The sequence below is a fragment of the uncultured Massilia sp. genome (assembly GCF_913773735.1).
GTDB lineage: Bacteria > Pseudomonadota > Gammaproteobacteria > Burkholderiales > Burkholderiaceae_D > Telluria.
In genome coordinates this window covers 1-57,671 of sequence record NZ_CAJYEB010000030.1, presented here as the reverse complement: position 1 = coordinate 57,671, position 57,671 = coordinate 1, and the positions used below count along the sequence as shown (strand labels likewise).

49 protein-coding genes (1 of these 49 running past the window's edge) are annotated in these 57,671 nt (G+C 68.3%); 42 read left to right on the top strand and 7 right to left on the bottom strand.

The features are described 5' to 3' along the window. From QZ749_RS14700 to ahpF, 3 genes are all read left to right on the top strand, one after another. Positions 1–680, top strand: the 3' portion of a protein-coding gene (locus QZ749_RS14700; RefSeq protein WP_296948319.1) for a hybrid sensor histidine kinase/response regulator. It extends 544 nt beyond the left edge of the window; only the last 680 of its 1,224 coding nucleotides appear in the window; the start codon falls outside the window, past its left edge; it ends in the stop codon at positions 678–680. 146 nt (positions 681–826) lie between these two features. Further along, a complete protein-coding gene (ahpC, locus tag QZ749_RS14695; RefSeq protein ID WP_296948317.1) occupies positions 827–1,390 on the top strand; it encodes an alkyl hydroperoxide reductase subunit C in 564 nt (187 codons plus the stop codon). A gap of 255 nt (positions 1,391–1,645) precedes the next feature. Further along, positions 1,646–3,223, top strand: a complete 1,578-nt coding sequence (gene ahpF, locus QZ749_RS14690; RefSeq protein WP_296948314.1) for an alkyl hydroperoxide reductase subunit F — start codon at positions 1,646–1,648, stop codon at positions 3,221–3,223. A 196-nt stretch (positions 3,224–3,419) separates the two neighbouring features. Here ahpF and QZ749_RS14685 read toward each other — a convergent pair whose 3' ends face one another. After that, positions 3,420–3,845 carry a hypothetical protein gene (locus QZ749_RS14685; RefSeq protein ID WP_296948311.1) on the bottom strand — a complete coding sequence of 142 codons (426 nt, stop codon included), beginning with the start codon at positions 3,843–3,845 and terminating at the stop codon, positions 3,420–3,422. Between the two features lie 512 nt (positions 3,846–4,357). On the opposite strand from QZ749_RS14685, the gene QZ749_RS14680 reads away from it, so the two are divergent. The 6 genes from QZ749_RS14680 (at position 4,358) to QZ749_RS14655 (ending at position 13,142) form a co-directional block, all read left to right on the top strand. Further along, positions 4,358–6,100 (top strand): ATP-dependent DNA helicase RecQ, encoded by a 1,743-nt coding sequence (locus QZ749_RS14680; protein ID WP_296948309.1) that lies wholly within the window; start codon positions 4,358–4,360, stop codon positions 6,098–6,100. Continuing rightward, positions 6,097–7,143, top strand: coding sequence for a ligase-associated DNA damage response exonuclease (locus QZ749_RS14675; protein ID WP_296948308.1), 1,047 nt, complete (start codon positions 6,097–6,099; stop codon positions 7,141–7,143). Before QZ749_RS14680 ends, QZ749_RS14675 begins: the two co-directional genes overlap by 4 nt. After that, positions 7,136–8,788: an ATP-dependent DNA ligase gene (locus tag QZ749_RS14670; protein WP_296948306.1), complete on the top strand. Its 1,653-nt coding sequence runs from the start codon at positions 7,136–7,138 to the stop codon at positions 8,786–8,788. Before QZ749_RS14675 ends, QZ749_RS14670 begins: the two co-directional genes overlap by 8 nt. Then, entirely contained in the window at positions 8,785–11,277 is a 2,493-nt protein-coding gene (locus QZ749_RS14665) for a ligase-associated DNA damage response DEXH box helicase (protein ID WP_296948304.1), read from the top strand. The genes QZ749_RS14670 and QZ749_RS14665 overlap by 4 nt, the downstream gene beginning before the upstream one ends. Continuing rightward, positions 11,274–11,960, top strand: coding sequence for a ligase-associated DNA damage response endonuclease PdeM (gene pdeM, locus QZ749_RS14660; RefSeq protein WP_296948303.1), 687 nt, complete (start codon positions 11,274–11,276; stop codon positions 11,958–11,960). Before QZ749_RS14665 ends, pdeM begins: the two co-directional genes overlap by 4 nt. Before the next feature lie 66 nt (positions 11,961–12,026). Beyond that, the gene (locus tag QZ749_RS14655; protein WP_296948299.1) at positions 12,027–13,142 is read left to right on the top strand and encodes a glycine zipper 2TM domain-containing protein; all 1,116 of its coding nucleotides are present in this window, start codon (positions 12,027–12,029) and stop codon (positions 13,140–13,142) included. Between the two features lie 175 nt (positions 13,143–13,317). Here QZ749_RS14655 and QZ749_RS14650 read toward each other — a convergent pair whose 3' ends face one another. The 3 genes from QZ749_RS14650 to QZ749_RS14640 all read right to left on the bottom strand — a co-directional run bounded on the left by QZ749_RS14650 (position 13,318) and on the right by QZ749_RS14640 (position 15,653). Further along, positions 13,318–14,109 (bottom strand): Crp/Fnr family transcriptional regulator, encoded by a 792-nt coding sequence (locus QZ749_RS14650; RefSeq protein WP_296948699.1) that lies wholly within the window; start codon positions 14,107–14,109, stop codon positions 13,318–13,320. Between the two features lie 319 nt (positions 14,110–14,428). Then, positions 14,429–15,073: a response regulator transcription factor gene (locus QZ749_RS14645; protein WP_296948297.1), complete on the bottom strand. Its 645-nt coding sequence runs from the start codon at positions 15,071–15,073 to the stop codon at positions 14,429–14,431. A 115-nt stretch (positions 15,074–15,188) separates the two neighbouring features. After that, on the bottom strand, positions 15,189–15,653 hold the full coding sequence (locus tag QZ749_RS14640) for a universal stress protein (RefSeq protein ID WP_296948294.1): 465 nt from the start codon (positions 15,651–15,653) through the stop codon (positions 15,189–15,191). 418 nt (positions 15,654–16,071) lie between these two features. On the opposite strand from QZ749_RS14640, the gene QZ749_RS14635 reads away from it, so the two are divergent. The 22 genes from QZ749_RS14635 (at position 16,072) to QZ749_RS14530 (ending at position 40,388) form a co-directional block, all read left to right on the top strand. Further along, positions 16,072–16,932 carry a protein phosphatase CheZ gene (locus tag QZ749_RS14635; RefSeq protein ID WP_296948291.1) on the top strand — a complete coding sequence of 287 codons (861 nt, stop codon included), beginning with the start codon at positions 16,072–16,074 and terminating at the stop codon, positions 16,930–16,932. Continuing rightward, positions 16,932–18,851, top strand: coding sequence for a chemotaxis protein CheA (locus QZ749_RS14630; protein WP_296948287.1), 1,920 nt, complete (start codon positions 16,932–16,934; stop codon positions 18,849–18,851). The genes QZ749_RS14635 and QZ749_RS14630 overlap by 1 nt, the downstream gene beginning before the upstream one ends. A 247-nt stretch (positions 18,852–19,098) precedes the next feature. Next, positions 19,099–20,496, top strand: coding sequence for a 3-isopropylmalate dehydratase large subunit (leuC, locus tag QZ749_RS14625; protein ID WP_296948286.1), 1,398 nt, complete (start codon positions 19,099–19,101; stop codon positions 20,494–20,496). Between the two features lie 69 nt (positions 20,497–20,565). Next, complete coding sequence (locus QZ749_RS14620; RefSeq protein ID WP_296948283.1) at positions 20,566–20,688, top strand: entericidin A/B family lipoprotein; 123 nt, start codon at positions 20,566–20,568, stop codon at positions 20,686–20,688. 16 nt (positions 20,689–20,704) lie between these two features. Further along, entirely contained in the window at positions 20,705–21,352 is a 648-nt protein-coding gene (gene leuD, locus QZ749_RS14615; protein ID WP_296948279.1) for a 3-isopropylmalate dehydratase small subunit, read from the top strand. Between the two features lie 13 nt (positions 21,353–21,365). Beyond that, positions 21,366–22,436, top strand: coding sequence for a 3-isopropylmalate dehydrogenase (gene leuB / locus QZ749_RS14610; RefSeq protein ID WP_296948276.1), 1,071 nt, complete (start codon positions 21,366–21,368; stop codon positions 22,434–22,436). A 123-nt stretch (positions 22,437–22,559) separates the two neighbouring features. Then, entirely contained in the window at positions 22,560–23,681 is a 1,122-nt protein-coding gene (gene asd, locus QZ749_RS14605) for an aspartate-semialdehyde dehydrogenase (protein ID WP_296948697.1), read from the top strand. Positions 23,682–23,983: 302 nt separating this feature from the next. Further along, on the top strand, positions 23,984–27,031 hold the full coding sequence (locus QZ749_RS14600) for a FimV/HubP family polar landmark protein (RefSeq protein ID WP_296948273.1): 3,048 nt from the start codon (positions 23,984–23,986) through the stop codon (positions 27,029–27,031). Between the two features lie 37 nt (positions 27,032–27,068). Continuing rightward, the gene (gene truA / locus QZ749_RS14595) at positions 27,069–27,854 is read left to right on the top strand and encodes a tRNA pseudouridine(38-40) synthase TruA (RefSeq protein WP_296948271.1); all 786 of its coding nucleotides are present in this window, start codon (positions 27,069–27,071) and stop codon (positions 27,852–27,854) included. Between the two features lie 72 nt (positions 27,855–27,926). Further along, positions 27,927–28,664, top strand: coding sequence for a phosphoribosylanthranilate isomerase (locus tag QZ749_RS14590; protein WP_296948694.1), 738 nt, complete (start codon positions 27,927–27,929; stop codon positions 28,662–28,664). After that, a complete protein-coding gene (gene trpB / locus QZ749_RS14585; protein WP_296948268.1) occupies positions 28,636–29,892 on the top strand; it encodes a tryptophan synthase subunit beta in 1,257 nt (418 codons plus the stop codon). Before QZ749_RS14590 ends, trpB begins: the two co-directional genes overlap by 29 nt. Positions 29,893–29,933: 41 nt before the next feature. Continuing rightward, positions 29,934–30,734: a tryptophan synthase subunit alpha gene (gene trpA, locus QZ749_RS14580; protein ID WP_296948265.1), complete on the top strand. Its 801-nt coding sequence runs from the start codon at positions 29,934–29,936 to the stop codon at positions 30,732–30,734. Between the two features lie 112 nt (positions 30,735–30,846). After that, positions 30,847–31,119 carry a hypothetical protein gene (locus QZ749_RS14575; protein ID WP_296948263.1) on the top strand — a complete coding sequence of 91 codons (273 nt, stop codon included), beginning with the start codon at positions 30,847–30,849 and terminating at the stop codon, positions 31,117–31,119. Between the two features lie 2 nt (positions 31,120–31,121). Next, positions 31,122–31,517 (top strand): ASCH domain-containing protein, encoded by a 396-nt coding sequence (locus tag QZ749_RS14570; protein ID WP_296948261.1) that lies wholly within the window; start codon positions 31,122–31,124, stop codon positions 31,515–31,517. 133 nt (positions 31,518–31,650) lie between these two features. Continuing rightward, complete coding sequence (gene accD / locus QZ749_RS14565) at positions 31,651–32,523, top strand: acetyl-CoA carboxylase, carboxyltransferase subunit beta (RefSeq protein ID WP_296948258.1); 873 nt, start codon at positions 31,651–31,653, stop codon at positions 32,521–32,523. 91 nt (positions 32,524–32,614) lie between these two features. Beyond that, entirely contained in the window at positions 32,615–33,913 is a 1,299-nt protein-coding gene (folC, locus tag QZ749_RS14560) for a bifunctional tetrahydrofolate synthase/dihydrofolate synthase (protein WP_296948256.1), read from the top strand. A gap of 9 nt (positions 33,914–33,922) precedes the next feature. Beyond that, on the top strand, positions 33,923–35,005 hold the full coding sequence (locus QZ749_RS14555) for an SPOR domain-containing protein (protein ID WP_296948254.1): 1,083 nt from the start codon (positions 33,923–33,925) through the stop codon (positions 35,003–35,005). 38 nt (positions 35,006–35,043) lie between these two features. After that, positions 35,044–35,532 carry a CvpA family protein gene (locus QZ749_RS14550; protein WP_296948252.1) on the top strand — a complete coding sequence of 163 codons (489 nt, stop codon included), beginning with the start codon at positions 35,044–35,046 and terminating at the stop codon, positions 35,530–35,532. Between the two features lie 43 nt (positions 35,533–35,575). After that, positions 35,576–37,099, top strand: a complete 1,524-nt coding sequence (purF, locus tag QZ749_RS14545) for an amidophosphoribosyltransferase (RefSeq protein WP_296948249.1) — start codon at positions 35,576–35,578, stop codon at positions 37,097–37,099. A gap of 85 nt (positions 37,100–37,184) precedes the next feature. Next, positions 37,185–38,426 (top strand): cystathionine gamma-synthase family protein, encoded by a 1,242-nt coding sequence (locus tag QZ749_RS14540; RefSeq protein WP_296948246.1) that lies wholly within the window; start codon positions 37,185–37,187, stop codon positions 38,424–38,426. Between the two features lie 300 nt (positions 38,427–38,726). Continuing rightward, complete coding sequence (locus QZ749_RS14535) at positions 38,727–39,503, top strand: tetratricopeptide repeat protein (RefSeq protein ID WP_296948243.1); 777 nt, start codon at positions 38,727–38,729, stop codon at positions 39,501–39,503. Positions 39,504–39,584: 81 nt separating this feature from the next. Beyond that, entirely contained in the window at positions 39,585–40,388 is an 804-nt protein-coding gene (locus tag QZ749_RS14530; protein WP_296948240.1) for a tetratricopeptide repeat protein, read from the top strand. 79 nt (positions 40,389–40,467) lie between these two features. Here QZ749_RS14530 and lexA read toward each other — a convergent pair whose 3' ends face one another. Beyond that, positions 40,468–41,112, bottom strand: coding sequence for a transcriptional repressor LexA (gene lexA / locus QZ749_RS14525; protein ID WP_296948238.1), 645 nt, complete (start codon positions 41,110–41,112; stop codon positions 40,468–40,470). A gap of 405 nt (positions 41,113–41,517) precedes the next feature. On the opposite strand from lexA, the gene rpsF reads away from it, so the two are divergent. From rpsF to QZ749_RS14490, 7 genes are all read left to right on the top strand, one after another. After that, positions 41,518–41,901, top strand: a complete 384-nt coding sequence (gene rpsF / locus QZ749_RS14520; protein ID WP_036232978.1) for a 30S ribosomal protein S6 — start codon at positions 41,518–41,520, stop codon at positions 41,899–41,901. Between the two features lie 25 nt (positions 41,902–41,926). After that, positions 41,927–42,220 (top strand): primosomal replication protein N, encoded by a 294-nt coding sequence (gene priB / locus QZ749_RS14515; RefSeq protein ID WP_296948234.1) that lies wholly within the window; start codon positions 41,927–41,929, stop codon positions 42,218–42,220. A gap of 35 nt (positions 42,221–42,255) precedes the next feature. Beyond that, complete coding sequence (gene rpsR, locus QZ749_RS14510) at positions 42,256–42,546, top strand: 30S ribosomal protein S18 (protein WP_036249492.1); 291 nt, start codon at positions 42,256–42,258, stop codon at positions 42,544–42,546. A 46-nt stretch (positions 42,547–42,592) separates the two neighbouring features. Next, positions 42,593–43,045 carry a 50S ribosomal protein L9 gene (gene rplI, locus QZ749_RS14505; RefSeq protein WP_296948222.1) on the top strand — a complete coding sequence of 151 codons (453 nt, stop codon included), beginning with the start codon at positions 42,593–42,595 and terminating at the stop codon, positions 43,043–43,045. Positions 43,046–43,154: 109 nt separating this feature from the next. Further along, a complete protein-coding gene (locus tag QZ749_RS14500; RefSeq protein ID WP_296948219.1) occupies positions 43,155–44,540 on the top strand; it encodes a replicative DNA helicase in 1,386 nt (461 codons plus the stop codon). Positions 44,541–44,616: 76 nt separating this feature from the next. After that, entirely contained in the window at positions 44,617–45,243 is a 627-nt protein-coding gene (locus QZ749_RS14495) for a DUF47 domain-containing protein (RefSeq protein WP_290412090.1), read from the top strand. A gap of 22 nt (positions 45,244–45,265) precedes the next feature. Further along, entirely contained in the window at positions 45,266–46,276 is a 1,011-nt protein-coding gene (locus tag QZ749_RS14490; RefSeq protein WP_296948216.1) for an inorganic phosphate transporter, read from the top strand. A 77-nt stretch (positions 46,277–46,353) separates the two neighbouring features. On the opposite strand, the gene QZ749_RS14485 is transcribed toward QZ749_RS14490, so the two are convergent. After that, a complete protein-coding gene (locus QZ749_RS14485) occupies positions 46,354–46,590 on the bottom strand; it encodes a hypothetical protein (RefSeq protein ID WP_296948213.1) in 237 nt (78 codons plus the stop codon). 98 nt (positions 46,591–46,688) lie between these two features. Next, the gene (locus tag QZ749_RS14480; RefSeq protein ID WP_296948211.1) at positions 46,689–47,627 is read right to left on the bottom strand and encodes an MBL fold metallo-hydrolase; all 939 of its coding nucleotides are present in this window, start codon (positions 47,625–47,627) and stop codon (positions 46,689–46,691) included. 180 nt (positions 47,628–47,807) lie between these two features. On the opposite strand from QZ749_RS14480, the gene QZ749_RS14475 reads away from it, so the two are divergent. The 4 genes from QZ749_RS14475 to QZ749_RS14460 form a co-directional block, all read left to right on the top strand. Beyond that, complete coding sequence (locus QZ749_RS14475; RefSeq protein ID WP_296948208.1) at positions 47,808–49,424, top strand: HD domain-containing phosphohydrolase; 1,617 nt, start codon at positions 47,808–47,810, stop codon at positions 49,422–49,424. 5 nt (positions 49,425–49,429) lie between these two features. Further along, positions 49,430–51,724: a CHASE2 domain-containing protein gene (locus tag QZ749_RS14470; RefSeq protein WP_296948205.1), complete on the top strand. Its 2,295-nt coding sequence runs from the start codon at positions 49,430–49,432 to the stop codon at positions 51,722–51,724. A gap of 220 nt (positions 51,725–51,944) precedes the next feature. Continuing rightward, the gene (locus tag QZ749_RS14465) at positions 51,945–53,543 is read left to right on the top strand and encodes a ShlB/FhaC/HecB family hemolysin secretion/activation protein (protein WP_296948203.1); all 1,599 of its coding nucleotides are present in this window, start codon (positions 51,945–51,947) and stop codon (positions 53,541–53,543) included. Between the two features lie 10 nt (positions 53,544–53,553). Further along, positions 53,554–57,671 (top strand): filamentous hemagglutinin N-terminal domain-containing protein (locus QZ749_RS14460; protein WP_296948200.1); only part of this gene is annotated, 4,118 nt, incomplete at its 3' end.

Here is a 57,671-nt window from a genome sequence, read left to right as displayed (position 1 = left end):
CGCCGCTCAACACGCTGTTCCTCGAAGTCCAGATGCGCAGCCTGCAGCTCAAGCGCGGCAACCTGCCGGCCTTCAATGCCGAGCAGACCGGCAACATGATCAAGCGCGACGAGCGCCAGATCAAGTCGATGATCCGCCTGATCGACGACATGCTCGACGTCTCGCGCATGAAGAGCGGCACGCTGTCGATCCGGCCCGCCAGGGTGGAGCTGATGGCGCTGCTGGAGCGGGTCGTCAACGACCTGTCGCTGCAGGCCGCCGCGGCCGGCTGCACCGTCGCGCTGCGGCCGCACGACGCGGTGGAAGGCTTCTGGGACGAGTTCCGCATCGAGCAGGTGGTCGTCAACCTGCTGACCAATGCGCTGCGCTACGGCGGCGGCGGCGAGGTCGAGGTCAGCGTGCACCTGGAAGACTGCGGGACGCGCGGCCATGCCGTGCGCATCGACGTGCGCGACCATGGCAAGGGCATCGCGCCCGACTTCATCGAGCGCATCTTCGAGCCGTACGAGCGCGGCGCCCGCAGCGGCGAACCGAAGGGACTGGGCCTGGGCCTGTACATCTCGCGCCAGCTGGCCACCTCGCACGGCGGGCAACTGACGGTGAGCAGCGTGGCGGGACAGGGCGCGACGTTCAGCCTGACCCTGCCGTGCATGGAAGCGGCGACGGTGGCGTCGGCCTGAGCCGTCGCCCGCGGCATCGTGGCACCCGGATGAGCTGATAGGTAAAATCAATTGATGAAATCCGATCAATTAATTTCCCATTTGGTCGTGTGCGCGGTATAGTACACACCTAACGTTTTTTCACCCCCTAAAAAGGAACCTAATCCATGTCCCTCATCAACAGCACGATCAAACCGTTCAAAGCAACCGCCTACCACGACGGCAAGTTCGTCGACCTGACCGAAGCCGACTTCAAGGGCACCTGGTCGGTCCTGATGTTCTACCCGGCCGACTTCACCTTCGTCTGCCCGACCGAACTGGAAGACCTGGCTGCTTTCCAGCCGGAGTTCGCGAAGATGGGCGTGAACGTGTACGGCGTGTCGACCGACAGCCATTTCGCGCACAAGGCATGGCATGACACCTCGGAAGCGATCAAGAAGGTCAACTACCCGCTGATCGGCGACCCGACCGGCATCCTGGCCCGCAACTTCGAAGTCATGATCGAAGAAGAAGGCATGGCGCTGCGCGGCACCTTCGTGATCAATCCGGAAGGCCAGATCAAGGTCATGGAAGTGCACGACAACGGCATCGGCCGCGACGCATCGGAACTGATGCGCAAGGTCAAGGCTGCCCAGTACGTCGCGTCGCACCCGGGCGAAGTCTGCCCGGCCAAGTGGAACGAAGGCGCCGAAACCCTGAAGCCGTCGCTGGACCTGGTCGGCAAGATCTAAGGATCGACCACCTGCGGGCCGAACCGGTCGGCCCGCAGCGGCAGCATCGTAGTACCAGGCATCGGCCGTCCGCCTCCGCGGGGCGGGCCGCCGGTGTCCCCGCCCTGCGCCCGACGTCGCACGATCCCGCCATTGGCCTGGCAGGCGATCAAACTAGTCGATTTTGTTGAGATTCACCCCAGATTGTCTACTTTGATTGATGCGTCGAGGCCCCACCTCGCCCGTATGGACCACTTACGCCTAAAGGAAACGAACATGCTCGACCAAGATATGAAGACCCAGCTGGGCGCCTACCTGCAACGCGTGCAGCAACCGTTCGAGATCGTCGCGTCGCTGGACGACGGCGAGACCTCGCGCCAGACCCGCGAACTGCTCGATACCATCCAGGGCCTGCGCGCCGACAAGATCAGCGTGCGCTACGACGGCAACGACGCCCGCAAGCCCTCGTTCTCGCTGCAGCGCGCCGGCACCGACATGCACCTGCGCTTCGCCGGCCTGCCGCTGGGCCACGAATTCACCTCGCTGGTGCTGGCCCTGCTGTGGACCGGCGGCCACCCGCCCAAGGTCGATCCGGAAGTCATCGACGCCATCCGCGCGCTCGACGGCGAGTACGATTTCGAGATGTACATGTCGCTGACCTGCCATAACTGCCCGGACGTGGTGCAGGCGCTGTCGCTGATGGCCATCCTGAACCCGAAGGTCAGGACGACCGTGATCGAAGGCGGCGCCTACCAGAAGGAAGTGGAAGCGCGCCAGGTGATGGCCGTGCCGATGGTGTTCCTGAACGGCGAACTGTTCGGTTCGGGCCGCATGATGATCGAGGAGATCGTCGCCAAGCTCGACACCGGCGCCGGCGCCCGCGACGCCGCCAAGCTCAATGCCAAGGACCCGTACGACGTGCTGATCGTCGGCGGCGGCCCGGCCGGCTCGGCCGCCGCCGTGTACGCGGCCCGCAAGGGCATCCGCACCGGCGTCGCCACCGGCCGCATGGGAGGCCAGGTGAACGACACCATGTCGATCGAGAACTACATCTCGGTGCTGGAAACCGACGGCCCGAAATTCTCGGCCGCGCTGGAAGCCCAGGTGCGCCACTACGGCGTCGACGTGATGACCCAGCAGGAAGCCGCGCAGATCATCGCGCCGTCCGCCCCCGGCGAACTGGTCGAGGTGCGCTTCGCCAACGGCGGCTCGCTGAAGTCGAGCACCGTGATCCTGTCGACCGGCGCGCGCTGGAGGAACGTCAACGTGCCGGGCGAGCAGGAATACAAGAACGCCGGCGTCAACTACTGCCCGCACTGCGACGGCCCGCTGTACAAGGGCAAGCGCGTGGCGGTGATCGGCGGCGGCAACTCGGGCGTGGAAGCGGCGATCGACCTGGCCGGTATCGTCGAGCACGTGACGCTGCTGGAATTCGCCAGCCAGCTGAAGGCCGACGCCGTGCTGGTCAACAAGCTGGAAAGCCTGCCGAACGTGACCGTCCACACGAACGCGCAGACCACCGAGATCACCGGCGACGGCAAGAAAGTGAATGGCATCGGGTTCAAGGACCGCCTGACGGGCGCCGACCACCACGTGCCCCTGGCCGGCGTGTTCGTCCAGATCGGCCTGGTGCCGAACACCGAGTTCCTGAAGGGCACGGTGGAACTGTCGCGCTTCGGCGAGATCATCGTCGACGCCCACGGCCGCACCAACATCCCGGGCGTGTTCGCCGCGGGCGACGCGACCACGACGCCGTTCAAGCAGATCGTGATCGCGGCGGGCGAGGGCGCGAAGGCGGCGCTGTCGGCCTTCGACTACCTGATCCGCATGCCGGTGGCGGTCGAGTCGGCGTAAGGGCAGGAAAGCAGGAGGGAAGGTAGCACCGTCGCCCCGGCGCAGGCCGGGGTCCGATTTTTTCGCGCTGTCGTAGCGCTTGGGAATTGGGCCCCGGCCTGCGCCGGGGCGACGTGTTTCCTGTGCCGTGGCGACGTGTTTCCGCGCCGGGATGATAGTTTTTGCGTCGGGCGGCGCCTGGTACAGCGGTTTTCGCTCAGCGCGGCCTGCTGCGGCGCTGGCCGTTGTGGCGGCGCTCGTGCCGGGGCGGCGGCGGGACCGGCAGCGCGCCGCTGCCGTCCAGGCCGAATTCGAGCGCATGGCGCAGCGCACGTACCGTGACCGGCTTGGTGACGGTGCCGCTGAAGCTGCGGTATTGCGGCGGCAGCGGACCGTCGTGCGGCACCAGCAGGATGGTCGGCGTGCGGGGCGCGAGGCGCATCAATTCCCCAGGCAGGGCGCGGCGGTCGCCGTCGCCATGGGTCTGCGCGGTCAGGATCACGTCGAAGCGCAGCGCCCGGGTCGCGTTCAGGGCGGCAGCGGCCGTCCCGGTCTCGGCCACCGTATAGCCGAGCGACTTGAGCAAGGTGGCGCTGTGGCGGCGCGAAGCCGCATCTTCATCATTGAGCAGGGCGTACTTCATGGTCGAGTCCTCCTGCTGTTGGTATGCGCTCCTGTTGATAGTTTTTCAACTGCCAATTTGTAACAATCATGTCTTTCCATCCATGGCGCAACGGGCACGGCGCACGCTTGGCCGGCTGCCGGAACGGCACTGCCCGGCAAAGTGCTACACTGCCCCCGCCCGGTCAATGGAAGAACAGCGGGGGAACGCCGCCCAGGGCTTCGGTATTGCAGATGAGCCACGTGGCGAGGCCGGTCACGGCCACATGCAGTGCAGTCCAGGCTTTCGGTGTGATGCGGGTCATGGTGGCCTCCGGGCGCTTTCGTGATGGGTATGTTGTGTTTGCAGCGATGATGGTGTCATCTTATTTTGTGTGCTGTCGGGAAACTATCGGCTGGAATTCCGTGACCTTGTAGGAGTAAGCCTCGTCCTCCTGTCTGATCCTTGGCGCGGCCCGATGGTTGGCTTCCTACGGCGCGTGTAGGTTGCGTCCTATGGCGTGCTGCTGTGCTCGCGCTTAGAGTGGGATCACCATGACGACCCACGACCCCAAACTCCTCCATAAAGGCGTGCTTGCGGTACGCCGCAACGCCATCCGTCGCCTGCTGCACGGCGTCTTCGGCATCGAACGCCTGCGCGATGGCCAGCAACGCGTGATCGACAGCGTCCTCGACGGCAAGGACACGCTGGCCATCATGCCCACCGGCAGCGGCAAGTCGCTGTGCTACCAGATTCCCGCCCGCCTGCTGGGCGGCATGACCATCGTCGTCTCGCCGCTGATTTCCCTCATGAAGGACCAACTCGGCAAGCTCGAGGCCATGGGCATCCGCGCCGTGCAGGTCAACAGCAGCCTGTCCGGCGACGAGGAACGCGCGGCGCTGTCCGCCATCGCGGACCAGCGCTGCGAGATCGTGTTCTGCACGCCCGAGCGCCTGACGCAGCCCGACTTCGTGGCCGTGCTCAAGGACGTCAGGGTCGTGCTGGTGGCCGTCGACGAGGCGCACTGCATCTCGCAATGGGGCCATGACTTCCGCCCGGCCTACCTCGAGATGGCGGGCGTCATCGACGCCATCGGCCGCCCGCCCGTGCTGGCGCTGACGGCGACGGCCACCGAGGAGGTGGTGGAAGACATCGGCCGCCAGCTGAACCGGTCGCGCATGCACGTCGTCAATACGGGCGTCTACCGCCCCAACCTGCGCTACCGCGTGCTGCAGGTGACGAACGCCGCGCAAAAGCTGGAGGAAGCCCGGCGCCTCGTGCGCGACACCGCTGGCACCGGCATCGTCTACGCGGCCACCGTCAAGGCGGCCGAGGAACTGCACGCGCTGCTGGAGGAGGCCGGCGAATCGGTCACGCTCTACCACGGCAAGCTGCCGGCCGCCGAGCGCAAGACGAACCAGGACCTGTTCATGGCGGGCGCGCGGCGCGTGATGGTGGCGACCAATGCGTTCGGCATGGGCATCGACAAGCCCGACACGCGCTTCGTGATCCACCTGCAGATCCCGGCCAACCTCGAGGCCTACTACCAGGAATCCGGCCGCGCCGGGCGCGACGGCAAGGATGCCGACTGCACGCTGCTGTTCCTGCAGGACGACAAGCGCGTGCAGCAGTTCTTCCTCGTCAAGCACTACCCGGCGGCGGACGAGATCCGCGCCGTCTATACCGCCGTGCGCGCGCTGTGCGAGGAAGGCGAGGCGACCCCGGCCAGGGTCGAGGACGCCATGGACGACCTGGCCGGCCCGCACCTGAAGGTCTGCCTCAAGCTGATGAAGGATGCGCGGCTGTTGCGCCAGAACCGCAAGCTGGCCTGGCTGACGACGCAGGTCGCGCCGAAGGACAGCCTGTTCACGGCGATGGCCGAGGTCTACCGCCGCAAGCAGGAACGCGACCGCGAGGCGCTGGAACAGATGGTGGCCTACGCCGTCAGCGGCTTCTGCCGCTGGAAGCTGCTGCTCGACCATTTCGGCGACGAGGTCGAAGGCTTCGAGAAGTGCTGCCGCTGCGACAACTGCCTGAATCCGCCGAGCGCCGTGCTCCTCGACGACGTCGAGATCCGCGACGACGAGTTCGACCGCGTGCCCGAATCGGCGGCCGCGCAACCCGCGTTCGCCCCCGGCGCGTGCGTGAAGGTGGCGAAATACGGCCAGGGCGTGGTGGCGGCCGTGGCCGGCGAGCAGGTCACGATCGACTTCCCGGACGGCGAACGCCGTTCGTTCCTGGCCGGCTTCGTCAAGCCCGCGAAAGGCAAGGGCGGCCGCAAGAAAGGCAGCGCATGAGCGACATGGTGGTGGTGCGCAAGGAGGGGCTGTACTGCGTCCCCGGCGGGTTCTACATCGATCCCTGGCGCCCGGTCGACCGCGCCGTCATCACCCATGCGCACGGCGACCACGCGCGCTGGGGCCACCGCCACTACCTGGCCGCGCGCCAGAGCGTCGGCATCCTGAAGTCGCGCCTGGGCGCCGACATCCACATCGACGGCGTCGACTACGGGGAGCGCGTCGTGCACAACGGCGTGGCGATCTCGCTGCACCCGGCCGGGCACGTGCTCGGCTCGGCCCAGGTGCGCATGGAACACGAGGGCGAGGTCTGGGTCGCGTCGGGCGACTACAAGGTCGAGCCGGACGCCACCTGCGCGCCGTTCGAGCCGGTGCGCTGCCACAGCTTCATCACCGAATCCACGTTCGGCCTGCCGATCTACCGCTGGGATCCGCAGCAGGAAGTGTTCGACGAGATCAACCGCTGGTGGCGCCGCAATGCCGACGAAGGCCGCACCAGCGTGCTGTACGCCTATGCCTTCGGCAAGGCCCAGCGCCTGCTCTCCGGCCTGGATCCGTCGATCGGCCCGATCGTCTGCCACGGCGCCGTCGAACCCCTGAACCGCGTGTACCGCGAGGGCGGCGTGCCGCTGCCGCCCACGCAACTGGTCAGCGAGACCGACAAGGCCGACCTCAGGACGGCGCTGGTGCTGGCGCCGCCCTCGGCCGCCGGCTCGACCTGGACGCGCCGCTTCGGCGACTACAGCGACGCCTTCGCCAGCGGCTGGATGCTGCTGCGCGGCGCGCGCCGCCGGCGCGGCGTCGACCGCGGCTTCGTGCTGTCGGATCATGCCGACTGGCCGGGCCTGCTGGAAGCGATTCACGCCACCGGCGCCCAGCAGGTGGTCGTGACCCACGGCGCGATTCCCGTGATGGTGCGCTGGCTGTGCCAGATCGGGCTGGACGCCAAGGCCTTCGACACCGAATACGGCGAGGAGGACGACGAGGCGGTCGCCGCCCCCGTGCAGGAGGGGCAGGAGGCAGGGGAGGCGCCCGATGCGTGAATTCGCCCGCCTGTACGCCGACCTCGACGAAACCACCGCCACCAACCGCAAGCTCGACGCGCTGCAGAACTACTTCAGCCAGGCGGCGCCCGAGAACGCCGCCTGGGCCGTGTACTTCCTGGCCGGCGGCAAGCCGCGCCAGGCCGTGCCGAGCAAGCTGCTGCGCCAGTTCGCCATCGAATACGCCGGCCTGGACGAGTGGCTGTTCGACGAATCCTATGCGGCCGTGGGCGACATGGCCGAGACCATCGCCCACATCCTGCCGGCGCCGAAGCGCCACGGCGACGTCGGCCTGGCCACCTGGATGGAAGAGCGCATCGGCCCGTTGCGCGGCGCCGATCCGGGCACGATCCGCGCGGCGCTGTTCGACTACTGGGACGAGCTGACCTGGCGCGAGCGCTTCCTGTTCGTCAAGCTGATCGGCGGCGGCTTTCGCGTCGGCGTCTCGAAGCTGCTGGTCACGCGCGCGCTGGCGAACATCGCCGCCGTCGACGCCAAGCTGATCGCCCAGCGCCTGATGGGCTGGACCGACGGCCGCGTCAAGCCGACCGCCGCCGGCTTCCTGCAACTGATCGCGGCCCAGTCCGACGACGAGCACAAGCTGCGCGGCGGCCAGCCCTATCCCTTCTTCCTGGCGCACCAGCTGCAGGGCGAGCCGGGCGCGCTGGGCGACATGGGCGACTGGCAGGTCGAGTGGAAGTACGACGGCATCCGCGCCCAGCTGGTGCGGCGCGGCGGCCAGAACTTCCTGTGGTCGCGCGGCGAGGACCTGATCACCGAACGCTTCCCGGAACTCGCCGCGCTGCCGCTGCCCGAAGGGACCGTGGTCGACGGCGAAGTGCTGGTGTGGCTGGACGGCGACGCGCCGGCGCCGTTCGCCGACCTGCAGAAGCGCATCGGCCGCAAGACGCTGTCCGCGAAATTGCTGGCCGAGCTGCCGGCCGTGCTGCTGGCCTACGACCTGCTGGAGCTGGACGGCGTCGACATCCGCGGCCTGCCGCAGCACGAGCGCCGCGCACTGCTGGAAACGCTGGTCACCGGCGCCGCCCAGCCGCGGCTGCGCATCTCGCCCCTGGTCACGGCCGACAGCTGGGACGACCTGGGCGCGCTGCGCGCCGAATCGCGCGCGCGCGGCGTCGAGGGCATGATGATCAAGGCGCGCGACGCGCAGTACGGCGTGGGCCGCACCAAGGACGTCGGCACCTGGTGGAAGTGGAAGGTCGACCCGTACGCGGTGGACGCGGTGCTGATCTATGCCCAGGCCGGCAGCGGCCGGCGCGCCTCGCTGTACACCGACTACACCTTCGCCGTCTGGGACGGCGAGGGCGACGAGCGCCGCCTGGTGCCCTTCGCCAAAGCCTATTCCGGCCTGACCGACGCCGAGATCGCCAAGGTCGACAATGCGATCCGCAAGACCACGATCGAGAAGTTCGGGCCGGTGCGCTCGGTCAGGCCGACCATGGTGTTCGAGATCGGCTTCGAGGGCATCGCCCTGTCCACGCGCCACAAGGCCGGCATCGCCGTGCGCTTCCCGCGCATCCTGCGCCGGCGCGACGACAAGACGGTGGAGGAGGCCGACACGCTCGATACCCTGAAGGGCCTGCTGGAAGCCGCGGGCGCCGACGGGAGCGGGGTGGCGGCATGAGCAAGTCGCAGGCGGAAAGCGCCGTCGACGCCTGGTTCGCGGCGCGCGGCTGGAAGGTGTTCCCGTTCCAGCGCGCCGTCTGGAAGGCGGCGCTGGCCGGACAGTCCGGGCTGCTGCACGCGAACACCGGCGCCGGCAAGACCTACGCCGTGTGGTTCGCGGCGCTGCTGCGCGGCGCCAGCCGCACGCGCCGCCGCCACGGCGGCCTGCGCGTGCTGTGGCTCACGCCGATGCGCGCGCTGGCCGCCGATACCCAGCGTTCCCTGGAAGTGTCGGCCGCGGAACTGGCGGCGGCCGATCCGGACGCCTTCCACGACTGGAGCATCGGCGCGCGCACCGGCGACACCGGGGCGGCCGAGCGCGCGCGCCAGTCCCGCAAGCTGCCCGGCGCGCTGGTGACGACGCCGGAAAGCCTGTCGCTGCTGCTGTCGCACGCCGGCGCGCGCGAACAGTTCAAGCACCTGGACATGATCGTCGTCGACGAGTGGCACGAGCTGATGGGCAGCAAGCGCGGCGTGCAGGTCCAGCTGGCGCTGGCGCGGCTGCGGCGCTGGAATCCGGAACTGGTCGTGTGGGGCGTGTCGGCCACGATGGGCAACCTGGACGAGGCGCGCGACGTGCTGCTGGGCTGCGGCCGCGAGGCGCAGGGCGTGGTGGTCGAGGGCGGCTTGACGAAGCAGATCCTGGTCGACACGCTGGTGCCGCCCAATCCCTCGCGCTTTCCCTGGGCCGGCCACCTGGGCCTGGCCATGCTGCAGCCGGTGATCGACGAGATCGACCAGCACGGCTCGACGCTGGTGTTCACCAACACGCGCCCGCAGGCGGAGCTGTGGTACCAGCACCTGATCGAGGCGCGCCCGGACTGGGCCGGCGTGGTGGCGCTGCACCACGGCTCGCTCGACCGCGAGGTGCGCGAGTGGGTCGAGGCCGGCCTGAAACGCGGCGAGCTCAAGGCCGTGGTCTGCACCGCCAGCCTGGACCTGGGCGTCGATTTCCTGCCGGTCGAGCGCGTGCTGCAGATCGGCAGCGCCAAGGGCATCGCGCGCATCCTGCAGCGCGCCGGGCGCAGCGGCCATGCGCCGGGGCGCGTGTCGCGCGTGACGCTGGTGCCCACGCACAGCCTGGAACTGCTGGAGGCGGCGGCCGTCAAGCGCGCCGTCGCCGCGCACCGCATCGAGGCGCGGCGCGCGCCCGACAAACCCTTCGACGTGCTGGTGCAGCACCTGGTGACGATCGCGCTGGGCGGCGGCTTCGTGTCCGAGGCGCTGTACGAGGAAGTGCGCACCAGCTGGTCCTACCGCAACCTGACGCCGCAGGAGTGGCAGTGGGCGCTGGACTTCGTCGCGCGCGGCGGCCAGAGCCTGACCATCTATCCCGAATACCGGCGCGTGCTGCCGGACGAGGCGGGCGTGCACCGCGTGCCGGATGCGACCATCGGCCGGCGCCACCGCATGAGCATCGGCACCATCGTGTCCGATGCGCAGATGAAGGTGCAGTACGTGAGCGGCGGGCGCATCGGCACCGTCGAGGAATCCTTCATCGGGCGCATGAAGCCGGGCGACCGCTTCCTGTTCTCCGGCCGCATCCTGGAACTGGTGCGCGTGCACGAGATGACCGCGTTCGTGAAGCGCTCGGAATCGGGACGCGGGGCCGTGAGCCGCTGGAGCGGCAGCAAGGTCCCGCTCAGCGCCGAGCTGGCGCACGCCGCGCGCGAGGAACTGCGCCTGGCCAGCCAGGGCCGCTTCGAGGGGCCGGAGATGCAGGCGCTGCGGCCGTTGTTCGAGGTGCAGGAACGCTGGTCGGCGCTGCCGGGCAGCGACGTGCTGGTGGTGGAAAGCATGAAGAGCCGCGAAGGCTACCACCTGTTCGCCTACCCGTTCGCCGGCCGCTCGGTGCACACCGGCCTGGCCTCGCTGCTGGCCTACCGCGTGGGACGCATCCTGCCCAGCACCTTTTCGGTGGCCGTGAACGACTACGGCTTCGAGCTGCTGGCGCCGGAGCCGGTCGACTGGGCCGCGGCCTTCGCCGGCGCGACCGGCGCCGACGTCGCCCTGTTCGACACGGCACGCCTGCTGGAGGACGTGCTCGACAGCCTGAACGCGACCCAGTTGTCGCAGCAGCGCTTCCGCGAAGTGGCGCGCATCGCCGGGCTGGTGTTCCAGGGCTATCCCGGCCAGCACAAGTCGACGCGCCAGGTGCAGGCCTCGTCCTCGCTGTTCTTCGAGGTGTTCCGCAAGCACGACAGCGGCAACCTGCTGCTGACCCAGGCCGAGCGCGAGGTGCTGGAGCAGGAACTGGAACTGACGCGCCTGCGCGACACGCTGGTCGACCTGCACGGACGGCGCATCGCCTTCGGCGAGGTGAAGCGGGCCACGCCGTTCGGCTTTCCGCTGATGGTGGCGCGCTTTCGCGAAAAGGTCAGCACCGAGAAGCTGGCCGACCGGGTGGCGCGCATGGTGCGCGAACTCGAGAAGGCGGCCGCCGCATGAGCGCGGAACCGGCCCTGGCCGGCGCCGTCGCGGTCGCGCCCGCCGGCGAGCGCCTGCTGCTGTTGCCGCAGAAGGCCGCGTACTGGCCGCGCGAGCGCATGCTGGTCGTCGCCGACATCCACTTCGGCAAGGCGGCGGCGTTCCGCTCCTGGGGCATTCCGGTACCGCGCGGCACCACCAGCGCCAACCTCGACGCGCTCGACGCGCTGGTCGACGCCAGCGGCGCGCGCCACGTGCTGTTCCTGGGCGATTTCCTGCATGCGCGCGCGGCGCACGCGGCCGCGACCCAGGCCGCCATGCTGGCCTGGCGGCAGCGGCGTCCCGGCCTGGCGCTGACGCTCGTGCGCGGCAACCACGACAGGCATGCGGGCGACCCGGCCGCGGCGCTCGCCATCGACCTGGTGGACGAGCCGTACGTGCTGGGGCCGTTCGCGTTCTGCCACCATCCCGAGCCGGAACCCGGCACGCCCGCGCCGCCCGGCTATGTGCTGGCCGGCCACGTGCACCCGGCCTACGTGCTGGCCACGCGCTTCGACAGCCTGCGCCTGCCGTGCTTCGTGGTCGGCGCGCGGCGCATGATCCTGCCGTCGTTCGGGGCGTTCACCGGCGGGCACACGGTGCGCGCGGCGCCGGGGGAGCGCATCTACGTGACCTCCGGGGAAGCGGTGCACAGCGTTGGGTAACGCACCGAGGCGGCCGGGGTGGCGGCGTAAGCTGGCCATATTGACAACTCGTACCCGGAGGACGCCATGGCAACAACCCGCCACACCCTGGCCGCGGCCGTGGTCGCCGCGCTGCCCCTGCTGTCGGTGACCGCTCCCGCTCCCGCCCAAGCCCAGAACCATCCGCGCGCGTCCGTGCTCGCTCCGCGCATCGAAGGATTCAACGTCGAGGAAGTGCGCCGTCTCGATCCGGGAACGGAACTGAACTTCGACCTGTACGGCAGCCCCGGCGGCGCGGCCACGCTGCGCATCGACGGCGCCACGCGCAACCTGCACCTGACCGAGACCCGCCCCGGCACCTACCAGGGCACCTACACCATCGGCGTGCACGACCGCATCCGCCCGGACAGCCGCGTGACCGCGAACCTGAACGTGAACCGGCTGACGACCACGCGCGTGCTGGGCGAGCCGATCGTCCGCGGCCCCGGTCCGCGCGACGACCGCGGCGACGTGGCGGGCGTGCCGCACGTGCGCAGTTTCGACGTGCGCGGCAACGACAACCTGGGTCCGGGCAACGAGCTGACCTTCACCGTGTTCGGCACGCCGGGCGCCAAGGTCGACGTGCAGATCGCCGGCACGCGCAACATCCTCACGCTGCCCGAGGTGCGCCCGGGTGAATACAGCGGCCTGTACACGATCCGCCGCGACGACCGCATCGCCCCGGATGCGCCGGTGACGGCCACCATCCGCGCCAACGGCCGCTACACGACGGCGACGCTGGGCCGGCCGCTGCTGGCCGGCGGTCCGCCGCGCGATCGGCCGCTGCCGCCGCCGCCGCCGCCGCGTGACGAGCGCCAGCAGGTGGCGCGCTACTGCACCAACTGCGCGACGGTGGAAGCCGTCAACGTCGTGCGCACCGACAGCAATGGCGCGCTGGGCACCGTGGGCGGCGCCGTCGTCGGCGGCCTGCTGGGCAACCAGGTCGGCAGCGGCAGCGGCCGGACGGCGGCGACCGCCGTGGGCGCCGTCGGCGGCGCGCTGGCCGGACGCACCATCGAGCGCAATGCGCGTGGCGGCGAACGGTTCGACGTCGTCGTGCGCTACGAGAACGGCGCCACCCAGACCATTCCCTATACCAACGACCCGGGCTTCCGCGCGGGCGAGCGCGTGAAGGTCAACGATGGCGTGCTGACGCGCGATTGACGACGGGGGACCGGCGAACCGGACGGTGTGGCAGCCGCGACCGCGGGTGCCCATGAGGCCGAGGCTGACGGCGGCAAGCCGAAGCGGGGACGATGCGACTGACGTGTGGCGGGAATGACGCGGGGGATGTCGAGTCGTCGGGTCCTCCCGACCCGGACTCGATGCGCCGCGGCGTTCAGGCCGTGGCCAGCACCTGGCCGTCGCCGGAATCCGCGTCGGCCTTGTGCTTGGCGTTCTGCTTGGCGCGCGAGCGCGACGGCGGCAGCCGGCGCAGCGTCTTGAGCGCTTCCGGATCCTTGATGCCGATGGTGCGCTGGTCGACCGTGATCAGGCCGATCTCGTTGAAGGCGGACAGCGTGCGGCTGACCGTTTCCAGCGTCAGGCCCAGGTAGCTGCCGATTTCGTGCCGCGTCATGCGCAGGTTGAACAGCTTGCTCGAATAGCCCATCGCGGCGAAACGCTCGGCCAGCGAGATCAGGAACCGGGCCACGCGCGCCTCGGCGGACAGGGCGCCCAGCATGCCGATCATGGCCTGCTCGCGCACGAGTTCGCGGCTCATCACGCCGTACATCAGGTTCTCGAGTTCGGCATGCACGCGCCCCAGGGCGGTCAGCTTCTTGAACGGCATCAGGATCAGGTCGCAATCGGACAGCGCCACCGCTTCCGAGGCGTAATGGCGGGTGTGGATGCCGTCCACGCCGAGCATGTCGCCCTTCATGGGGAAGCTCAGCACCTGCTCGTTGCCGAATTCGTCGATCAGCACGGTCTTGAGAAAGCCCGAGTTGACGATGTACAGGGTGTCGAACGCCTGGCCGATGGTGTGGACGCGCTGGCCCGTCTTGAACTGCACGTGCTGGAACAGCAGTTCTTCGGTATTCATCGACACGGCGGCCGGGATGTGGAGCAGGTCGCAGACCTCTTTCAGGTTGGACCACAGGCGACCCTGGCGCTGGCGTCCGGCTTCCATCTGTGACGAGTGCAGGGTCGACGGGGAGGCGTTGCGTTGTTCTGACGTTGGCTGGGACTGCATACTCATCTCCAGGGTTTGGGGAATCAGGTCCTGCGGCTTTCCGCCGACCCGGCCGGCATGGGCGGGGCTGGTCAGCCGGATACGGATATAGACCGCAGGCAAGTCGAAACGCTGAAATCAGTATGCCAACACGAGTCTGGCATTCATATCAGTAACGGCTGAATGTGCAGGTAGGAGTGGGCGTCAGCATGTAGGAGTTTTCCTATTGCACCGCACCACGGCAGCGTGTGGGAGGGCGGGGAGGGGAGCGGCCGGCTCAGGCCTTCAGCGGCGCCAGCAGGCGGTGCGCGACGGCGTACTGGACCATTTCCGACAGCGAGGTCATGCCCATCTTCTGCATGATGCGGGTCTTGTGGGTACTGACGGTCTTGACCGACAGGTGCAGGTTGTTGGCGATCTCGGTGATCGACTTGCCGCCCACCAGCAGCGAGAACACCTCGAACTCGCGGTCCGAGAGCTGCTTGTGCAGCAACTGCTCGTTGGGGGCCATGATGTTCAGGGCCAGCTGCTCAGCGACCTCGGTGCTGATGTAGGGGCGGCCGGAGGCGACCTTGCGGATGGCGCCGACGAGCTGGGTGCCGGCGCTTTCCTTGGTGAGGTAGCCCTGGGCGCCGGCGCGGATGGCGCGCACGGCGTATTGCTCTTCCTCGTGCATCGTCAGGATCAAGATGGCCAGCTTCGGGGCCTCGCTGCGGACCTGGCGGATCAGGTCGACCCCGCTGCGGCCCGGCATCGACAGGTCGAGCAGCAGCAGGTCGAAGCCGCCCTGGCGCACCAGCGACAGCACTTCGAAGCCGTTGGTGGCCTCGCCGACGATCTCGATGTCGAGCGCGCCGTCGAGGATGCGCTTGAGGCCCTCGCGCATGATCGTGTGATCGTCGGCGATGACAATGCGAATCATAAGGATGTCCCCGGCATGGATTCGAAAACCGCAAAATTGAAAGCTATCACAAAGGCAATAGATTCGCCGTCGTTTTTTTGCACCAGAATGGGACGTCCCGACGCCGCGGCACGGATCAGGCGCCGGGCTCCCGGACCAGGCGGTGCACGAGGACCGGCCGGGTCGTCTGCGACAGGACCTTGTTGGTCACGCTGCCGAGCAGCAGCTGGCCCCAGCCGCTGCGCCCGTGCGAGCCCATGAAGATCAGGTCGCACTGCTGTTCCTCGGCGACATCGACGATCTTCAGCGCGGCCGCGTCGGAAAACGCCGTCATGCACGCATGTTGCAGCCCGGCCTGCTGGGCGGCGCGCATGATCGCGTCCATGTACTGCTGGCCGGTGCGGCGCATCTGCGCGATGTACTCCTCCTCGCTCGGGTAGGACGGCGGGATGATCTCGACGTAGACGGGATACTGGTACTCGGGCGCGACGAACAGCGCCAATACCTCGGCGCCCATCTGCTGCGCGAACGCGACGCCGGCGCAGGCGGTGTGCTGGGACACCGTGGAGCCGTCCGTGGTGATCAGAATCTTCCGGTACATGGCGTTGCCCTCCCTTGCATGACATTGTAGTCCGCGTTCGCCGTGGGTGCGGAATGCGGGTCCTTGATCTTTCTCATCGATGTGTTCGCTCCCATTCCATGTCATCCGGTTGCCATGAAAACGGGCCGCGATAAAAAAATACAACACTCGATTTGTGAAAATATTCAGAAAGCGCTGTAAATAATTGTTGCGGGGTTAAGTTTACTGCGTATTCGACAACGGCGCTCTTCCAGAAGATTTACCTACGGCAACCACACTGCTACACTCTTCGAAAACCCGTACCGTCAGCGTATTGACGGCAGCTGTACCGCACAAAGAGCGCCGAAGACGCCGCGCGGTGCGCCCCAGGAAGGCGCCCGGCGGCTTTTCGCGGTTCGCAAGATCATCGCGACATTTACATTATGGAGAAGTAGGGACTATGACCGACGCCGCTGACGATTTCGACGCATTATTCGAGGAAGTGGCAGCGCAGCGAGCTTCCGCGCCCGCTCCCGCCCCGGCCCCCGCGCCGGCGCCCGAGCCCGCCGCCGGTGGCGACAGTGCCGACCCGGACGACCTGGAGGCGCTGTTCGACCAGGTCGCCTCCGCTTCGGCGCCGGCCGTGGTCGCCGCTGCCGCGCCCGCTGCCGCCGTGGCTGCCGCCGCCGACACGGCGGACGAGGAGCCGAAGGGCATGTACGAGCGCCTCGGCGGCATCGTGCGCCTGCTGCACGACTCGCTGCGCGAACTGGGCTACGACAAGGCGCTGACCGAGGCCTCGTCCCAGATCGTGGACGCCCAGGACCGCCTGGAATATGTCGCGACGCTGACCGAACAGGCCGCCAACAAGGTGCTGAACACCCTGGACGACGGCATGCCGGCCCAGGACCTGCTGTCCAAGCAGGCCAAGGAGATGGAAAACCGCTGGTCCGACCTGTTCTCGGGCAAGCTCTCGATCGAGCAGTTCAAGTCGCTGGCCGGCGACTCCAAGCAGTTCGCCCAGCGGGTGTCGGAAGCGACCGAGGCGGAAAAGGCGCGCCTGCTCGAGATCATGATGGCGCAGGATTTCCAGGACATCACCGGCCAGCTGATCAAGAAGGTCGTCAACATCACCAAGACCGTCGAGAACGAACTGGCCCAGCTGCTGCGCGACAGCGCGCCGGCCGAGGTGAAGGAAAAGCTGGCGCAGAAGCAGGCCGCGCAGGAAGCGCCGGAGCCGCTGATGCAGGGTCCGTCGGTGCCGACCGTGGCGCTCGACCAGGACAGTGTCGATGACCTTCTTGCCGATCTGGGATTCTAATGGATGAAATGCTCAAGGATTTCGTCGTCGAGGCGATGGATCTGGCTGCGAATGTCGAAGAACATCTGCTGCGCCTCGAACGCGATCCGGATAACAAGGAAACGCTGAATGCGGTGTTCCGCTCGTTCCACACCATCAAGGGTGGCGCGGGCTTCATGGGGCTGCCGGCGCTGGTCGCCGCCTGCCACCTGACCGAGAACCTGTTCGATGCGCTGCGCACCGGCGCGGCCCCGGTCACGCCGGCGGCGATCGAGGCCTCGCTGCAGGCCTCGGGCTTCGTGGCCGACCAGCTCAACGACCTGAACAACGGCGCCACGCCGGACCAGCTGGCGCCGATGCCGGCCGAGCTGGAAAGCATGCTGAAGGATGCGATCGCCGGCAAGGATGCCGCCCCGGCCGCGCCGGCGCCGGCGCCGGCGCCCGCGCCGGTGGCCGCCGCCCCGGTCGCGGCCGCACCCGCCGCCCCGGCGCCGGTCGCCGTGGCTGCCGCCGCATCGGCCGACGGCATCGACTGGGAAGGCATGTACCTGGCGGTCGTGCCGCCGGGCACCCATGTCCCGGCCGCCGTGGCCGCGCCGGCCGCGCCGGTGGAGGCGGTCGCCGCGCCGGTGGTGGCCGCCCCTGTGGTGGCCGCCGCGCCCGTGGCCGCCCCGGCCGCCGAGCACGTCCCGGCCCGGCCGGGCTGGGACGGCGTCGAGCGCCGCACCGACAACAAGCCGGTGCAGAACGCCCCGGCCAAGGACGAGAGCATCCGCATCGACGCGGTCAAGCTGGATGCGCTGCTGGAAGTCGCGGGCGAATCCGTGCAGGCCGCCAACCAGGCCGCCGTGCTGCTCGAGCGCCTGTCGCAGTTCAAGTTCGAGGGCCAGGCCGCCACGCTGATGGCGACGCTGACCGAGACGCTGGAACGGGCCTCGCGCTACTCGGCCGAACTGCAGCGCGCCACGCTGGCGACCCGCATGCAGCCGGTGGGCCGCCTGTTCCAGAAGTTCCCGCGCCTGGTGCGCGAGCTGGCCAAGGACCTGGGCAAGGACGTCGAGCTGACCATCGAAGGCGCCGAGACCGAAGTCGACCGCGTCGTCGTGGACAGCCTGTACGACCCGCTGGTGCACATGCTGCGCAATGCGCTGGACCACGGCGTCGAGTCGCCGCAGGACCGCGTCGCCAGCGGCAAGCCGGCCAAGGCCTTCATCCTGCTCAAGGCCTGGCAGGAGGCCAACAGCGTCATGATCGTGCTGCAGGACGACGGCCGCGGCATGGATCCGGCCAAGCTGCGCAAGAAGGCGATCGAGAAGGGCCTGATCGGCGAGCACCAGGCCACCAGCGACGACGAAGCCTACCAGCTGGTGTTCCTGCCCGGTTTCTCGACCAAGGAAGTGGCGTCGTCGGTCTCGGGCCGCGGCGTGGGCATGGACGTGGTCAAGACCGCCGTCGAGAAGAACCGCGGCGCGATCCGCATCGACTCGAGCCTGGGCAAGGGCACCAAGTTCGCGATCCGCCTGCCGATCGAGCTGTCGATCGTGCCGACCATGCTGGTGTCGACCTCGGGCGCCCAGCTGGCGCTGCCGATGGCCGTCGTCGAGCGCGTGGTCGAGCTGCCGGAAGAGTTCATGCAGGTCGGCGGCGCCCCGGTGCTGAAGGACCAGGGCCGTCCGCTGCCGGTGCGCTCGCTGGCGCTGTCGCTCGGCTACGAGGAATGCTCGGAGCGCGTCGGCATCGTCATCAACGCGCCGCAGCCCTACATCATCGCGGTGGAAGCCGTGGACGGCACCGCCGACCTGGTGATCAAGCCGATGACGGCGCTGCACGTCGAAGGCATCACCGGCACGGCCCGTTCGGCCGAGGGGTCGCTGGTGCTGGTGGTCGGCCTGTCGTTCCTGATGGACGGCTGCCGTTCCGCGGTGCGCCTCGCCGCATGAGTGCACCATAAGGCGGCAGGCAACGGCCGCCGCCTTCCGGCAACAAAGCCACGAAAAGCCTGCGCACATCCTGCGCAGGCTTTTTTTATTTGAAACGCTGGTTTCGCATGCAAATAATATTTGCCTGTTGCGCGATGGATTGGAATAATCGTGCCGGCGGCCGCCTTCTGCCGCGTTGCACAAATATGGCATAATCAAAGACCCCACCCGCGCCAAGCGGCCGTTCCAATGGACTTGCGCCTCAACTATGTTAAAAACGCTCTACGACAAACTCTGGGATTCGCATGTCGTGCGTGCCGATGCAGATGGCACCACCGTGCTGTATATCGACCGTCACCTGGTCCATGAAGTGACCAGCCCGCAGGCCTTCGAGGGCCTGCGCGTGGCGGGCCGCCCGCTATGGCGCACGTCCGCCAACCTTGCCGTAGCAGACCACAACGTCCCGACGACCGACCGCTCGCACGGCATCGCCGACCCGACCTCGCGCCTGCAGGTGGAGACGCTGGACGCCAACACCAGGGCGTTCGGCCTCACCTACTTCAACATGAACGACAAGCGCCAGGGCATCGTGCACGTGATCGGCCCGGAGCAGGGCGCCACGCTGCCCGGCATGACGGTCGTGTGCGGCGACTCGCACACCTCGACCCACGGCGCCTTCGGCTGCCTGGCGCACGGCATCGGCACCTCCGAAGTGGAGCACGTGCTGGCCACCCAGACGCTGCTGGCCAAGAAGTCCAAGGCGATGCTGGTGCAGGTCGACGGCGTGCTGCCGGCCGGCGTCACCGCCAAGGACATCGTGCTGGCCGTGATCGGCAAGATCGGCACCGCCGGCGGCACCGGCTACGCGATCGAGTTCGCCGGCCAGGCGATCCGCTCGCTGTCGATGGAAGGCCGCATGACGGTCTGCAACATGGCGATCGAGGCGGGCGCGCGCGCCGGCATGGTCGCCGTCGACGACACCACCATCGACTACGTCAAGGGCCGCCCGTTCGCGCCCGCCGGCCCGCACTGGGACCAGGCCGTGGCCTACTGGCGCACGCTGCACTCCGACCAGGGCGCGAAGTTCGACCTGGTGGTGCAGCTGAACGCCGCGGAGATCCGCCCGCAGGTCACCTGGGGCACCTCGCCCGAGCAGGTCACGACCATCGACGGCCGCGTGCCCGATCCCGACCTCGAGAAGGACCCGGTCAAGCGCGACGCGATGGAAAAGGCACTGGTCTACATGGACCTCAAGCCGAACACCGCGATGCAGGACATCCGCATCGACAAGGTGTTCATCGGTTCCTGCACCAACTCGCGCATCGAGGACCTGCGCGCCGCCGCCGCCGTCGTGCGCGGCCGCCAGCGCGCCTCCAACGTCAAGCTGGCGATGGTGGTGCCGGGCTCCGGCCTGGTCAAGGAACAGGCCGAGCGCGAAGGCCTGGACAGGATCTTCAAGGCCGCCGGCTTCGAATGGCGCGAGCCGGGCTGCTCGATGTGCCTGGCGATGAACGCCGACCGCCTGGAACCGGGCGAGCGCTGCGCCTCGACCTCGAACCGCAACTTCGAGGGCCGCCAGGGCCAGGGCGGACGCACGCACCTGGTGTCCCCGGCGATGGCCGCCGCGGCCGGCATCGCCGGCCACTTCGTCGACGTATCGCGTTGATCGCAGGGCTCCGGCCCCGCAGTTGCCGGCGCAGCAGGCCGGTTTTGAATCAGAACCATCAGGGACAGCATGAAGAAAGTCATCACCCTCGCCCTCATCGCCTTCGTGGCCACGGGCTGCAACACCATCTCCGGCATGGGCCGCGACGTGCAGAAGGTCGGCCAGGTCATCACCGGCGCCGGCGGCAAATAAGCGGAGCGTTTCGACCATGGACAAATTCACCGTACACGAAGGCCTGGTGGTCCCCCTCGACCGCGCCAACGTCGATACCGACGCCATCATCCCGAAGCAGTTCCTCAAGTCGATCCGCCGCACCGGCTTCGGCCCCAACCTGTTCGACGAGTGGCGCTACCTCGACCACGGCGAGCCGGGCATGGACAACGGCCGCCGTCCGCTCAACCCGGACTTCGTGCTGAACCAGCCGCAGTACCAGGGTGCGTCGATCCTGCTGACGCGCAAGAACTTCGGTTGCGGCTCCTCGCGCGAGCACGCGCCGTGGGCCCTGCAGCAGTACGGCTTTCGCGCGATCGTCGCGCCGAGCTTCGCCGACATCTTCTTCAACAACTGCTTCAAGGGCGGCCTGCTGCCGATCCGCCTGGGCGAGAGCCAGGTCGAGCAGCTGTTCAATGAGGTCAAGGCCTTCCCCGGCTACAAGCTGGTGGTGGACCTGGAGCGCCAGACCGTCGGCACGCCGGACGGCCACCTCACGTTCGCATTCGAGATCGACGACTTCCGCAAGTACTGCCTGCTCAACGGCCTGGACGACATCGGCCTGACCCTGCGCCACGCCGACGAGATCCGCGCCTTCGAGGAGCGCCACCTGCGCAGCCAGCCCTGGCTCGCCAACACCATCTGAGAAGAACCAGACCATGAAGATTGCAATCCTGCCGGGCGACGGCATCGGCCCGGAAATCACGGCGCAGGCGGTCAAGGTGCTGAACGCCCTGGGCGAACAATTCGAGCTGGAGAGCGCGGACGTCGGCGGCGCCGGCTACGCCGCCCACGGCCACCCGCTGCCGCCCGCCACGCTGGCGCTGGCCAAGCGCGCGGATGCCGTGCTGTTCGGCGCCGTCGGCGACTACCGGTACGACACGCTGGAGCGCGCGCTGCGTCCCGAGCAGGCCATCCTGGGCCTGCGCAAGGAACTGGGGCTGTTCGCCAACCTGCGTCCGGCGATCCTGTATCCGGAACTGGCCGGCGCCTCGACGCTCAAGCCGGAAGTCGTGTCGGGCCTGGACATCCTGATCATCCGCGAACTGACGGGCGACATTTATTTCGGCAAGCCGCGCGGCGTGCGCGAATGCCCGGACGGCCCGTTCGCGGGCCAGCGCGAAGGTTTCGATACGATGCGCTATGCCGAAGGCGAGATCCGCCGCATCGCCCACGTCGCGTTCCAGGCCGCACGCAAGCGCGACAAGCGCGTGACCAGCGTCGACAAGGCCAACGTGCTGGAGACCTTCCAGTTCTGGCGCGACGTCGTGACCGACGTGCACAAGGAGTACCCGGACGTCGAGCTCGAACACATGTACGTCGACAACGCGGCGATGCAGCTGGTGCGCGCGCCGAAGAAGTTCGACGTGATCGTGACCGGCAATATGTTCGGCGACATCCTGTCGGACGCGGCGGCGATGCTGACCGGCTCGATCGGCATGCTGCCGTCGGCTTCGCTGGATGCGAACAACAAAGGCCTGTACGAACCGTCGCACGGCTCGGCGCCGGACATCGCCGGCAAGGGCATCGCCAATCCGCTGGCGACGATCTTGTCAAGCGCGATGATGCTGCGCTTCTCGCTGGGCAAGAGCGAGCAGGCGGACCGCATCGAGAACGCCGTCAAGGCGGTGCTCAAGCAGGGCCTGCGCACGCCGGACATCTTCGAAGAAGGCACGACGCGCGTCGGCACCGAGGCGATGGGCGACGCGGTCGTCAACGCGTTGGCATAAGCCGGCGTTTATTCGCATGGTGCGGTGGGCACGGGGTGCCCACCCTACGGCAGACAACGACGTAGGGTGCGCTCCCCGGGCGCACCACGCATGACATAACACTTACATATCCAAGGGAAGATGATGAAACTCGTAGGTCTGGTTGGTTGGCGCGGCATGGTCGGTTCGGTCCTGATGCAGCGCATGCAGGACGAGGGCGATTTCGCCCACATCGAGCCGGTGTTCTTCACCACCTCGAATCCGGGCGGCGCCGCGCCGGCGATGGCAAAGAACGAGACCACGCTGAAAAGCGCCAGCGACATCGCCGAGCTCTCGAAGTGCGAGATCATCATCTCGTGCCAGGGCGGCGACTACACGACCGAGGTCTACCCGCAACTGCGCGCCGCCGGCTGGAACGGCTACTGGATCGACGCGGCATCGACGCTGCGCATGAACGACGACGCCGTCATCGTGCTCGACCCGGTCAACCTGGACGTCATCAAGGATGCGCTGGCCAAGGGCATCAAGAACTACGTCGGCGGCAACTGCACCGTGTCGTGCATGCTGATGGGCCTGGGCGGCCTGTTCAAGCACGACCTGGTCGACTGGATGACCTCGATGACCTACCAGGCCGCATCGGGCGGCGGCGCCCAGCACATGCGCGAGCTGCTGACCCAGTTCGGCACCATCAACGCCGCCGTCAGGCCGCTGCTGGACAATCCGGCGTCGGCCATCCTCGACATCGACCGCGGCGTGCTGGCCACCCAGCACGGCATGTCCGCCGACGAGACGAAGCAGTTCGGCGTGCCGCTGGCCGGCAACCTGATCCCCTGGATCGACAAGGACCTGGGCAACGGCCAGTCGAAGGAAGAGTGGAAGGGAGGCGCCGAGACCAACAAGATCCTGGGCCGCCACGGCACCGCGTCGGTGATCCCGGTCGACGGCCTGTGCGTGCGCATCGGCGCGATGCGCTGCCATTCGCAGGCGCTGACCATCAAGCTCAAGAAGGACGTGCCGCTCGACGAGATCAACGACATCATCGCCGGCGACAACCAGTGGGTGAAGTTCGTGCCGAACACCCGCGAGGCGTCGATGCGCGACCTGACCCCGGCCGCCGTCACCGGCACCCTGGGCATCCCGGTCGGCCGCGTGCGCAAGATGTCGATGGGCCCGGAATACATCTCGGCCTTCACCGTCGGCGACCAGCTGCTGTGGGGCGCCGCCGAGCCGCTGCGCCGCATGCTGCGCATCGTGCTGGAAAGCTGATTCGTCGGGGTTCGCCGACATGGCGCAAAGGCGGCCGCCGTGCCGCCTTTGTGCTTTCTCCGCGAGCATGACGGCGCCGCCGCAGTGGCCCAGCGACACCGATCCACCCAAAAAACATCGAATTCATGAACAGACCGTCTACGGATCGGCGCTTGCGCAAGTGTTTCTCCCTGTAGAACTTGCATGCCACAGTGCATGATGATATGTTGCCGAGACCTGCGGGCGGTATCCTGCCTGCCTCAACCCCATTGCGTTCCGACCCTATGCATGCTACTGACCGCCTCCCGTTGAAATCGTCCGCGTTGAAAAAGCTCACCGCGGCGGTCGCCAGTGCGCTGGTGCTGGCGTCGGCGGCCCATGCTGCCGGCCTCGGCAAGCTCACCGTGCTGTCCGCCCTGGGCCAGCCGCTGCGCGCCGAGATCGAACTGACGTCGGTCTCGCCCGAGGAGGCCTCCGGCCTGGCGGCGAAGCTGGCGTCGCCCGAGGCGTTCCGGAACGCGAACATCGAATTCAATCCGGCGCTGCTGTCGCTGCGCTTCGCCGTCGAGCAACGCGGCGGGCGCCAGTTCATCCGTGTCAGCTCGACCCAGCCGCTGAACGAGCCCTTCGTCGACCTGTTGCTGGAACTGACGTGGAACAACGGGCGCCTGGTGCGCGAATACACCTTCCTGCTCGACCCGGCCGAACTGCGTTCGACCCAGGCCGCGCAGGTGGCCGCGAACGACGCGCCGGCGCGCCCGCGCGCCGAGCAGCCGGCCGCCGCCCCCGCGCAGAGCGCGCCGGCGCCTGCGCCGCGCCGCAGCGAGGTGCGTCCTCCGGCCGAGCCGGCGGGGCAGGAGGCGCAGGAGACGCGCGCCGCGGCCTCCGAATACCGCGTCCAGCGCGGCGACACGCTGGGCGAGATCGCCGCGCGCGTCAAGCCGGCCAACGTCTCGCTCGACATGATGCTGGTCGCGTTGTACCGCGCCAATCCGGAAGCCTTCATCGGCAACAACATGAACCGCCTGAAGTCGGGCCGCATCCTGTCCGTGCCCGATGCCGACAGCGTGCGCGCGACGTCGCCGGGCGAGGCGCGCGGCGTCGTGGTCGCGCAGGCCGCCGACTTCAATGCCTACCGCAACAAGCTGGCCGGCCAGGTCGGCGCGGCGGAACCGGTCAAGGCGCCGCCGGCGGGCCAGAGCGCCGGCGGCAGGATCACCGCGCGCGTCGAGGAACGCCCGACCGCCGCCAACGAGGCGCAGGACCAGCTGCGCCTGTCCAAGGCCCAGCCGCAGGCGCCGGCCCCGACCCCGGGCAAGGGCGCGACGATGAGCGCCGAGGACGGCATCGCCAAGGAAAAGGAACTGGCCGACGCGCAGTCGCGCGTCAAGGAACTGGAGCGCAACGTCGGCGACCTCGAGAAGCTGGCCACGGTCCAGAACCGCGCCGGCGCCGAGGCCGAGAAGAATGCCGCCGCACCCAAGGCCGACGCCGTGCTGGCCGAGGACAAGCCCGTACCGAAGAAGCTGCCCCCGATCAAGCCGGCCAAGCCGGCGCCCGCGGCGCCGGAGCCGGGCATCTTCGACTTCCTGATGGAGAACCTGCCGCTGGTCGGCGGCGGCGCGGCCGCGCTGCTGCTGGCCGGCCTGCTGGTGGCCCAGCGCCGCAAGAAGAAGGAACCGAAGGCCGTCGCCGAACCGTCGATCCTGGGCGTGCCGAGCGAGCCGGCGCATTCGCTGTTCGCCGAGACCGGCGGCCAGAGCGTGGACACCAACAACAGCGTGTTCAATTCCAGCTTCGCGCCGTCCGCCAGCCAGCTCGACACCAACGAAGTGGACCCGGTGGCCGAGGCCGACGTGTACATCGCCTACGGCCGCGATGCCCAGGCCGAGGAAATCCTGAAGGAAGCGCTGCGCACGCACCCGGAACGCCTGCCGGTGCGCCTGAAGCTGCTCGAGATCTATGCCGCGCGCAAGGATGCGCGCGCCTTCGAGGCCCAGGCCGGCGAGCTGCACGGCCTCACGCGCGGCCATGGCGACGAATGGGCGCAGGCCGCCGCGATGGGCCTGGCGCTCGATCCGTTCAATCCGCTGTATGCGGGCGGCGCTGCAGCCGCCGCTGCGCCGCTCGGCGCGGAGCCGGGCCAGCCGGTGCCGCTGGCGAAGGAATTCGACGACGCGTTCCATGCCCCGGCGCAGGAAGACGCCCGTGCGCCGATGAGCTTCGACCAGCATTTCGCCGACGCCATGGGCACCGCCCAGCCGGCGCCGGAACCGGTGACGAACGCGCCGGCCCGCGTCGACGACGACCATGTGCTCGACTTCGACCTGGGCGGCCTGTCGTTCGAGCCGGTGACGGCCGAGACGGCCACCCCGGCCGCGCCGTCGCTCGACAAGAAGGACGCCAACGACCTCGACTTCGACATGGATGCGTTCACGCCGGCCGCGCCGGCGCCGCAGGTCGTCGAGCCGGCGCCGCGCAGCCCGGCCGAGGATCCGCTCGACTTCACGTTCGACATGGATTTCGATGCCCCCGCCAAGCCGGCCAATCCGGCCCAGGCTGCCGCGGACCAGCCGCCGGCCGCGCCGGCGACCGTCGCGGACATCGAGGAAGACCCGCTGTTCGACCTGGCGTTCGACCAGGCGCCGACGCCGGCGCCGACCCCGGCGCCGCTGCTGTCGCCGGCGCAGGCCGCGGCGAGCGACATCGACATGGCCGACCTGGCGAAGGAATTCGACCTGCCGGAACTGCCCGAACTGCCGGCCGAGCGCGCCGCGGCGCCGGAGCAGGCCCGTGCGGCGAACGAACTGGACGATCCGTTGTTCGACCTCGACACGATGGACTTCGGCCTCGCGGACAAGCAGCCGGCGCCGGCGCCGGCCGAGGCGCCGGCGGTCCCGCGCCTGGACGAGCCGCTCGACTTCGCCTTCGAGCCGGCACCGGCGCTGGCATCGAACCCGTCGCCGGCCGCGGACGATCCGCTGTTCGACCTGTCGCACCTGCCGACCCGGCCGCTCGAGGCGCTGCCGGACGAGCTGCAGACCGCGACCCCGGCCGCCTCCGGCGCGCAGTTCGCCGAAAGCGACCGCGTCGAGCCGCAGTTCGACCTGGCGGCCATGGACCTCGACCTGCCGGGCGACGGCACGCTGCCGCTGCCGGAAGTGCACAGCCTGTCGGGTGGCGACGACGGCAATGGCGGCGGCGCGTTGTCGGCCGCCCACATGGAAATGGAAACCAAGCTCGACCTGGCGATCGCGTACCAGGAGATCGGCGACAAGGAAGGCGCGCGCGAGCTGCTCGAGGAAGTCATCCGCGGCGGCAGCGACGAACAGGTAAGCCGCGCCAACGCATTGCGCGCGGCGCTGGCATGAGGCAGAGGATTTGACACAGCAGTCGACCCGCATCGCAATGGGTGTCCAGTACGTGGGCACCGCCTGGAACGGGTACCAGAAACAACCATCGCGCGACACGGTCCAGGACCGGATCGAGATCGCCCTCGAGCAGTTCGCGCGCACGCCCCTGCACACGACCTGCGCCGGCCGCACCGACGCCGGCGTGCACGCGATCGAGCAGGTGATCCACTTCGACACGGACCTCGACCGCGCGCCGCAGTCCTGGGTGCGCGGCACCAATGCCTTCCTGCCGGACTCGATCGTGGTGCGCTGGGCGCACGCGCTCGCGCCGGCGCCGGAACGCGAGCAGTTCCATGCGCGCTTCTCGGCGCGCTCGCGCACCTACCACTACGTGCTGTACAACCACGCCAATCCGTCCGCGCTGCTGGCCGGGCGCGCCGGCTGGGTGTTCCGTCCGCTCGACGTGGAGCGCATGCGCGCCGCCGCCGCCCACCTGATCGGCACGCACGATTTCACGAGCTTCCGCGCGTCCGGCTGCCAGGCCAATTCGCCCGTCAAGCAGATGCACGAGGTGAAGATCGAGCGCATGGGCGACCTGGTCGTGTTCACGGTGCGCGCCTCGGCCTTCCTGCACCACATGGTGAGGAACATCGTCGGCTCGCTGATCTACGTGGGCACGGGACGCAACGCGCCGGAATGGATGGCCGAGGTGCTGGCGGCGCGTTCGCGCGACGCGGCGGCGCCCACCTTCATGCCGGACGGGCTGTACCTGGCGGCGATCGACTACGATCCGAAGTGGGGGCTGCCGCAGGAGGCTTCTGCGCCGCTGCCCTGGTTGTAGGGGTCAGAGCCCGGTGTTGATTTTCAGGGGCTCTGACCCCGGTATTCAGCCGCAAAGGCAAACCCGGCGGCCCTGCGACACCATCCGCATGCGAGGACAGGAACCATGACACGTACCCGAATCAAGATCTGCGGCATCACCCGCGAACAGGACCTGCGCGACGCCGTGCACGCCGGCGCCGATGCCCTGGGCTTCGTGTTCTACCCGAAGAGCCCGCGCCACGTGACGCCGCAGCGCTTCGCCGCGCTGGCCGCGCACCTGCCGCCCTTCGTCGGCGCCGTCGCGCTGTTCGTCAACGCGACCGTGGACGAGGTGCGCGCCGTGGTCGAGGCCGGCCCCGTGGCCCTGCTGCAGTTCCACGGCGACGAGACGCCGGCCGAATGCGCCGCCATCGCCGCCGCGGTCCAGCGGCCGTTCATGCGGGCGTATCGCGTCAAACCTGACACGGACCCGAGCGAACTGCTAGAATCGGAATCGCAATACCGCGCCGCCAGCGCCTGGTTCTCGAGCCTCCTGCTCGACACCTGGGTCGACGCCTACGGCGGCGCAGGAAAGGTCTTCGATTGGTCTCTTATCCCAAAAGAGCTCGCGCCTCGGGTCGTTTTGAGTGGTGGCTTGAGCGTACACAACGTGACTGGCGCGGTGGCGCAGGTACGCCCCTTCGCGGTCGACATCAGTAGCGGTGTCGAGGCGGCCAAGGGGATCAAGGATGCCCGTTTGATCGCCGCGTTCGTCGACGCGGTGCGGGCACAGGATGCCACCATCGAAAGCCGAGCACACCATGAAAGCCAATCCGAACACCGGCGCTGAGGCGCTGTTCAAGACTCCCGACTACCAATTGCCGGACGCGTCCGGCCACTTCGGTCCCTACGGCGGCAGCTTCGTCGCCGAAACCCTCAGCCATGCGCTGGCCGAGCTGAACGAAGCCTATGCGCGCTTCAGCCAGGACCCGGCCTTCCTCGAGGAATTCCGCTACGAGCTGGCGCACTTCGTCGGCCGCCCGTCGCCGGTCTACCATGCCAAGCGCTGGTCGCAGCAGGGCGCCTCCGGCAACCTGGGCGCGCAGATCTATTTCAAGCGCGAAGACCTGAACCACACCGGCGCCCACAAGATCAACAACGTCATCGGCCAGGCCCTGCTGGCGCGCCGCATGGGCAAGCCGCGCATCATCGCCGAGACCGGCGCCGGCCAGCACGGCGTGGCCACGGCCACGATCTGCGCGCGCTTCGGCCTCGAATGCGTGGTCTACATGGGCGCCGAGGACGTCAAGCGCCAGGCCCAGAACGTCTACCGCATGAAGCTGCTGGGCGCCACCGTCGTGCCGGTCGAATCCGGCTCGAAGACGCTGAAGGACGCGCTCAACGAGGCGATGCGCGACTGGGTCACCAACATCGAGAACACGTTCTACATCATCGGCACCGTGGCCGGCCCGCACCCGTACCCGATGATGGTGCGCGACTTCCAGTCCGTCATCGGCGAGGAATGCCTCGTGCAGATGCCGGCCATGACGGGCCGCCAGCCGGACTACGTGGTCGCCTGCATCGGCGGCGGTTCCAACGCGATGGGCATCTTCTACCCGTACATCGACGAGCCGGGCGTCAAGCTCGTGGGCGTCGAGGCGGCGGGCGAGGGCCTGGATTCCGGCAAGCACGCAGCGTCGCTCACGGCCGGCTTCCCCGGCGTCCTGCACGGCAACCGCACCTACCTGCTGCAGGACGACAACGGCCAGATCATCGAGACGCATTCCGTCTCGGCGGGCCTGGACTATCCGGGCGTCGGGCCCGAGCATGCGTGGCTGAAGGACAGCAAGCGCGCCGAGTACGTGTCGATCACGGACGACGAGGCGCTGGCCGCCTTCCACGACTGCTGCCGCATCGAGGGCATCATCCCGGCGCTGGAATCCTCGCACGCGATCGCCTACGCGGCCAAGCTGGCGCCGACGCTGCCGCAGGACCAGATCATCCTGGTCAATTTGTCGGGCCGCGGCGACAAGGACATGCACACCGTGGCGCAACGGGCCGGACTCGACTTCGGTTGATCCGCGCGCCGTCTCCCACTACCCGAACAAAGGAAAACAGCATGTCCCGCATTGCACAGACTTTCGACGCCCTGAAGGAACAGGGCAAGACCGGCCTCGTCACCTTCATCACCGCCGGCGACCCCGGCCCGGAATTGACCGTTGCGCTGCTGCACGCCCTCGTCGAGGGCGGCGCCGACGTCCTCGAACTCGGCGTCCCGTTCTCCGACCCGATGGCCGAAGGCCCCGTCATCCAGCGCGCCTGCGAACGCGCGCTGGCCTTCGGCATCGGCATGAAGGACGTCCTCGGCTACGTGCGCCAGTTCCGCGAAAAGAACCAGCACACGCCCGTCGTCCTGATGGGCTATGCCAACCCGATCGAGCGCATGGGCCCGTCGGAATTCATCCGCCAGGCGAAAGAGGCAGGGGCCGACGGCGCCATCGTCGTCGACTACCCGCCGGAAGAGTGCGAGGAATTCGCGGCCGAGATGAAGGAGAACGGCCTCGACCTGATCTTCCTGCTGGCGCCGACCTCGACCACGGCGCGCATCCAGCAGGTGGCGCGCCACGGCAGCGGCTTTTCCTACTACGTCTCGCTCAAGGGCGTGACGGGGGCCGGCGGCATCGACACGGCCGACGTGGCGCGCCGCGTCGCCGCGATCCGCGAGCACGTGGCCCTGCCGATCGGCGTCGGCTTCGGCATCCGCGACGCGCAGACCGCGAAATCGGTGGCCGAGGTGGCCGATGCCGTCGTGATCGGCAGCCGCATCATCCAGGAACTGGAAAACACGCCGAAGGAGCAGGGGCCGCAGGCGGTGCGCGACTTCGTCGCCGGGATCCGGGCGGCGCTGGACGGGCGCTGAGCCGCGGCCGGCGCTTGCCGCTGCCGAAGGACCGGGCCAGGCGCCCGGTTTTTTGTTTGCGCGGCAAGACACTTGGGTTACATTGACGTTAGTTCAATTTCTTAAGATAGCCATGAAAACCCGATTGGTCAGTATCTCCAAGCTGCAGACGGCCAAGGTGATGGCCGCCCTCTACCTGGTCATCTCGATCCCGCTGGCCCTGGTGTCGATGATCCCGCTGGCGCTGCAGGGCCAGCCGGTGTCGGTCGTCATGCTGCTGCTGGTGCCGGTCCTGTACACGGCGATCGGCTTCGTGTTCACATTCCTCGGCGCCTGGCTCTACAACGGCATCGCCGCGCGCATCGGCGGCATCGAGTTCACCACGGCCACGGCCAAGGGCGAGTGAACGTGGCCGTGCGCAAGCGCCTGACCTTCTGGAGCGCCGACCCCGACGACGACAGCCTCGTGCGCGACGTCATCGCCGGGCGCAAGACGGCGACCGCCGATCTCGTCGAGGATTACTATCGGGGCTACGGCGCGCTGGGCGAGGGCGGCTATGCCGCCGGCGAGCTGGTCGACGTCCTCGATCCGCGCGGGCGCCGGCGCTGCACGATCCGCGCGACCCGGGTCCGGCGCATCCTGTTCGGCGCGATCCCCGAGGACGTCTGGCGCGCCGAAGGCTTCGACAGCGCCCGCGCGTTCCAGGACTGCCACGTCGCCTGCATGCCGGACAAGCGGCTCGACGACGCCACCGAATTCGTGGCGCTGCACTTCGAACTCGTCGAGGTGGCCGCGGTCGAATGACGGCCGGGCATGCGGTTTCCAGCGTTATTGAACAAGCAAGTCGGTGCAGTCGTAAATTAGAGCAAGCATTCGACAAGAGCATTCCGACCGGCTACACTACCGCCAAATTCCGATTTGCCGCAAAGGAGAACACATGAGTTGGTTGGAAAAACTGCTGCCCCCACGGATCCAGCGCTCCGATGCCGCCAAAAAACAGACCATGCCCGAGGGCCTGTGGGTCAAGTGCCCGTCGTGCGAGTCGGTCCTGTACCGCGCCGACCTGGATGCGAACCTGCACGTCTGCCCGAAGTGCAGCCACCACATGCGCATCCGCGCGCGTGACCGCCTCGACGCGCTGCTCGACGAAGGCGGCCGCTACGAGATCGGCCAGGACGCGCTGCCGGTCGACACCCTCAAGTTCAAGGACAGCAAGAAGTATCCCGACCGCCTCAAGGCCGCGATGGACGCCACCGGCGAAACCGACGCGCTGATCGTGCAGGGCGGCTCCATCATGAGCTTGCCGGTCGTCGTGGCCTGCTTCGAATTCGAGTTCATGGGCGGTTCGATGGGTTCCGTCGTCGGCGAGCGCTTCGCCCGCGGCGCCCAGGTCGCCCTGGAACAGAAGGTGCCGTTCATCTGCATCACCGCCACCGGCGGCGCGCGCATGCAGGAAGGCCTGCTGTCGCTGATGCAGATGGCCAAGACCACCGCCATGCTGACCAAGCTGGCCGAGAAAAAGCTGCCGTTCATTAGCGTGCTGACCGACCCGACCATGGGCGGCGTGTCGGCCTCGTTCGCCTTCATGGGCGACGTCGTGATGGCCGAGCCGAAGGCCCTGATCGGCTTCGCCGGCCCGCGCGTGATCGAGAACACCGTGCGCGAAAAGCTGCCGGAAGGCTTCCAGCGCGCCGAGTTCCTGGTCCAGAAGGGCGCCATCGACATGATCGTCGACCGCCGCAAGATGCGCGAGGAAATCGCGCGCCTGCTGGCTCTGCTGCAGAGCCAGCCCGCCGACGTCATCGCCTGATCCGTCCCACCGGCGCGGCCGGCGGTCCCCAGCGGGCCGCCGGCCGTTCGCGTTTCCAGGCCCGTGCCTCCAGGCTTCATCCGGATATCCCATGCAAACTCTCCCCACCACCTTGCCCGACTGGCTGGCGCTGCTCGAGTCGCGCCATGCCGAAACCCATATCGACATGGGCCTGGACCGCGTGCGCACCGTCAAGGAGCGCATGGGCCTGGCGTTTTCCTGCCCCGTGATCATGGTCGCCGGCACCAACGGCAAGGGCTCGACCTGCGCCATGCTGGAATCGATCCTGCTGCACGGCGGCTACCGCACCGGCCTGTACATCAAGCCGCATTTCCTCGACTTCAACGAGCGCGCCCGCATCAACGGCGAGATGGCGTCGGACGAGGCGCTGGTCGGCGCCTTCAACGACGTCGAGGCGCAGCGCGGCGAGATCGACCTGACCTATTTCGAATTCACCACGCTGGCCATCATGCGCCTGCTGTCGACGTCGAGCATCGACGTGGCGATCCTCGAGGTGGGCCTGGGCGGGCGCCTCGATGCCGTCAACGTGATCGACGCCGACGTCTCGATCGTGACCAGCATCGACATCGACCACAAGGATTACCTGGGCGACACGCGCGAGGAAATCGGTTTCGAGAAGGCCGGCATTTTCCGTCCGGGCAAGCCGGCGATCTGCAGCGATCCGCAGCCGCCGCAATCGCTGATCGACCACGCCGCCGCGATCGGCGCCGACCTGTGGCTGATCGGCCGCGACTTCAATTACCAGGGCGACAAGCAGCAGTGGGCCTACGGCGGCCGCGGCCAGCGCCGCAATTCGCTGGCCTACCCGGCGCTGCGCGGCGCCAACCAGCTGCTCAATGCGGCGGCCGCGCTGGCCGCGCTGGAAGCGCTGCGCATCGTGCTGCCGGTGGGCGCGCAGGAAGTGCGCACCGGCCTGGCCCTGGTCGAGCTGCCGGGCCGCTTCCAGGTGCTGCCGGGCCGCCCGACCACGGTGCTGGACGTGGCGCACAACCCGCACGCGGCCGCCACGCTGGCCCAGAACCTGGGCAATATGGGTTTCCACCGCTTTACCTATGCGGTGTTCGGCATCATGCAGGACAAGGACATCGACGCCGTCGTCGACCAGCTGGCGCCCCACGTCGACCACTGGTGCCTGGCGGCGCTGCCGTCGCCGCGTTCGGCCGACGTCGCCGCACTGGCCGCGAAGATCGCGGCGAAGCGCCCGGCCGGCGCCGCGCCGGACGAATTCTCGGTGCAGGGGTTCGCCGACCCGGCCGCGGCGTTCGCGGATGCAACTAGCCGGGCCGGACAGGATGATAGAATAGTGGTCTTTGGTTCGTTCTACACCGTGGCCGGCGTCATGGCGGCCCGTAAACACTCCCTTCACTGATTGAAACGCATGGGCTTGTTCTCGTTCTTCAAAAAAAACAAGCAAGACCGTACCGCCCAGGACAGCGGCCGCTTCTACAGCAAGGACGATGACGCCGCCTACGGCGAACGCGCCCGCGCCAAGCGTCCGGCCAGTGCGGGCGGCGGCGCCACGCGCCGCGCCGGCAACGATCCCATGCTGCCCGAAAAGAAGCGCGCTCGCCGCCGCCTCGTCGGCGCCATCGCGCTGGCGCTGGCCGCCGCCGTCGGCCTGCCGATGCTGCTCGATTCCGAACCCAAGCCGGTGGCCGGCGACATCGCGATCCAGATCCCCTCGAAGGACAAGGCGGCCCCGCTGCCGGTGCCCGACGCCGACAAGGCCGTGGCCGCCGAGGACAGCGTCGATTCGGGCGAGGAAGTCGTCGCCGCGCCGGATGCGAAACCGGCCGCTGCGCGGGCCACCTCGCCCGCGCCCGTCACCCCCGTCACCCCCATCGCGCCCGCCGCCGCCCCGCGCGAGCCGGCCGCGGCGCCGGAGCCGAAGGCCGACGCCCGCCTGGCCGAGCGCGAGCGCATCGAGCAGGAACGCGCCGACCGCGCGCAGCGCCTGGAGCGCGAACGCCTGGAGAAGGAACGCCTGGCCGAGCGCGACCGCGCCGCCAAGGCCGAGCGCGACAGGATCGAGCGCGACAGGGCCGAGCACGACCGGGCCGAGCGCCTGGCGAAGCAGAAGGCGGAAGACAGGCAGAAGGCCGACGACCATCGCAAGGCCGAAGCCCGCGCCGAGGACAAGCCCGCCAAGCCGGCCGACGGCGCGCGTGCGCTGGCGATCCTGGAAGGCAAGGGCGCCGACAAGCCGGCCGCCAAGGACGACAAGGCCGGTGCCGGCCAGAAGTTCGTGCTGCAGGTCGCGGCCATGTCGAGCCAGGAAAAGGCGGCCGAGGTGCAGGCGAAACTGCGCGACGCCGGCATCAGTTCGTACACCCAGAAGACCTCCACCGCGTCTGGCGAGCTGATCCGCGTCCGCATCGGCCCGCTGAGCCGCGACGAGGCGGAAAAAGTGCGCGCCAAGCTGGGCCGCCTGGGCCTGTCCGGCGCCATGACGCCGGTCTGATGCCCGGCCAGCGCAACAGGAGCAGAGCGGAACGCGCCGTGACGATCTTCGACTACATCGTCCTGTTCATCCTGGCGTCCTCGGTCGTGATCAGCACGATGCGCGGCCTGGTGAAGGAAATCCTGTCGCTGGTCGGCTGGGTCGCGGCCTTCGTCGTGGCCAATGCCTTCGGCGCGAAACTGGCGCCCATGCTACCATCCGTGGTTCCCGGCGAGGCCCTGCGCCTGATCGTTGCCTTCATTGCACTGTTCCTCGGCGTGCGTGTGCTGATGGGCCTGCTGGCCCTCGCGATCGGCGCCCTGATCGAGGCATCCGGCCTCTCGCTCGCGGACCGCGGCCTGGGCGGCCTGTTCGGACTGGGCCGGGGCATTGTGATCGTGCTGGCCGGCGTCATATTGTGCGGGATGACGTCCATCCCCCAGCAGGATTTCTGGAAAGACGCGCTGCTGTCGCCGATGGCGGAGACCGGGGCGCGTACCGTCAAGCCTTTCTTGCCCGCTGCCTTCGCGCAGCATGTCCAGTTTTAGTGTTTAGCTGTAGCAATTCCTCTGTCTAGTTTAGGAGCACACCATGTGTGGCATCGTCGGCGTCGTTTCGCAAGCCCCCGTCAACCAGCTGTTGTATGACGCTTTGTTGCTGTTGCAACATCGCGGCCAGGATGCGGCGGGCATTGCAACCAATCACAGCAGCATGTTCTCGATGTACAAGGCCAACGGCCTCGTGCGCGACGTGTTCCGTACCCGTAACATGCGTTCGCTGATGGGCAATTCCGGCATCGGCCACTGCCGCTATCCGACCGCCGGCTCGTCCAGCGAAGAGGAAGCGCAGCCGTTCTACGTGAACGCCCCGTTCGGCATCACGCTGGCGCACAATGGCAACCTGACCAACCAGGAGCAGCTGAAGGACGAACTGTTCCGCATCGACCGCCGCCACGTCAACACCGGCTCCGATTCCGAGGTGCTGCTGAACGTGCTGGCCCACGAGATGCAGACCGCCGCCAACGGCTACACGCTCGATGCCGAGGCCGTCTTCAAGGCCGTCGCCAACGTGCACCGCCGTGTGCGTGGCGCCTATGCCGTGATCGCCCAGATCGCCGGCCACGGCCTGCTGGCCTTCCGCGACCCGTTCGGCATCCGCCCGCTGTGCCTGGGCATCAACGAGACCCCGAACGGTCCGGAATACCTGGTCGCCAGCGAATCCGTCGCGCTGGAAGGCCTGGGCTTCCGCTTCGTGCGCGACATCGCGCCGGGCGAGGCGATCTGGGTCGACAGCGACAGCAAGCTGCACACCCGCCAGTGCGCGGAGAATCCGTCGCTGAACCCCTGCGCCTTCGAATACGTGTACCTGGCCCGTCCGGACTCCGTCATCGACGGCGCTTCCGTGTACGCCACCCGCCTGAAGATGGGCGAATACCTGGCCGACAAGATTCGCAAGGAGATCCCGGTCGAGGAAATCGACGTCGTGATGCCGATCCCGGACTCGTCGCGTCCCGCCGCGATCCAGCTGGCGCTGAAGCTCGGCGTCGAGTACCGCGAAGGCTTCATCAAGAACCGCTACGTCGGTCGCACCTTCATCATGCCGGGCCAGGCGATGCGCAAGAAATCGGTACGCCAGAAGCTCAACGCGATCCCGTCCGAGTTCAAGGGCAAGAACGTGCTGCTGGTCGACGACTCGATCGTGCGCGGCACCACCAGCCGCGAGATCGTGCAGATGGCGCGCGAATCCGGCGCCACCAAGGTGTTCTTCGCCTCGGCCGCGCCGCCGGTGCTGTACCCGAACGTGTACGGCATCGACATGCCGACCCGCGACGAGCTGATCGCCCACGGCCGCACCGTCGAGGAAGTCTGCCGCGAGATCACCGCGGACCGCCTGGTGTACCAGGACCTGGACGCGCTCAAGAAGTCGATCACCGACGTCAATCCGGAGCTGACCAGCGTCGAGGCCTCGTGCTTCGACGGCGTCTACATCACCGGCGACATCACCCCGGCCTACCTGGACAAGCTGGAAAACCACCGTCACCAGTCCTCGGGCAAGTCGTCCGACGACGTCGTGCGCACCCAGCTGAACCTGAATCCGGCGGTCGCCGCCGAGTAAGATCCCGGTCCGGCGCGCCTGCGGCGGCGCCGGTCTTTTCTGTTTCCCGGGCGCCGCTGGCGCCCGTTTTCATTCGTACGAGACCATGAGCGACACCACCCCACGCGGCTTCACCACCGCCATCCTGCACAACGACCGCAGCAAGCCGATCGAGCAGAACTCGCTGCACAAGCCGATCCACACCTCGGTCGCGTTCGGCTATACCGATGCGCGCCAGCTCGCCTCGGTGTTCCAGGGCAAGGAACCGGGCTTCCGCTACGGCCGCCAGGGCAACCCGACCGTGTCGGCGCTGGAAGACAAGATCAGCAAGATGGAAGACGGCGTCGCCACGCTGTGCTTCGCCACCGGCATGGCGGCGATCGGCGCGCTGGCCCAGGCGCTGCTGCGCGCCGGCGACCACGTGGTGTCCTCGTCCTTCCTGTTCGGGAATACCAACAGCCTGTGGAACACGGTGGCGGGGCAGGGCATCGACGTGTCCTTCGTCGATGCCACCGACGTCGCCAACGTGCAAGCTGCGCTGCGGCCGGACACGCGCATCGTGTTCGTCGAGACCATCGCCAACCCGCGCACCCAGATCGCCGACCTGGCCCGCATCGGCGAACTGTGCCGCGCGCGCGGCATCCTCTACGTGGTCGACAACACGATGACCACGCCCTGGCTGTTCCGTCCGAAGGCGGTCGGCGCCGGCCTGGTGGTCAATTCCCTGACCAAGTCGATCGGCGGCCACGGCATGGCGCTGGGCGGCGCGCTGACCGATACCGGCCTGTTCGACTGGAGCGCCTATCCGAACATCGCCGACAACTTCCGCAAGCAGCCGCCGAAGGCCCAGGGCATGGCCCAGCTGCGCGCCAAGGCGCTGCGCGACTTCGGCGCCTCGCTCGCCCCCGAGGCCGCGCACCACATCGCCGTCGGCGCCGAGACGCTGGCCCTGCGCATGGAGCGCACCTGCGCCAATGCGCTGGCGCTGGCGCGCATGCTCGAGGCGGATGCGCGCGTGGCCGCCGTCCACTACCCGGGCCTGCCGTCGCACCCGCAGCATGCGCTGGCCACCGACTTGTTCCGCAGCTATGGCTCGCTGTTCTCGTTCGAGCTGAAGGATGGCATCGACTGCTTCGACTACCTGAACCGCCTGCGCGTGGCGATTCCCGCCAGTAACCTGGGCGACACGCGCACCCTCGTGATCCCGGTCGCGCACACGATCTTCTTCGAGATGGGGGCGCAACGCCGCGCCAGCATGGGCATTGCCGAGTCGCTGATCCGCGTCTCGGTGGGCATTGAGGATACGGAGGACCTGCTGGCCGACTTCGGAGGGGCGCTGGCGGGCTGAGCAAGGCATCGGCCATGCTGGCAATGCGGTTGGCATGGAGGAAACAATCGATACAAAGCGTTTGTTGCCACCCTCGTTTGAATGTTCTAGGATCGTCTGATCATGCAGACATTGCCTGGTATCTGCGCTGCAAGGGAATGTCGCGTGGACGTGTGTCGTCGTCCCTTTCGGTGACCGCAATACCGACGCCATCGGACAAGTGCTCGATAAGCTGCATATGCGTAATTTGTGTTGGAAGATGTTGATTCCTTGGTAATGCTGTTTTACGATTTTCTAGAACATCTATTTGAAAGGGAAAACATGAAACGCCTGCTGTGCATCGCCCTGCTGGCGGCTGCCGGCGTCGCCGCGGCCGCGGATGACCTCGCGCAAGCCAATCGCCTGCTCGCCGAACAGGCCTACGACAAGGCACTGCCTCTGTACCGGAAGCTTGCCGAAGCGGGCAATCCGGAAGCGCAGATGCGCCTGGGCGAGCTGTACTGGTTCGGCGACGGTACGACCGCTGACCTTGCGCTGGCGAAGCGCTGGTTCGAACGTTCCGCCGCTGCCGGCAATGCCGATGCCGCGGCCAGCCTGGCGAGCTTGAAGCGCCGCGAGACCCGAGGCCAGGAAATCACCTACTGGACCACGGCATACCAGGGCGAGGATTTGCGCGCCGGTGCCTGCAAGCGCCCGCAATTGCCTGCGGTGTCCCAGACCCGGGCGCAGATCCAGCAGACCGGCAAGATGATCGCGGACTGGCATGCCTGCTATAACCGTTTCGTCGACAGCGTGAACGATGCGCTGCCGCCGGGCAAGCGTATCCCGGCCGACGTCGTCGACATGATGACACCCGCAGAAGGAAAGCAGGCACAGAAGCACCTGGACGCGGTGTACAGCAAGCTGATCAGCGAAGCCCAGGAGGAGGCCAAACGCTTTGCCAGCGAAGAGGCTGCCTGGCACGGTGCAACCGAAGCCTACGTCAAGACCGAATCCATCCGCAATGACGGCGGTCGCGACGAGATCGAGCGGATGCAGACCATGCGTCGCCAGGTCGGCTATACCGTCCGCAATGTGACGCCGCCGCCGGCGCAATAATTCTGTTCTCCGGACTTGCCGTCGTACGGGGCGTCGAGGCTGCGATCTGTCGGCGGTTGAGCGTGGCAGGCAAGTCCGGTTATGATCGGATCATTGCCTGCCATTATTTTTTTATCGATGAAATCGTTAATCGCCTGTTTTTTTTGTTTGAGCATCGGTATCACCGGGCATGCCCGCGCCGATGAACTGGCCGACGCCGACGCATTGTTCGCCAGGAAGGCTTATTCCGAAGCCCTGCAGAAATACACCAAACTGGCCAATGCCGGCAACGTGATGGCCCAGCAGCACCTGGGCGAAATGTATTTCTATGGCGAGGCGGGCGCGGTCGACATGCCGAAGGCCAGCGAATGGTTCCGCAAGGCGGCGGCCAAGGGCAACAAGGTGGCGATCGCTTCGCTCGACCTGATCCAGCAACGCGAGACGCGTCGCGCCGACCTGGCGTACTGGATCAGCGGCTACGACGGAAGCGACCTGCGCACGGACGCCTACCGGTGCCCGGCGCCGCGTTTTCCCGCGGTGTCCAAGGTCAACGAGGACATCGATCGCTACAGTGCCCGGATGACGGCGTGGCAGGAGTGCCATAATCGCTGGGTCAACTACCTGAACGCGGCGATGCCGCTCACCAAGCGTATTCCGGACGATGTCCAGAAACTGCTGACCAAGGACGAGATGGACACGGCCACGGCGCACCTGAAGGAAGTCGGCGAGCGCCTCGCGGAGGATACGCAGATCGGTGGCAAGCTGGTCGTGGCCGATTTCACGGCATGGCGCAATGCGACCGAGGCCTACATCAAGGAACACAACGAGATCGTCAACGGCACGCCGTCGGAAGAACGCCAGCGGGAGATCGACGCGCGCCGCAGTAATTACTCGAATTCGAAATAAGAGGCATGGGGCTGCCCAGTGCAGTCCCGTGCCGCCCCGTCATGGCCGCTCAGTGTAGCTCAGTGCCACTCAGTGTCACTCAGTGCCACGACCGCATCAACCCCACCGCCAGCCCCTCGAGCGCGAACTCGTCGTTCTGCGGATCGACGGTGATGACGGAAAAGTCCGGATTTTCCGGCAGCAGTTCGATCATGCCGCCAGTCTTGCGGTAGCGCTTGACGGTGACTTCGTCGCCGATGCGCGCGACCACGATCTGGCCGTTCTTGGCGCTGTCGACCTTCTTGACGGCCAGGAAGTCGCCGTCGCAGATGCCGGCGTCGCGCATCGACCAGCCCTTGACCTTCAGCAGGAAGTCCGGCTTGGCGGAAAACATGGCCGGGTCGACCGAGTAATTCGCCTCCACGTGTTCCTGGGCCAGGATGGGCGAACCCGCGGCGACGCGGCCGACCAGCGGCAGCGACATCAGCAGCGCGGCGGGGACGACGGGCGCCGGTTCCGGCGCCGCGGCGCTGGTGCCGACGAGGCGGATGCCGCGCGACGTGCCCGGGGAGATTTCGATCGCACCCTTGCGGGCCAGGGCCTGCAGGTGCTCCTCGGCGGCGTTGGCCGAGCGGAAGCCAAGCTCCTGGGCGATCTCGGCGCGGGTCGGCGGGAAGCCGGTATTGTCGATCGCTTCCTTGATCAGGTTGAGGATCTGTTCTTGCCGTGCGGTGAGCTTAAGCATGGGTCAATGTCTGGTTGGTGCAAAAAAGGCGGTTCGCGCGCATGACGACCACGGTTCGGTGCCGCTTCGACGACGATTCGACGACGATTCGACGACAATCGGGCGCCGATTCGGCGACGAGTCAGCGATGACTCAGCGATAAGTCAGCAACCATTGGTCGGCCATGGCGGATTGCCGCTATGGGATCAGACTGTATTTTTGTACAGTATTGCGCCGCGCGCAAGGGGAATCCCGCTTTTTTTTCGCGTTGCGCCACTGGAAGGTGAGGGCGCCGGCGCCGGCCGGGCGGCGCGACAAAGCGATTGAGCTCTTGACCTTTTTGAGGTTATAATGTTTGGCTTTCCCTTCCCACACTCGTCTTGACGCCGAGGTGGGCATTTGTTTAAACGTCCTAAAGGAGTTTTCATGCGTCATTATGAAATCGTGTTTATCGTCCACCCGGACCAGAGCGAACAAGTCCCGGCGATGATCGAACGCTACAAGACCACGGTCACCTCGCGCGGCGGCAACATCCACCGCGTCGAAGACTGGGGCCGCCGTCAAATGGCTTACCAGATCCAGAAGCTGCCGAAGGCACACTACATCTGCATGAACATCGAGTGCGACAACGAGACCCTGGTCGAGCTGGAAACCGCATTCAAATTCAATGATGCCGTGCTGCGTCACCTGACCGTGAAGATGAAGAAGGCCGAGACCGCGCCGTCGCCGATGATGAAGTCGGTCCAGCGCGAAGACGCAGCCAAGAGCCACCGCGCCGAGCAGGCCGCCGCTCCGGCCGCCGCAGCCTAAGTCGCGCGGGAGCACGCAAGGGCAAGTGAACGAGCTGTCGCTGGTCGCAAGCATCCTGGAACGCGACATCCTGCGCTACACCCCGGCAGGCATTCCCATCGTCGGCGGACTGTTGCAACACGGTTCGACCCAGACGGAAGCGCGGATTGCCAGGCAGGTCGAATTCGAGATTCCCGCGCTCGCCGCGGGGGAGATTTCGGGTCGATTCGCCAACGCCGAACTGGGCGCGATGTACCGCTTCACGGGATTCTTGGCCAGGAAAAGCCGTCACAGCAAGACCCTGGTGTTTCACATCATTGATTTCAGTGCCGCCGCGTAGACCGCGGGCACGCATTTAGATACAGGAGCCTCGAAATGGCATTCGGTAAAAAATTCGACAAGAACAAAGCCAAAGAAAAACTGAAGCGCAAACAGCAGAACCCGCTGTTCAAGCGCAAGAAATTCTGCCGCTTCACCGCCGCTGGCGTGGAACAGGTGGACTACAAGGACGTCGACACCCTGAAGGATTTCGTCCAGGAAAACGGCAAGATCATGCCGGCCCGCCTGACCGGCACCAAGGCGCACTACCAGCGCCAAGTGGACACCGCGATCAAGCGTGCCCGTTACCTGGCCCTGCTGCCGTACACCGACCTGCACAACGCCTGATCGTCGATTTACGGCAACAAGCATAGTCAGATAACTGGAGAATAAAATGCAAGTCATCCTTCTGGAAAAAGTCGTCAACGTCGGCAACCTGGGCGACGTCGTCAAGGTCAAGGACGGTTACGCACGTAACTTCCTGATCCCGCAAAAAATGGCCCGCCGCGCTACCCAAGCCGCCGTCGCGGAATTCGAAGTCAAGCGCGCCGAACTGGAAAAGGCAGCTGCCGAGAAGCTGGCAGCCGCACAAGGCCAGGGCGAGAAGCTGGGTGGCATGACCGTCACCATCGCCCAGAAAGCCGGCGTGGACGGCCGCCTGTTCGGTTCCGTGACCAACTTCGACATCGCCGAAGCCCTGAGCAAGCAAGGTTTCGCCGTCGAGAAGGCGCAAGTGCGCATGCCGACCGGCCCGCTGAAGACCACCGGCGAGCACCCGGTTGCCGTCGCGCTGCACACCGACGTCGTCGTCGACGTGACCATCGCGGTCGTGGGCGAAGCTGCCTAAATCATTCTGTTGCTAGAATGAACAAAAAGCCGGGTTCTCCCGGCTTTTTGCTTTTAAAAAACTCACCAATGATTTCAGCGGCCGATGGGGAACAGGTATAATGCCGGCCATGAACTCCCCAGCAGACCCGCAGATCGAGTCGCTCCGCATTCCCCCGCATTCCATCGAAGCAGAACAGTCCGTCATCGGCGGCCTGCTGCGCGACAATGCGGCATGGGATCGTATTGCCGACTTCATGCATGCGGAAGATTTCTACCGCTACGACCACCGGATCATCTTCGAACAGATGGTCCGCCTGATCAATGCCGGCAAGCCCGCCGACGTGATCACGGTGTACGAAGCGCTCGTCCAGCTCGGCAAGGCCGAGGAGGTGGGCGGCCTGCAGTACCTCAACGCGATGGCGCAGAACACGCCATCGGCCGCGAACATCCGCCGCTATGCCGAGATCGTGCGCGATCGCGGCGTGCTGCGCCAGCTGATCACCGTCGCCGACGAAGTCTCCGGCAAGGCCTTCAATCCGCAGGGCGCGGAAGTCAAGCAGATCCTCGACGAGGCCGAGTCGCGCATCTTCGCGATCGCCGAGCAGGGCGCGCGCGGCGCCCAGGGCTGGCTGCCGGTGCAGCCGCTGCTGACCCAGGTGGTCGAGCGCATCGACGAACTCTACAGCCGCGAGAACCAGGGCGAGATCACCGGCGTGCCGACCGGCTTCATCGACCTCGACAAGATGACCTCGGGCCTGCAGGCGGGCGACCTCGTGATCGTCGCCGGCCGTCCCTCGATGGGCAAGACCGCGTTCTCCGTCAACATCGGCGAGAACGTCGCCGTCGACGCCGGCCTGCCGGTCGCGATCTTCTCGATGGAGATGGGCGGCGTGCAGCTGGCGATGCGTATGCTGGGCTCGATTGGCCAGCTCGACCAGCACCGCCTGCGTACCGGCAAGCTGACCGACGAGGACTGGCCGCGCCTGACGCACGCGATCCAGAAGATGAACGATGCCCAGATCTTCATCGACGAGACGCCGGCGCTGAACCCGATCGAGATGCGCGCGCGCGCGCGCCGCCTGGCGCGCCAGTGCGGCAAGCTCGGCCTGATCATCGTCGACTACCTGCAGCTGATGCAGGGTTCCAAGCCGGGCGACAACCGCGCTTCCGAGATTTCCGAGATTTCCCGGAGCCTGAAGGGCCTGGCCAAGGAGCTGGGCTGCCCGGTGATCGCGCTGTCGCAGCTGAACCGCTCGCTGGAACAGCGCCCCAACAAGCGCCCGGTCATGTCCGACCTGCGCGAATCGGGCGCGATCGAGCAGGATGCGGACGTGATCATCTTCCTGTATCGTGACGAAGTTTACAACCCGGACTCGCCCGACAAAGGTACTGCCGAAATCATCATCGGCAAGCAGCGTAACGGCCCCATCGGCGCCATTCGCCTGACCTGGATGGGCATGTACACCAAGTTCGGCAACTACAGCGGCAGCCTCGGTATTTACCAAGGCGATTAAGCCGCAAACGACCGCGGGGCACCGACCCTGCGGCCTTCCCAAGAAGTCCCAAGAGATACACCAACGGAGAACTACAATGTTTGGACGCCTCATGCCCACGGAGGGCAAGTTTTTTGACCTGTTCAACCAGCACGCCGCCCTGTGCGTGAAGGGTGCGCACGAGATGGTCGGCCTGATGACCAATTTCGACGACCTGGAAAACCGCACGCACGCCGTGGAAAGCATCGAAAAACAGGCGGACAAGATCACGTACGCCACCGTCGACCTGCTGCACAAGACCTTCATCACCCCGCTCGACCGCGACGACATCCACAAGCTGATCACCCGCATGGACGACATCCTCGACATGATGGAGGACGCCGCCCAGACCATCTCGCTGTACGATCTGCAGGCCGTTACGCCGGAAGCCAAGCGCCTGGCCGAGCTGTGCCTGGCCTGCTGCGAGAAGGTCCAGCAGGCCGTCGGCATGCTGCACAACATGGACAACGCCCAGAAGATGGTCGCCATCTGCGAAGAGATCGACCGCCTGGAATCGGACGCCGACCACGTGATGCGCGCCGCCATGTCCAAGCTGTTCCGCGACGAGCCGGACGTGCGCAACCTGATCAAGATGAAGGCGATCTACGAGATCCTGGAAACCGTCACCGACCGCTGCGAGGACGTCGCCAACATCATCGAAGGCATCATCGTCGAGAACGCGTAAGCCAACAACAATAACAACAACGATGAACACCATTCACATCAGCATTTATGTGCTGGGCCTGCTCGTCTTTCTAGCGCTGGTCTTCGACTTCATGAACGGCTTCCACGATTCGGCGAACGCGATCGCGACCGTCGTCTCGACCGGGGTGCTCAAGCCGCAGACGGCCGTCGCCATGGCGGCCTTCTTCAACTTCCTCGCGATCTTCGTGGTCAGCATGAAGGTCGCCGGCACCATCGGCAAGGACACGATCCATCCCGACGTGGTCGACCACTACGTGATCTTCGGGGCCCTGGTCGGGGCCATCGTCTGGAACGTCATCACGTGGTACTACGGCATCCCGTCCTCCTCCTCGCACGCGCTGGTCGGCGGCCTGGTGGGCGCGGCCGTGGCCAAGGCCGGCACCGGTTCGCTGGTGGCCGCGGGCCTGTGGAAGATCGTCGCGTTCATCGTGGTGGCGCCGCTGCTGGGCTTCGTGCTCGGCTCGATCATCATGCTGATCGTCTCGTGGATCTTCGTGCGCTCCACGCCGCGCAAGGTCGATACCTGGTTCCGCCGCCTGCAGCTGGTGTCGGCCGCCAGCTACTCGCTGGGCCACGGCGGCAACGACGCGCAGAAGACCATGGGCATCATCTGGATGCTGCTGATCGCCGGCGGCTACACCAACGCCGCCGATGCGCACCCGCCGCTGTGGGTCATCATCTCCTGCTACGCGGCGATCAGCTTCGGCACGCTGTTCGGCGGCTGGCGCATCGTCAAGACCATGGGCCAGAAGATCACCAAGCTCAAGCCCGTCGGCGGCTTCTGCGCCGAGACCGGCGGCGCCATCACGCTGCTGATGGCCAGCCACTGGGGCATCCCGGTGTCCACCACCCACACCATCACCGGCGCCATCGTCGGCGTGGGCGCCTCGCAGAAGGCGTCGGCGGTGCGCTGGGGCGTGGCCGGCAACATCGTCTGGGCCTGGATCTTCACCATCCCGGCGGCCGCCTTCATGTCGGCGATCGCCTGGTGGATCGGCACCAAGATCCTGTAAGCGCGGGCCAGGCCCGGCGGACGTAAAAAAGGCGGGATGTCCCGCCTTTTTTCACGTCCGCCGGCGCCAGCGCCGGGTCACTGGAACGGCAGCGGCAAGGGCGCCGGATTGGCCAGCATCTCCTGCTCGAAGGACTTCTTGTCGACGATGCTCACGTTCGACGTCGGGCCGTTCGGGCGCGCGATGCGCGAGCCGGTATAGCCGACGGCGCCATTGCTGGCCAGCGCCATGTTGCCGGACGGGCCGGGGGTATCGAAGCTTGCGCAGCCGGACAGCAGGACGGCGCCGCACAGCGCAAGGACTGGGTATTTCATCGTTGACTCTCCCGATGTGGACAATGGTGGATGCCTGATCTCATACGATATGTCAAAACGGCACGGGACTTCCTCACCAAATGTCACAAACCTGAAATTCATGGCGCCGTCGCCGCCGGTGCGTCGAGGTCGACCTCGAGGCCTTCCCATGCGAGCGCCACGCGCAAGGGCCCGGCCGGCGTGTCGAGGCGCCCGGCCCAGCGCGCCAGCACCTCGGCGAACACGGCCTCGAGGTCGTCGTCCGAGCGGGTCGGTTCGTGGTGCGTGCAATACAGGGCGCGCGCGCCCACGCGCAGCGCCAGCGCGATCGCCGCGTCGTAGGTCCCGTGGCCCCAGCCCTGCCTGGACGGATATTCTTCCACCGTGTACGAGCAATCGACGACCAGCGCGTCCACGCCTGCCATCGCCGCCTCGATCGCGCGTTCGCGCCGCTCGATCTCGCGCTGCGCCGCCTCCCGGCCGACGGCGCCGGGCGGGCAGGGATTGACGAACGGCTCGTGATCGCCGGTGAAGAACAGCGACTGGCCGCCGCAAGCGACGCGGTAGCCGAAGTTGGTCACCGGATGGTTCATCAGCACGTTCGATACCAGCACGTCGCCCAGCGCATACGCCTCGCCGGCCGCCAGCGTGCGGTAGGAAAGCGTGGCGCCCAGCGCGTCCTCGGCCACCGGGAAGTAGCTGTGCCGCAGCTGGCTTTTCAGCACGTGCTCGATGCCCTGGCCGGTGGCCTCGTCGCGCGCGCCGTGCAGGCACACCCGGCTGTCCTGCGCGAACAGGGGCGTGAACAGCGGCAGGCCGTGGATGTGGTCCCAGTGGCTGTGGGTGATGAAGATGTTGGCGTCCACCGGGCGGCCATCGGCGGCGCGGCGGCGCATCAGCTCCTGGCCCAGCGGGAAGATGCCGGTGCCGGCATCCAGCACCAGCAGGAGGCCGGCGTCGCTGCGCACCTCGATGCAGGTGGTGTTGCCGCCATGGCGGACGGTATGCGGTCCGGGGGACGGGATCGAGCCGCGCACGCCCCAGAATCGGAATTTCATGATGCTCCTTGCCGTTGTCGTACCTACCGGATGATAAAGGAATTATGTAATTAACTTTAAGCATTTGTAGATTCACATCAGGTCATGTACAGCCAGGCACAAGGGCGCTACACTGTCGAAAATTTCAATCCGGCAATGAATATGGTCTTCCTGCATGCCGGTCGACTTCCGCACGACGCCATGCACGAACCTGTCCCATCGAATATCGCCGAGCGGCTCGACCTGCTCACGGAACTCAGCGTCGCGCTGGGCACCGGCCATGCCGCCGACGTCCTGCTGGACCGCATCCTGCGCGTCGCCAAGGACATGACCCATGCCGACGGCGGCACCCTGTACCGTCCCAGCGCGGACGGGCGCAGCATGTGCTTCCACATCTCGCTGAACGACACGCTGGGCCTGCGCCAGGGCGGGGTGGGCGGCAGCCCGATCGCGCTGGCGCCGCTGCCGCTGTTCGATGCCGGCGGCCAGCCGGACCTGTCCTCGGTGGTGGCCTATGCGGCCAACCGCCGCGAATCGGTGAACATCGAGGACGTGTACCGGGCCGACGGCTTCAATTTTTCCGGCATGCGCGCGTTCGACAGCCAGTTCGGCTACCGCTCGCAGTCGTTCCTGACCGTGCCGATGCTCGACCACGAGGGCGAACTGGTCGGCGTGCTCCAGCTGATCAATGCGCGCGCGCCGGACGGCGCCGTGCAACCGTTCTCGCACACCGACCAGCGCTTCATCGAGGCGCTGGCGGCGCAGGCCGCGGTGGCGCTGACCAAGCAGCAGCTGATCGGCCAGCTCGAGGGCCTGCTCGAAGCCATCGTCAACCTGATCAACATCGGCATCGACGAGAAGTCGCCGTACACGGGGCGCCATTGCCAGTTCGTGCCGGAGCTGACGATGCTGCTGGCCGAGGCGGCGCACGCGACCGACAGCGGCCCGCTGGCGGACTTCCGCATGGACGACGGCGACCGCAAGGAACTGCGCCTGGCGGGCCTGCTGCACGACTGCGGCAAGATCACGACGCCGGTGCACGTGGTGGACAAGGCGACCAAGCTGGAAACCATCTTCGACCGCGTGCACCTGGTCGACACCCGCTTCGAGGTGCTGCTGCGCGACGCCGAGATCGCCGCGCTGCGGGACCGATGCGTGGCGGGCGCGGACCGCGCGGCGATCGACGACCGCCTGGCGTCCGAGCAGGCGCGCCTGCGCGCCGACCGCGATTTCCTGCGCCGCGCCAACGTCGGCGGCGAGGGCATGAGCCCGGACGACCAGGAGCGCGTGCGCCGCATCGCCGCGCGCCGCTGGACCGGGCCGGACGGCATCGAACGCGACTTCCTCGACGCCGACGAGGTGCTGAACCTGACCGTGCGCTTCGGCACCCTGACCGACGAGGAGCGCAGGATCATCAACAACCACATCGTGGTGACGATCCGCATGCTCGAATCGCTGCCCTGGCCGAAGCACCTGCGCAAGGTGCCGGAATACGCCGGCGGCCACCACGAGCGCATGGACGGCAAGGGCTATCCGCGCGGCCTGACGCGCGACCAGATGTCGGTGCCGGCGCGGGTGATGGCGATCGCCGACATCTTCGAGGCGCTGACGGCCTGCGACCGCCCCTACAAGAAGGGCAAGACGCTGTCCGAGTCGCTCGACATCCTCGGCAGGTTCGCCCTCAACGGCCACATCGACCCCGACCTGTTCGACATCTTCGTGCGGCGCAAGGTCTACCTCGGGTTCGCGCGCGCCAACCTGGCGCCCTGGCAGCTCGACGCCGTCGACGAGTCGGCCATTCCCGGCTACGTGCCCTGAGCCCCATGGCCGGCCGCTTCGTACGGGCGTGCGCCGCGCTGCGCCGGCAGCTGGCGCGACGCTTCGCACGATACTGGGCGCGCTGGACGCTGGGCCTGGCGCTGGTGCTGGCGGCGCTGCTGTACACGATGGGCGTGTGGAGCAGCGACGCCATCGCGCGCCAGGACACCGTCGTCGGCGACATGCGCATGCGCCTGGACACGCCCGTGCGCGATCCGCGCATCGTCATCGTCGACATCGACACGAAAAGCCTGGCCGAGGTCGGCCGCTTTCCATGGAGCCGCGACAAGCTGGCGCGGCTGGTGGACCGGCTCGCCGGGCAGTACCGCGCCGCGGCGATCGGCTTCGACATCTCCTTTCCCGAGCCCGACACCAGTTCCGGCTACGCCGTGCTGGACGGCCTGGCGCGCGGCGAGCTGCGCGACGTGCCGGACCTGCAGCGGCGCCTGCGGGCGCTGCAGCCGGCGCTCGACTACGACGGCCTGTTCGCGCGCGCGCTGTCCGGCCGGCCGGTGGTGCTGGGCTATAACCTGGCGTCCGGCATCGCCAAGGGGGCGCTGCCGGCGCCGGCCTTCACCGTGGCCGACCTGGGCGGGCGCGAACTGGTCGCCTACGGCGCCGACGGCTACGAAGCCAATCTGGCGCGCCTGCAGGGGGCCGCGCGCACGGCCGGCAGCTTCACCGTGGAAGCCGACGCCGACGGCCTGGTGCGATCGAGTTCGCTGCTGCAGCGCATCGGCGACGGCTACTACCCGACGCTGGCGCTGGCCACCGCCGCCGTCTACCTGAAGACCGAGCGCATCCTGCCGTACGGCGGCGCCGGCGCGGCGTCCGACGCGGCGCTGGCATCCGGCGGCGCCGAGGCGATCAGCCTGTTCGGCCCGGACGGCGAACGGCGCATCCCGGCCGGCTACGGCCTGCTGGCGCAGGTGCAGTTCCGCGGCAGCGGCGGCCCGCAGGGCGGGGCGTTCCGCTACCTGTCGGCGGCCGACGTGCTGGCCGGGCGCGTGGCGGCCGGCGTGCTGGAAGGGACCATCGTGCTGGTCGGGACCACCGCGCCGGGACTGATGGACCTGCGCGCCACGCCGGTCTCGGCCACCTATCCCGGCGTCGAGGTGCACGCCAACGTGATCAAGTCGATCCTCGACGGCCGCTTCAAGAGCCGGCCCGACTATGCGCTGGCGCTGGAGATGGTGCAGGTGCTGCTGGTGGGCGCCGTGCTGGCGCTGCTGCTGCCGGCGCTCGGCCCGCTGGCGGCGGTGCTGGCCGCGGCCGGCGCCTTCGCGCTGGTGGCAGGCTTCAACCTGTACATGTACCGGGTGCAGGACATCGCCCTCGACATGGTCGCCTGCCTGCTGCTGGTGGCGCTGCTGTTCGTGCTGAACCTGGCCTGGGGCTGGCTGTTCGAGTTCCGCAAGGGCAGGGCGCTGGTGGCGCGGTTCGGCGAATACGTGGCGCCGGAACTGGTGGCGCAAATGGCCGAGGATCCGCAGGCCTACAGCATGGAGGGCGAGAGCCGCGAACTGTCGGTGATGTTCGTCGACGTGCGCGGCTTCACCACCATCTCCGAGGGCCTCGGGCCGAAGGAACTGCGCGAATACATCAACCTGTATCTCACCGCGATGTCCGAGGACATCCGCGCCAGCCACCAGGGCACGCTCGACAAGTACATCGGCGACGCCGTGATGGCGTTCTGGGGCGCGCCGGTGGCGTTTCCCGACCACGCCTCGCGCGCCGTGGCCACCGCGCTGCTGATGCAGGCCAGCGCGGCGCGCCTGGACGCGCAGTTCCGCGCGCGCGGCTGGCCGGCGCTGGCGATCGGCATCGGCGTCAATTCCGGACCGATGCACGTGGGCGACATGGGGTCGGCCATCCGCCGCGCCTACACCGTGATGGGCGACGCCGTGAACCTGGGCGCGCGCCTGGAAGGCATCACCAAGGTCTACGGCGTCGGCATCGCGGTGGGCGCGGCGACGCGCGCGCAGGCGCCGGGATTCGCCTGGCGCGAGCTGGACCGGGTGCGCGTGAAGGGCAAGAACGCGCCGGTCGCGATCTACGAGCCGCTCGGCAGGCTGGACGCGGTCGGCCAGGCCGTGCTGGACGAATTGCGCGACTGGGATGCCGCGCTGGCGCTGGTGCGCGCCCAGGACTGGGACGCGGCCGCGGCGCGCATCGCGGCGCTGGCGCAGGCCCGTCCCGGCGTCGCGCTGTACCGCCTCTACCTCGCGCGCATCGCCCGCTGGCGCGCCGAGCCGCCCGGCGCCGGCTGGGATGGCGTGACCACGTTCGACACCAAGTAAGTCCGGCGGCGCCGGCCGGCGTCTCGCGCCCGCAACGCCTGGCCCGCCGCCGGAGGCGTCGCGCGCGAAAAATTGTGAATTTTCAACTTTTTTACTCCTTGGCAAGTCAAAGGTGTTTACACTGCCGGTCACAGGGATGATCGCCCGCGCGCCTCGACGCACGCCGGGCCGGCGCCGCCCCGCGCGGCCGCACAACAACGACGACATGCACAGCAAACACATGACACACCGGATCGCACGCCTGCTCGCGGGATCGGTGCTGGCCGCAGCCGTCGGCGCGGCCCTCGCGCAGGAGGGCGGCGCCGGCGCCATGGCCGCCGACGACCCGGTCCGCTTCGACATCGCCCGTTTCGACGTGGCCGGCAATACGCTGCTGCCGGACGCCGACGTGCAGGCCGCGCTGGCGCCGCACGCGGGCAGGGCGCGCGACTTCGGCGACGTGCAGCGCGCGCTCGAAGCGCTCGAGGCGCTATACCATGCGCGCGGCTACAACGTGGTCACGGTCCAGTTGCCCGAGCAGGAACTCGAGGGCGGCGTGGTGCGCCTGAACGTGATCCAGCCGCGCATCCGCCAGGTGCTCGTCGGCGGCAACCGGCACGTGTCCGAAGCGAACGTGCGCGCCGCGCTGCCGGCCCTGCGCCCGGGCGCGACGCCGAACCTGAAGGACGTCTCGTCCAACCTGCGCCTGGCCAACGAGAACCCGGCGCGCCACGTCCGGCTCGATCTCGCCGGCGCGGACACCGGCGACGACATCGACGCCCGCGTCGAGGTCGAGGACGAGCGCCCGTGGAAGGTCATGCTCAACGTCGACAACAGCGGCACCGAGGCGACCGGCGAGACCCATGCCGGCGTGCTGCTGCAACACGCCAACCTGTGGGGGCGCGACCACGTCGGCTCGCTGCAGTACACCACCACCAGCGAGCATCCGGACCGGGTCGGCGTGTGGGCGGCCGGCTACCACGTGCCCTTGTACGGGCGGGGCGACTCGCTCGACCTGTTCGCCAGCTATTCGAACGTCGATTCCGGCTCGGTGGCCGCGGGCCTGGTCAACCTGGCCGTGAGCGGCAAGGGCGGCGTGGCCGGCGCCCGCTACAACCAGTTGCTGGCGCGCCGCGGCCGGCTCGACGCGCGCGTGGTCTACGGCATCGACGTCAAGGCCTACAAGAACAGCGTCGTGTTCGGCGGCCAGGACTTCGGCAACGACGTCACCGTGCGGCCCCTGAGCGTCGCCTATGCCGGCACGTACGGGCTGGATGGCGGCGACGCGGCGTTCTCGCTGGCGTTGCTGCGCAACGTGCCGGGCGGCCCGCGCGGCGCGGCGGCCGACTTCGCCGCGGTACGCAGCGGCGCCCGGGCCGGCTACGCCATGCTGCGCTTTTCCGGCGTGCTGTCGCGCGCGCTGGGCGGCGACTGGCAGGCGCGCGCGCTGGTCAACGGCCAGCTCACCGGCGACGCCCTGGTGCCGGGCGAGCAGTTCGGCGCCGGCGGCAGCTTCACGGTGCGCGGCTTCGGCGAGCGCGACCTGGCCACCGATACCGGCGCGGTCGCCAACCTCGAGCTGTACACGCCCGAGCTGTGCCGGCGCGCCGGCTGGCAGTGCCGCCTGCTGGGCTTCTACGACACGGCCTGGGGCGAGCGCCACCACGCGCTGCCGGGCGAACTGCGCAGCGCGGGCATCGCCAGCGTCGGCCTGGGCCTGCGCGTCGCGGCGGGCGGCAACGCCAACCTCCAGCTCGACTACGGCCACGCCGTGCACGTGGGCCAGGTGAACGCCAGCAGCAGGAACAAGCTGCACCTGCGCCTGACCCTGGCTTATTGAGGACCCGTCCATGACCACGACTTCCCCGCGCGCATCCGTGCGCACGCTGGCGCGCAAGCTCGGCGCGCTGCTGCTGGCGGCCAGCCACCTGGGCGCCCAGGCGGCGCCGACGCTGCCCCAGGTGGTGGCCGGCCAGGCCAGCTTTTCCCAGCAGGGCAATGTGTTTTCGATCACGAACACGCCCGGCACCATCATCAACTGGCAGCGCTTCGACGTCGGCGCGGGCGAGATCACCCGCTTCATCCAGCAGAACAGCGACAGCGCGGTGCTCAACCGCGTGCTGGGCCAGGACCCGAGCCGCATCCTGGGCGCCCTCCAGTCGAACGGCAAGGTATTCCTGATCAATCCGAACGGCATCCTGTTCGGCCAGGGCGCGCGCGTCGACGTGAACGGCCTGGTCGCCTCGACGCTGGACATCGCGAACGCCGATTTCCTGGCGGGCAGGAAGGTGTTCCAGGGCGCCGCCAGCGCCGGCGCGGTGCGCAACGACGGCACGATCGCCACGCCGTCCGGCGGCCGCGTCTACCTGGTCGCGCCCGACGTCGAGAACCGCGGCATCGTCAGCGCGCCGAACGGCGACGTGGTGCTGGCCGCCGGCCACCGCGTGCAACTGGTCGACGCGGGCGACCCGGACCTGCACGTGGTGCTGTCGGCGCCGGCCGACCGGGCCGTCAACCTGGGCCAGGTGATCGCCCAGGGCGGACGCATCGGCATCTACGGTGCGCTGGTCAACCAGCGCGGGCTGGTCAGCGCCGACAGCGCGGTGCGTGGCGCCGGCGGCAGGATCGTGCTCAAGGCCAGCGGCAGCACCGTGCTGGAAGCGGGCAGCGTCACCAGCGCGGCCGGCAGCGGCGGCGCCGACGGCGGCGCCATCCACCTGCTGGGCGCGCAGGTGCGCCTGGACGGCGATGCGCGCGTGGACGCCAGCGGCGCGGCCGGCGGCACCGTGCTGGCCGGCGGCGACTGGCAGGGCGGCGGCGCCACCGTGCGCGCGCAGCAGACCGTGCTGGCGGCGGACGCGTCGATCCGCGCCGACGGCCTGGGCGGGCAGGGCGGCAGCGGCAACGGCGGCAAGGTCGTGCTGTGGTCGGACGGCGCCACCACGGCGCGCGGCAGCATTTCCGCGCGCGGCAACGGCGCCGGCGCCGGCGGCATGGTCGAGACCTCGGGCCACGACCTCGACGCCGCCGGCCTGCGCGTGGACGCGCGCGGCGGCGCCGCCGGCAAGGCCGGCACCTGGCTGCTCGATCCCCACGACATCGAGGTGACGGCGGGCGGCACCGCGGCCGCCGGCGACGTCGCCACGCCCGGCGCGGGCGCGTCCGGCGGCGTGACGCGGATCGCTCCTGCGACCCTCGTGGCGAGCGGCGCCGACGTAGTGCTGCAGGCGCGCCACGACCTCACCATCAGCAGCGCGCTCGACGCCAAGGGCAGCGTGCGCGCCCAGGCCGGCAACGACATCCATGTCGACGCGGCCGTGACCAGCCGCGACGGCGACCTCGATTTCCGCGCCGGACATGCGTTCACGCTGGGCGCGAACGGCGCCCTCCGGTCCGACAACTACATCGACATCGGCGCCGACCGCATGACCCTGGACGGCGCGGTCGGCACGGCCGGCGTCCAGGCGCCGGTGCTGACGCTGACCTCGTCCGACGCCTCCCGGCCGATCGTGGTCGGCAGCGGCAGCGGCAGCGGCAACGCCGGCAGCCTGTGGCTCGACGCCGCCAGCCTGGGCCGCCTGAGCGCCGGTGCCTACGAGATCAACCTCGGCAACAGCCGCCACCTGGCGCCGTTGCGGATCGACGCGGCGCTGAACCTGTCCTCGCACCTGGTGCTGGACAATGCCGGCGCGATCCTGATCGACGCGCCGGTCGACCTGGGCAGCGCGCCGGGCAGCCGCTTCGTCGCCAACCTGTACGGCGCCGAGAACCTGATCGACGTGGGCGCGCCGCTGCGCGCCTCGGCCTCGGTGCTGCTGCAGGGCGACCGCATCCGCATCGGCGACACCGTCACCGTCCTGGACGGCGGTGTCACGCTGCGGCCGGCGAGCACCGCCACCGCCATCGCGGTGGGCGGCGCCGACGAACAGCCGGGCTTCGCGATCGGCACCGCGGCGCTCGAGCGCATCCGCGCGGGCACGCTGACGATCGGCGGGCTGGAAGGCGCCAGCGGCGGCCTGACGATCGCCGGCGCGGCCGACCTGTCCGGCATCCGCGGCGCCCCCGAGCGCATCGTGCTCGACGCCGGCGCCGGCGCGCTGCAGGTCGATGCGCTGCTGGCCGTGCCGGCCACGCTGGTGCTGCAATCGACGTCCACCATCGCGGACGGCGCCGGCGGCGCCCTGGTCGCGGGCGCCCTGGCGGTGCGCGGCGGCGACGTCGCGCTCGACGGCCAGCACGGCATCGGCACGCTGGCCGGCAGCAGCGCCGGCGGCTTCCAGGTCGCGGCCCGCACCGGCCTGACCGTCGGGAACGTCGACGGCATCGACGGCGTCACGGCGGCCAACGGCACCGTGCGCCTGGATACGACCGGCAGCCTGGCGCTGAACGCCGACGTCAGGGGCCTGGCGGCCAGCCTGTCCGCTGCCGGCATCGGCGGCGGCGGTACGGTGCGCGCGTCGACCGTGACGCTGCGCTCGAGCGCCGGCATCGGCGCGACCACCAGCCCCTTGCATACCGCGGCGTCCACGCTGTCGGCCTGGAACGCGGGCAGCGGCACGCGTCCGATCAACATCGCCAACCAGGGCGCGCTGGTCCTTGCCAGCGCCGTGCAGGAGGGCGCGGACAACGGCGGTGCGATCACGGTCGACAGCGTCGGCGGCTTGACGGTGCCGGCCTACGTGGCCGACACCGGCGCAGGCGTGGCGGGCGGCGACGTGCGCACGGGGAGCGGCGACATCAGCCTGGCCGCCCACAGCCCCTTGACCATCGAAGGCCGCGTGACGACCGACAGCGGCAACGTGCGCCTCGAAGCGGGCAACGGCGGCACGTTGACGATCGCCGCCGGCGCGCTGGTCAAGTCGCAGAGCGGCAACGTGGACCTGGTGGCCGGCGCGACGCAGATCGCCGCGAACAGCATCAGCGTGTCCAGCCCGGACAAGCTGCACCTGCCGGCATCGGCGCTGGCATCCTGCATCGCCAATCCGGACGGCGCCGGCTGCGCGCAGGTGCTGGCGCAGGCGGTGCAGGCCTGCGTGGCCGATCCGAGCCAATCCTTCTGCAGCGCCGTGCTGCCGACCATCGCCCAGTGCGTGGCCGAGCCGACCCGTGCCGGCTGCCAGGTCGTGCTGCCGACCATCGCCCAGTGCGTGGCCGAGCCGACCCGTACCGGTTGCCAGGCCGTGCTGCCGACCCTTGCCCAGTGCGTGGCCGAGCCGACCCGCACCGGTTGCCAGGCGGTGCTGCCGACCATTGCCCAGTGCGTGGCCGAGCCGACCCGCGCCGGTTGCCAGGCCGTGCTGCCGACCATTGCCCAGTGCGTCGCCGAGCCGACTCGCACCGGTTGCCAGGCGGTGTTGCCGACCATTGCCCAATGCGTGGCCGAGCCGACCCGAACCGGTTGCCAGGCGGTGCTGCCGACCATCGCCCAATGCGTGGCCGAGCCGACCCGCGCCGGCTGCCAGGCCGTGCTGCCGACCATCGCCCAATGCGTGGCCGAGCCGACCCGTACCGGTTGCCAGGCGGTGCTGCCGACCCTCGCCCAGTGCGTGGCCGAACCGACCCGAACCGGTTGCCAGGCGGTGCTGCCGACCCTTGCCCAGTGCGTGTCCGAGCCGACCCGTGCCGGTTGCCAGGCCGTGCTGCCGACCACCGCCCAGTGCGTGGCCGAACCGACCCGCGCCGGTTGCCAGGCCGTGCTGCCGACCATCGCCCAGTGCATAGCCGAGCCGACCCGCGCCGGTTGCCAGGCGGTGCTGCCGACCCTTGCCCAGTGCGTGGCCGAACCGACCCGAACCGGTTGCCAGGCGGTGCTGCCGACCCTTGCCCAGTTCGTGGCCGAGCCGACCCGTGCCGGCTGCCAGGCCGTGTTGCCGACCATTGCCCAATGCGTGGCCGAGCCGACCCGCGCCGGATGCCAGGCGGTGCTGCCGACCCTTGCCCAGTGCGTGGCCGAGCCGGCCCGTGCCGG

Excerpts from the sequence above, each read along its gene's own strand:
- QZ749_RS14630 (WP_296948287.1), top strand. The coding sequence starts at position 16,932 with ATGGATGAAATGCTCAAGGATTTCGTCGTCGAGGCGATGGATCTGGCT.
- QZ749_RS14500 (WP_296948219.1), top strand. The coding sequence starts at position 43,155 with ATGAACTCCCCAGCAGACCCGCAGATCGAGTCGCTCCGCATTCCCCCG.
- trpA (WP_296948265.1), top strand. The coding sequence starts at position 29,934 with ATGTCCCGCATTGCACAGACTTTCGACGCCCTGAAGGAACAGGGCAAG.
- trpB (WP_296948268.1), top strand. The coding sequence starts at position 28,636 with ATGAAAGCCAATCCGAACACCGGCGCTGAGGCGCTGTTCAAGACTCCC.
- pdeM (WP_296948303.1), top strand. The coding sequence starts at position 11,274 with ATGAGCGCGGAACCGGCCCTGGCCGGCGCCGTCGCGGTCGCGCCCGCC.
- QZ749_RS14465 (WP_296948203.1), top strand. The coding sequence starts at position 51,945 with ATGACACACCGGATCGCACGCCTGCTCGCGGGATCGGTGCTGGCCGCA.
- QZ749_RS14535 (WP_296948243.1), top strand. The coding sequence starts at position 38,727 with ATGAAACGCCTGCTGTGCATCGCCCTGCTGGCGGCTGCCGGCGTCGCC.
- QZ749_RS14635 (WP_296948291.1), top strand. The coding sequence starts at position 16,072 with ATGACCGACGCCGCTGACGATTTCGACGCATTATTCGAGGAAGTGGCA.
- QZ749_RS14555 (WP_296948254.1), top strand. The coding sequence starts at position 33,923 with ATGGGCTTGTTCTCGTTCTTCAAAAAAAACAAGCAAGACCGTACCGCC.
- QZ749_RS14530 (WP_296948240.1), top strand. The coding sequence starts at position 39,585 with ATGATCGGATCATTGCCTGCCATTATTTTTTTATCGATGAAATCGTTA.
- rplI (WP_296948222.1), top strand. The coding sequence starts at position 42,593 with ATGCAAGTCATCCTTCTGGAAAAAGTCGTCAACGTCGGCAACCTGGGC.
- leuB (WP_296948276.1), top strand. The coding sequence starts at position 21,366 with ATGAAGATTGCAATCCTGCCGGGCGACGGCATCGGCCCGGAAATCACG.
- QZ749_RS14670 (WP_296948306.1), top strand. The coding sequence starts at position 7,136 with ATGCGTGAATTCGCCCGCCTGTACGCCGACCTCGACGAAACCACCGCC.
- purF (WP_296948249.1), top strand. The coding sequence starts at position 35,576 with ATGTGTGGCATCGTCGGCGTCGTTTCGCAAGCCCCCGTCAACCAGCTG.
- QZ749_RS14665 (WP_296948304.1), top strand. The coding sequence starts at position 8,785 with ATGAGCAAGTCGCAGGCGGAAAGCGCCGTCGACGCCTGGTTCGCGGCG.
- leuC (WP_296948286.1), top strand. The coding sequence starts at position 19,099 with ATGTTAAAAACGCTCTACGACAAACTCTGGGATTCGCATGTCGTGCGT.
- QZ749_RS14490 (WP_296948216.1), top strand. The coding sequence starts at position 45,266 with ATGAACACCATTCACATCAGCATTTATGTGCTGGGCCTGCTCGTCTTT.
- QZ749_RS14480 (WP_296948211.1), bottom strand. The coding sequence starts at position 47,627 with ATGAAATTCCGATTCTGGGGCGTGCGCGGCTCGATCCCGTCCCCCGGA.
- ahpF (WP_296948314.1), top strand. The coding sequence starts at position 1,646 with ATGCTCGACCAAGATATGAAGACCCAGCTGGGCGCCTACCTGCAACGC.
- accD (WP_296948258.1), top strand. The coding sequence starts at position 31,651 with ATGAGTTGGTTGGAAAAACTGCTGCCCCCACGGATCCAGCGCTCCGAT.
- QZ749_RS14470 (WP_296948205.1), top strand. The coding sequence starts at position 49,430 with ATGGCCGGCCGCTTCGTACGGGCGTGCGCCGCGCTGCGCCGGCAGCTG.
- QZ749_RS14540 (WP_296948246.1), top strand. The coding sequence starts at position 37,185 with ATGAGCGACACCACCCCACGCGGCTTCACCACCGCCATCCTGCACAAC.
- asd (WP_296948697.1), top strand. The coding sequence starts at position 22,560 with ATGAAACTCGTAGGTCTGGTTGGTTGGCGCGGCATGGTCGGTTCGGTC.
- rpsF (WP_036232978.1), top strand. The coding sequence starts at position 41,518 with ATGCGTCATTATGAAATCGTGTTTATCGTCCACCCGGACCAGAGCGAA.
- QZ749_RS14645 (WP_296948297.1), bottom strand. The coding sequence starts at position 15,073 with ATGATTCGCATTGTCATCGCCGACGATCACACGATCATGCGCGAGGGC.
- leuD (WP_296948279.1), top strand. The coding sequence starts at position 20,705 with ATGGACAAATTCACCGTACACGAAGGCCTGGTGGTCCCCCTCGACCGC.
- QZ749_RS14675 (WP_296948308.1), top strand. The coding sequence starts at position 6,097 with ATGAGCGACATGGTGGTGGTGCGCAAGGAGGGGCTGTACTGCGTCCCC.
- QZ749_RS14485 (WP_296948213.1), bottom strand. The coding sequence starts at position 46,590 with ATGAAATACCCAGTCCTTGCGCTGTGCGGCGCCGTCCTGCTGTCCGGC.
- rpsR (WP_036249492.1), top strand. The coding sequence starts at position 42,256 with ATGGCATTCGGTAAAAAATTCGACAAGAACAAAGCCAAAGAAAAACTG.
- QZ749_RS14620 (WP_296948283.1), top strand. The coding sequence starts at position 20,566 with ATGAAGAAAGTCATCACCCTCGCCCTCATCGCCTTCGTGGCCACGGGC.
- lexA (WP_296948238.1), bottom strand. The coding sequence starts at position 41,112 with ATGCTTAAGCTCACCGCACGGCAAGAACAGATCCTCAACCTGATCAAG.
- QZ749_RS14640 (WP_296948294.1), bottom strand. The coding sequence starts at position 15,653 with ATGTACCGGAAGATTCTGATCACCACGGACGGCTCCACGGTGTCCCAG.
- ahpC (WP_296948317.1), top strand. The coding sequence starts at position 827 with ATGTCCCTCATCAACAGCACGATCAAACCGTTCAAAGCAACCGCCTAC.
- truA (WP_296948271.1), top strand. The coding sequence starts at position 27,069 with ATGGGTGTCCAGTACGTGGGCACCGCCTGGAACGGGTACCAGAAACAA.
- QZ749_RS14475 (WP_296948208.1), top strand. The coding sequence starts at position 47,808 with ATGCACGAACCTGTCCCATCGAATATCGCCGAGCGGCTCGACCTGCTC.
- folC (WP_296948256.1), top strand. The coding sequence starts at position 32,615 with ATGCAAACTCTCCCCACCACCTTGCCCGACTGGCTGGCGCTGCTCGAG.
- QZ749_RS14685 (WP_296948311.1), bottom strand. The coding sequence starts at position 3,845 with ATGAAGTACGCCCTGCTCAATGATGAAGATGCGGCTTCGCGCCGCCAC.
- QZ749_RS14495 (WP_290412090.1), top strand. The coding sequence starts at position 44,617 with ATGTTTGGACGCCTCATGCCCACGGAGGGCAAGTTTTTTGACCTGTTC.
- QZ749_RS14575 (WP_296948263.1), top strand. The coding sequence starts at position 30,847 with ATGAAAACCCGATTGGTCAGTATCTCCAAGCTGCAGACGGCCAAGGTG.
- QZ749_RS14655 (WP_296948299.1), top strand. The coding sequence starts at position 12,027 with ATGGCAACAACCCGCCACACCCTGGCCGCGGCCGTGGTCGCCGCGCTG.
- QZ749_RS14680 (WP_296948309.1), top strand. The coding sequence starts at position 4,358 with ATGACGACCCACGACCCCAAACTCCTCCATAAAGGCGTGCTTGCGGTA.
- QZ749_RS14650 (WP_296948699.1), bottom strand. The coding sequence starts at position 14,109 with ATGGAAGCCGGACGCCAGCGCCAGGGTCGCCTGTGGTCCAACCTGAAA.